The following is a 57,671-nucleotide window of genomic DNA, read 5'->3' on the forward strand; positions in this document are numbered from 1 at the left end:
CCCGTATAACTACCGCCATTCAAATAAGCCTTAACAAGCCTAAGCTTAAAATTCAAACTGTGTTTTTTGTAATTAACCATAAAAATGCCCCCAAGAAGTGTCTAACTTTTTGGGGGCAGTGCATTTTCAGATAGCGGCTCTTCCATATTTGTTGATCAATTATTCTTTGTGACTACCAGTAGCGATCATCGCGCAACGGAAACCTACCATTGCAGTTGCCGAATCCTGATCCATGTAGCGGCGTGTTCCCGGAGATAACCAGTAAGCAACATCCGACCAAGAACCTCCTTTGTACACCCTCAGCTTATCATCAACAAGCGAGTTAGCATTCTTGGTATCGTAGTTTTTAGAATCATCCTGGTATCCGTCACGACGGAAAGAGTTCAAATCGTTTACGTCTGAGTTAGAAAGCGGACGGTAAACGTCATAAACCCATTCACTTACGTTACCTGCCATATCATACAAACCGTTGTCGTTTGCAGGGTATGAGCGAATTTCCTGAGTGATAATAGCACCGTCATTGGATTTTCCGGCAATACCAGCGTAGTCACCAGGACCACGTTTGAAGTTCGCAAGCATTGTTCCTTGTTTCCGGCCACGTGGCTGACGCATCGTAGAACCGTCCCATGGATAAATTCTTGAATTGGACTGGTTTTCGTCAGAATACTGTGTTCCGATCATTGCCATCGCAGCATATTCAAACTCTGCTTCTGTTGGCAGACGGTAAGGCGGCATTACGTAGCCACTTTCAATTCTAAGTTGTGGTGCAGGAGCAGCAGCTTCTGCTGTTGCAACTGCTTCGCCTTCTGCTTTTTTCTTTTTGCCAAAAGAGAAACCTTTCTTTTTCTTGCCTCCTGCGGCAGCTGCACCGGCTGTATTGTTAGCCTGGCTCACAGCGGCAGTACGCCAAGCACAGTAATCATTAGCCTGAACCCACGACACACCAACCACAGGGTAAAGGCGGAAACCAGGGTGACGAAGATACATGGTCACGTAAGAGTCATTGAAAGACAATTCGTTAAACCATACATTCGTATCAGGTAAAGCTTTGCTGTAAAACTCTTCGGAGGAATCTCTCTGAACTGCGTTCAGGTATTCAAGATAGTGAACATTGGCAACCTCAGTCTGGTCCATATAGAACGACTGGATACTTACTGTTCTTTTTGGATTATCCCTTCTTGTCATCACATCCTCTTCCAGAGAGCCCATTGTGAAACGGCCTCCCTCAATGTACACAAGGTCGGGGCCAGCAGGCAGCGCCTTGTATTGCTTTACTTCAAAGCCATCTTTGCCATTGTATGCCAACCCTGTTTTAGAACTTGTCTTACCAGGTTTCAAGCTGGTAGGTCTTTTGTTCTTACTACATGAAGTAGCCGCTAATAACACAATCAACATCAACGCGATCGACCGGGTACCCATCTTTTGCATGCAAATCATTGCTTAAAGTGACTTTATAGTTTGGTATTTTGTAGTATGCGAAATCGCAAATTTATGAAATGAAACTAGAATATTTCTAAAAATCAATTAGCTCGTCATTTCGGCGAGGATATTCCGCGCCTGATCAATACTTTTTACATCTTCACAAATCAGGATCAGCTTGCCTTTCTGGTCTTTTAAAGAGATTTGTTTGGGATGTTTTTTAATGTAGTCGATAACCTGTCCGAACTTGGCTGACTGGAAAAATTCGTCATTCTGCGAAGTAACGAAGTATCCTTTCAATGTATTGCTCTTTAAAGTTAGTTTTTCAAAGTGCAAACTCTCTGCTTTCCAGCGCAAACGCACGGTTTTCAACAAATCCTGAACTTCCAGTGGAACAGGGCCGAACCTGTCCAGTATTTCCTGTTCAAATTTCGCCAACTCATCGTCTGTTTCAATATTGTCGAGGCGGGTATATAACGACAATCTTTCCGAAATATTTTTGACATAATCGTCTGGAATCAACGTAGCAAAATCTGTCTCGATCTGGGTGTCCGCAACCAGCTTGGCAGGTAATCCCAATGCATTTGCGAAGAGATCTTTAAACTCATTATTTTTCAATTCCTGAACAGCCTCGTCGAGCATTTTGTGATACAATTCATAACCCAGATCATTCACAAAACCACTTTGCTCGGCTCCCAGCAAGTTACCTGCGCCGCGAATATCCAAATCCCGCATTGCTACTTTAAAACCGTCTCCCAGTTCCGAGAACTCTTCCAGTGTTTGCAAACGCTTACGCGAGTCGCTGGCAAGTGTCGACGCATTGGGCGTAAGCAAATAACAGAATGCTTTCCGGTTTGACCGCCCTACCCGGCCGCGCATCTGGTGCAAATCCGACAGCCCAAACATGTGCGCCGTATTAATAATGATCGTATTCGCATTCGCAATATCAATACCGGATTCAATGATATTGGTCGAAACCAGTACATCATATTCACCTTCAATAAAGGCAACCATTACTTTTTCCAGCTTATCACCGTCCATCTGGCCGTGCGCCACGCCTATTCTCACATCTGGTACCAGTCTCAAAATGATATTCGCGATCGACTCAATATCGTTTACGCGGTTATGGACAAAAAATACCTGCCCGCCGCGGTTTACCTCAAAACTGATCGCGTCGCGGATAAATTCTTCGCTGAAAGTATGCACTTCCGTGGTTACCGGCTGCCTGTTTGGTGGCGGTGTAGCGATTACCGAAAGGTCACGCGCGCCCATTAATGAGAAATGCAGAGTCCGCGGGATCGGGGTAGCTGTGAGTGTTAAAACATCTACATTCACCCGCATTTCCTTTAACCTATCCTTCGCTTTTACTCCAAATTTCTGCTCCTCATCAATAACCAATAACCCCAGATCTTTGAATTTGACGTCTTTATTCAAAATCCGGTGGGTACCTATTAAGATATCAATCTTACCTTCTTCGGCTTGTTTCAAAGTTTCCTTGATCTCTTTCGGCGACTTAAAACGGTTGATATACCCCACCTTCGCCGGGAAATCAGCCAGCCGCTCGCTGAAAGTTTTGAAATGCTGCATTGCCAGAATCGTGGTAGGTACGAGCACCGCCACTTGCTTGCTATCACAAACCGCCTTGAATGCAGCCCTGATCGCGATTTCTGTTTTACCAAAACCAACATCCCCGCACACCAGCCTGTCCATCGGGTGCGCTTTTTCCATATCATCCTTCACATTCGCAGTGGCAGTAGCCTGGTCAGGCGTATCTTCATATATAAAGGAAGATTCCAGCTCGGCCTGCATGTAATTATCGGGCGAATAGGGGAATCCGGGCGCCTGCCTGCGTTTGGCGTACAATGCGATCAGCTCGTGGGCAATATCTTTAAGCTGCTTTTTAACTTTCGATTTTTTCGCTTCCCAGTCACCCGAGCCCAGTTTGCTCATAGCGGGCGGCGTACCTTCTTTACCGGTATATTTGGCAATCTTATGCAAGTTATGCACACTCACATACAGCAGATCGTTATCGCGGTAAATCAGCCGGATCGCCTCCTGCTCTTTTCCATTCACATCTTTCCGCTCCAAACCCGCAAACCGACCAATACCATAATCTACGTGCGTCACAAAATCACCCACTTGCAGCGATTTCAGTTCCTTTAATGTGATCGCTTTCGATTTGGTAAACTTGTCCTTCAACCGGTATTTGTGAAAACGCGCAAATATCTGGTGATCCGTGTAGCAAGCGACTTTTACATTATCATCCACAAAACCTTCCCGCAGCGAAATGTGCATGGGCCGGAATTTTACGAATGGATCCAGATCTTCAAAAATACGTTCGAGCCGGTCGAGCTGCTTGGGCTGCTCGGCTACGATGATATTAACATAACCTTTGGATTGATTTTCAGATAAATCATCGATCAACCTTTTGAAATCTTTATTAAATGAAGGCTGCGGCTTGGAGGAATAGGGAATTTTAGTTTCTGTTTTGAAATAAGACTTTTTGCCAAATTCAACAGTTTTAAATTTTTTCACCTGCGTCAGAAAACCTCTCCGCGTCTCGAACAGATCCTGGGGATTCGACACGATCTGAACGCCGCCGCCGGTCACTTCTTCCAGTGCTTTTTCCGCTTTTTCAAAACATTTCTCAATCACTTCCAGCGTCAGTTCCACGTCTTTGAACCATACTGTCGTTTCAGGCGCAAGAAAGTTGAAAAACGATTCCCGCGTCTCGTGCGATAGTTTTTGCTGAATATCCGGCACTATATTGATCTGCTTCGCAGTTTCGATAGAAAGCTGGGTATCCGGGTCAAAAGAGCGGATACTTTCTACCTCATCACCAAAAAGCTCGATCCTGAAAGGGTGTTCATTTGCAAATGAAAAAACATCGATAATACCCCCACGCACAGAGAATTGGCCCGCCTCAAAAACGAAATCCGTGATCTCGAACCCATAGCTCGTCAAAAATTCGGTCAGAAACGAAGGATCGAGTTTCTCTCCCACTTTTACCGAAAAAGTATTGGCTTTCAGCGATCGTTTGTTGATCACTTTTTCAAACAATGCTTCCGGATAAGTAACAAGTTGGACGGGCGTGGCGCGACCGGCACTGAGCTTGTTCAGGATCTCCCCGCGCATCAGTACATTGGCATTATCCACTTCCTCGTAGTGATACGGTCTTTTATAGGAGGTCGGGTAAAAAAGTACTTCCGTTTTTCCGAGCAGATTTTGCAGGTCATTCTGGAAATACGCAGCCTCGTCGCGGTCACTTAATATGTACAGTGCCGGACTTTTTTTTCGCTGCTGGATCGACGCTGTCACGACCGCGTCCAGGCTGCCGACCAATCCTTTAATTTGAATATGAGCCGATTCGGGATTCTTAGAACTGATCTGCTCTACCAGCAGATCCATGTAACCGTCGCCTCCGTATAGTGTCAATAAGTCCTTAACTTCCAAGTAGTTTCAGATTAAATTGCGGCTGTTGCCGACTGTGGATTTTAAACGCAAAAAGCCGTTTCGGGGATTTTCCCGACCGGCAAAAAAGATAACATCAGCACGGAAATTTTCGTTTGCCGTTTTGATGTGATACAAAAATAAAGCCAAAAGTGGCAGCTTACAAGTTACGGTTCTGTTAACAGACGTTGCTTTCGTTCCTATATTCGCATATTCAGCTTACTTTCTGATTGCGAAACAAATGATCGACTGGCTTAACAAGATGATTTCCCTGGGAATATTCGTTACCACTCCCCTGGAAATCCTCGGTTTTGTAACCGGCGCAATCTACGTTTACCTGAACACCCGCCAAAATATAACCAGCTGGTTTTTCGGGATTGCGAATGCCCTTTTATACGCGGCCGTTTTCTGGCAGGTAAGGTTATATGCCGATATGGGTTTGCAGGGATATTACTTTTTCACGAGCATTTACGGCTGGTGGATGTGGAAATTCGGCGGGGCCAATCACGATGTTTTGAAAGTAACTTTCACACCCAGAAAACTCTACCCAATCTTCGCCGTCATATTTATAACAGGCACCATTTTGTGGGGATTTTTGCTGGAAAAATTTACAAACGCCAGCTTCACCTACCTCGATTCCGCATTGACGATCGCCAGCCTGATCGGTCAATATATGCTAGCCCGGAAATACCTCGAAAACTGGATAGTCTGGATCATCGCCGACGCCTGCTACGTAATCCTATATTTCTACAAAGCCCTAAACCTAACCGCATTCCTGTACGTTGTATTTATGATATTGGCAATGGTAGGGTTTGTGAGGTGGAGGGGGGATTTGCAGAAGGAACGTGGTTAGCTGAAGTTGTGACGGGGTTGATAATTTGTTGTCATTTGATGGTCATTAGTTGTCATTAATAGTCATAGGTAGTTCATTCATTGTCAGGTACTGAAATGACATTCTCAGGAAACAATTAATGACAACTAATGACTAAAATGACAACTAATGACCAACAATGACCACCAATGACATTCCTCCCCTAAATCACCCCAAACAAAATCTCCTGCTCTTCCAGCAGCGCTTGAATGCGATCGGATTGCTGGAATATAATGCGGAGCTCCTTTTTGTCAACACCTTCTTCATCGTCCAGCCACTTCCAGTCTTCGGCAGTCGCGTCGAGGAGGTCGATTATGGTGAGAATTTTATCTTTTGATTTTTCTTTTGAAAGCCAGTCTGCCGAGTTACTGATGTAGATAATGATCTGTTTTGCGCCGATCCAGGAAAGGTCATTCAGCATTTCGTCCAGATCTTCCAGGCTGGTACCCTCGTAATCAGGGAATTGCAGCGCCTCTGCGAGCTGGTTGTGAAAATCCTTGACAGACAATGCGTTTTTTCCATCAATGTGCGCAACTACAGCGGCGTGGAAAGTTTTCTGTACCTCCGTTTCATTTGGCGCGACCAGAAAGTGCGTGTTTTTCATTATTATTTCAAATATCGTTTTCTAAATAAATGCATCATGTGCACATTAATGGCCCATTGATCTGCCAGCGGCTGGTTGGTGAATGGTACTGTGGGTAAATAATGGGGAGGTCCAAATTCGGTCAAAACTGTTAGCGTTTCGCCATTTTTCACCTTTTGTTCCACCACTGCATCCCACCAGGCGAGATGCGCTTTTACGGTCGCCTCCCATTCCGGTGCCCGGGGATCGTTTACCTGCGGGCCTTCCTCGTGCCCAATGCGCGAGTGAATATGCCCCGTGCGCGACAATGCGAGTTTAACAGTTTCCTGCTGATCCTGCAACAAACTTTCGTGCACATTACACCAATGCGAAATATCCAGCGTCAGTTTCAGTTCCGGATTTTTCTCCATAAAATCTCTCGCAATATGCGCAGCAAAAAGCATCCTCCCGCGGTGCGTTTCGTGGTAAATCGGAATGCCGGTTTTTGCGGTAGCAGCCGTAGTATGGTCTATAAATGCCTTATTTTGTTCGTAATTAAAGAAATCCTTGCCGCTGTGACAATTGATATACAGTGGTTTCTGTTCGTATTCAGTCGAAGCCGCATTGATCTGTCTTTTAAAAATATCCAGGTGCTTCGCATACTCTCTTTCTCCCGAACCACACAGGAATCCGACGTCCAGACTGTATTTTTTCAAAGCCGTAAACAGCTCCTTTTGCTTTTCTTTCGTGCCCGGCCACCAGATTTCGAGACCGTCGTAACCTTCTTTTTTTATAGCTGCGCAAAAAGCATCCGTGTTGCCTACGAAGCCCCAGTTTGTCCCGAATATTTTCAAAGAAAACTTGTCTGCAAACTGAAAAGGCGCTTTTTCAGCATCTGAAATGGCTTCAAAGCCCGTTAATACGCCCGCTGTGGCGATCGCACTGCTCATAAATTTCCGACGGTTCATGTTTATTGTTTTTTGACTTCTTCTTTGCCGGTTGTATCCCCGGCTTTCAAAAATTGCGCTACTGCCGCCTCGTTGAACCCATTCACAACCAAAAGGTTAGGATTTTGCCTGCCCACCTGGCTCACCGCACTATCCGTAACAGCCGATTGCCACACGTAAATCGAGCGCAGCGCCTTCATGCCGGCAACATTCTTCAAACCTTCGTCGCCCACCTTGGTATCTACAATATTGATGTATTCGAGGTAAGGAAGTGGTTTTATTGCAGCAATACCCTTGTCGGTGATACCGGTATGTTCAATGTGGAGCTTGCTGAGGTTTGGGAATTTGGCAATTTGCTGCAAAGCCGCGTCGGTAATCTTGGTACCACCCAATTTCAGCCAAGTAATCTGCTGTGCAACGGGTTGCAGCAGCTCCATTTGTTTGTCAGTAAAATCAGGCAAATTCACCGCACTTATTTCGAGTAGGTTCTGATCCTGCGATAAGGTATTGACGATCAGTCCGGTTTTGCGCAGGTTTTCAATAGCCTGTTCATTTGCCTTAGGAACTTTCACACTCAATACTGCCGAAGCCTGCGCCGCGCCTGTACCCGCCGGCGCTTCTTTTCCAAGCGACGCCAATGCAGGTTTAACTGCTTCCGAAACGGTCATTTGTGATACCTTCTTATCTGCCGAAGCACCCTGATCAATCCACCAGGAAAGCAATGCGATCTGGTCTGTCGTCAATTGCGGCTTACCTTTCGGCGGCATGTGTTCGTCGTCATTTTCAGGCAGCAAACACCTCTTGATCATATCACTTTCAGCCCCTTTTCCAACCACAAAAGCAGGGCCGTTTTCGCCACCTTTGGCCAGCAATGCAAGTTGATCCATTCTTAAATCACCTTTGCTTTTACTCGCGCTGTGGCACTGCGTACATTTCGCCTGCAAAATCGGCTGTACGATATCAGAATATACGACAGCCTGCTGTACATCCGCAATCGGCTTGATCTCAGTAGGCTTTTCTTCCATCGGTGGCAGGCCAGCCAGTCCGCGGAAGGGTTCGGGAGTATATTGCGTGAGGTATCCTTCACCGTGCGTAAGCGCGCCGCCGTCGTGACCGGCGGTCAATGTCAGCAAGGTTGCGATAAGGATTGCAGGGAGATAAATGACTTTGATAGAAGGTATTGCCCGTTCAAATCGGTCTGATTTCACGAACCACGCGGCCCAGGCAAACACAGCTACGCCAATTCCTTTCCACATGTGGTTATTAAGGAGATCAGCATCGTAGCCGCCGGTCAGAGAAAGTAAGTAACCGGCTACGCAGGCAAAAGTGGCACTTATCGCTGACCAGAATAGAATAAATACAATTGTACCCTCACTGACTGCGATTTTACCCCAGCGCCGCCCGAGTTCGAGCAGTGCCCCTATCAATAAGAAGCCAATGGGAAAATGGACGATTGCCGGGTGGAACCTGCCAATAAAAGTAGCCCAGGACGAGTCCTGAAGTAAAATGTAATGCATGATCAGGGGTTTAGTGTCAATCTAAAATATGCGCTCATTTGCCTTTCAAAGCCGGAAAACTTCGGGAAGGCTGAATGCCTGGGGTGAATTGTCTTCATTCACATCCATAATATCCGCCATATGGTCCCACCACTTTTTCATGATCGGCAATGCTGCCAGGCCGGAAGTGGTATCGTTTTCCCTCAGCTTCTGAAAAGCAAAAAGTGCCAGCGTTCTTTCGTCTAAAAAAATATAATATTCCAGTACCCCTGCATTTATCAAAAGTTCAGACAATTCCGGCCAGATTTCGTCGTGGCGTTTTTTGTATTCCGTTTCAAAACCCGGCTTCAACTGCATCCGGAAAGCCTTCACTTTACTGTTTTCCATTGTTTAAATTTCCTAAGCGAGTACTTCTTTAACAACTTTTCCCTCCGTGTCAGTAAGCCTGAAGTTTCTTCCTTGGAAGGGATAGGTGAATTTTTCGTGATCAAAACCCATTAAATGCAGGATAGTAGCCTGTAAATCATGGACATGCACCCTGCCTTTTGTACCATAATAACCCAGTTCGTCTGTTTCTCCATGAGAAAAACCCTGCTTAACACCGCCACCGGCCATCCACATGGTGAATGCATCCAAATGATGGTCGCGGCCCATATAAGGCATTACCAGTCCATTTCTATTTTCTTGCATCGGCGTGCGGCCAAATTCTGCACCCCAGATTATGAGAGTTTCCTCTAAAAGCCCGCGCATCTTCAAATCTTTGATCAATGCTGCAACAGGCTGATCCGACTCGCGGCATTTCTGGCGGAGGCCGCCTTCCACGTTATGATCTTTGGAAGTACCGTGCCCATCCCAGCCCCAGTCAAAAAGCTGCACGAACCGCACATCGTTTTCAACCAGTTTCCGCGCCAGTAAGCAGTTCATCGCAAAAGTCCCCTCACCAGGTTTTACCCCATACATATCCAGGATAAACTGAGGCTCCTTGGAAACATCCATTACCTCTGGTACGGACATTTGCATTCGGAAGGCCATTTCGTATTGACTGATCCTGGTTAGGATCTCGGGATCTTTTACATCTTCGTAAGTCTGCTTATTGATTTCGTTAATAGCCTCAATGGTCTGCTTGCGCATATCCCGGTTCATTCCGCTTGGGTCGCTTACATACAGAACGGGATCTCCGCCTGTCCGGCATTGCACGCCCTGGTATACCGAAGGCAAAAAGCCGCTGCCAAAAACGCTCTTTCCTGCGTCAGGCTGCTGCCCGCCGGAAGCTAATACGATAAATCCAGGCAGATTTTGATTTTCAGATCCTAATCCATAAACAGACCAAGCACCCAGACTCGGCCGCCCAAGCCGCGGGCTTCCGGTGTGCATTAAAAGCTGCGCCGGAGCATGGTTGAACTGGTCGGTATGCATTGCTTTGAGAAATGTGATCTCATCGGCAACAGTTTGTAGATAAGGCACATAATCCGACATCCACGCACCCGACTGCCCGTATTGGGCAAAGTGACTTTGCGGACCCAGCATTTTTGGAACACCTTGTATGAATGCAAATTTTTTCCCTTCCAGAAACTCAGCCGGACAATCCTTCCCGTGGTATTTGAGCAATTCAGGTTTATAATCAAAAAGCTCCAGCTGGGAAGGTGCGCCCGCCATGTGAATATAAATAACGCGCTTCGCCTTGGGAGCAAATTGCGGAATGCGCGATTGAGCAATATTACCCACTGGACTATCGGCCGCAGAAGAAGTCCCGCAAGAATCCAGCATAGTGCCTAATCCCAACGCCCCGAGCCCAAATCCAACGGACTGCAAAAAATGCCTCCGCGTTTGATGCAGCAGCGTCGCATGTTGTAATTCCTTTCTCAGCTTTTCCATCTCTATGAATCCCCGGGCTGAAGCCCGGGGCAATTGATTTTTGTTTGTAGGCCTGGTGCGTTCGCCCGGGCCTGTCGTTACTATTCCTTCTACCGCTAATCAATTTCCGTCGACTTCAGTCGACGGAAAAAGGGCTAAATCCGGAGCATCTATTTTATTTGCCTGGGGCGTTCTTCCCGGGCCTGTCTAATTTATTGCTCTATTCCCCGGGCTGAAGCCCGGGGCAATTGATTTTTGTTTTTGGGCCTCGGGCATTCGCCCGGGCCTGTCGTTACTATTCCTTCTACCGCTAATCAATTTCCGTCGACTTCAGTCGACGGAAAAGGGCTAATCCGGGGCAATTATTGCGTTTTTGTTTGCCTGGGGCTTTCTGCTCGGGCCTGTTTATTTATTGCTCTATTCCCGGGCTGAAGCCCGGGGCAATTGATTTTTTATTTTAGGCCTGGGCGGAACGCCCATCGCTACTATCCAATTCCCCTAATCAATTTCCGTCGACTTCAGTCGACGGAAAAAGGGCAAAACATGAACAATAGATTTTTGCCCCCGCCCGCAAAAGCTACTCCTTCGTAATCACATTATCCAGATTCAACATCACATTCGCCGAAATCGTCAGCGCAGCCAGCTCCGGCGTTCTTTCTTTCCCGTAAACCAGCATACTATCTGCTTCAACAGGCTTCTTCTTATAAGCGTCGAGGGCTTGGTTGTACACTTTCACCAATACATTCAGGTTCTTCTGTTCAATAGGCTGGAATGTGAGCATGCGATACCCTTCTTTCAATTGCTGCTCCGGCGTTTTACCGCGTTTCTGCATTTTCTTAGCCAGATTTTCAGCCGCTTCCAGGAATACCGGATCGTTTAGCGTCACCAGTGCTTGCAAAGGTGTATTGGTCAAAATCCTTCTTGACTGACAGAATTCCCGGCTTGGTGCGTCAAAGGTGACCATCGACGGATAAGGTGCCGTGCGTTTCCAATACGTGTAAACGCCGCGCCGGTACCGGTCCTCGCCTTCACTCAAAGTCCACTTTTCACCACTATAAGGCGACTGCCAGATCTTGTCGGGCTGCGGCGGCATTACGCCCGGACCATACATTTTATCCGAAATCAACCCACTGCAAGCCAGCGCCTGATCACGAACCTGTTCGGCGCTGAGGCGAACACGCGGCCCGCGCGAGATCCAGATATTGTAAGGATCTTTTTCAAGTTTGTTTTCATCGGTTTTAGAGCTTTGCCGGTAAGTTGAAGACATAACGATCGTTTTCAACATCTTTTTAATGCTCCATTTATCCTCCTCCATCAACTTCACCGCCAGCCAGTCCAGCAGTTCCGGGTGAGTAGGTTCGGCTCCCTGCGAACCGAAATCTTCTACCGTTTCCACAATACCTTTTCCGAAAAGCTGCTCCCAAAATCGGTTCACGATCACGCGGGAAGTCAACGCATTATCGCGGCTCACGATCCATTTTGCCAGTCCGACGCGGTCTTTCGGTGCATCTTTCGGCATGGGCGCCAGCAGCTTGGGCACATTGGGCTGCACTTCTGCGCCTTTTACCATCCAGTTACCTCTTACAAAGACATTCGTTTTTCGCGCAAAATCACCTTTTCCCTCCCAGATCACGGGCATACTCTCCGCCTGGTGCGTCAACAAAGTGGCATAGTCCGCGACGATTTGCTGATATTCCGGCTTGTCATTTCCCGGCAATGCTTTTTGAAACGACATCCAGGTAATGCGCACCCATTCGTCGGGAGATTTCGGACTTTTTAGTGAAAGAAAAACATCGTGTTTGCCCATTGTTTTTGCAATAGGCGCAATGATCACAGAGTCTCTCGCCGGTACCTTGATTTCTGAAATAACAGGTCCGTCCAGTTTGTCCAGATGCAGGGATAAAACCGCATTTTCCGCCTTAGTAGCGATATTCATCACCACATTATCAGCATTGGAAAGGTCCACCTGCGCAATACGTGCGTTTCCGTTGTTTTTTACACCATAATAAGAGATCAGCAATACCGTCGACTGATCGCCTTTTATGAAATTGTGCGCATTGATCTTCGGCTCCATCACTTTCATAAACTGCGTAACCTCAGGCAGTTGCTCCGGTTTGGTTTCCCTGATCCAGCTTTTCACTCGCTCCACCCGGGCCGAATCTTCCCCTTTGTAAAACCGCATTTTCGGCCATTCATCCCACACATCTTCGTCACGGGTATTGTTAAAAAACGCCATGTACTTGTAATAATCCTCGTGCGGGATCGGGTCGTAAGGGTGGCTGTGGCATTGAATGCACGCGAAAGTAGTCCCCTGCCAAACTTCCCAGGTCGTATTCACCCGGTCAATCTGCGCGGCAGTTCGGAACTCTTCATCGTCGGTACCGCCTTCATTATTCGTCATCGTATTCCGGTGGTAGCCGGTCGCGATCATATTCTCTTCCAGCGGGAAACCGTCTTTATCAGTTTCCAGCAAATCCCCGGCAAGCTGCTCGATCGTAAACTTGTCAAAAGGTTTGTCCTGATTGAAAGATTTGACCACATAATCGCGGTAACGCCACATTGTCCGTCCGCCGTCGCTTTCGTAACCCTTAGTATCTGCATACCTCGCCAGATCCATCCACATAGAAGTCCAGCGCTCGCCGTAACCCGGCGATTTCAGCAACCTGTCGACTACCTTTTCGTAAGCATTTTCCGATTTATCATTTACAAAATCGGCTACCTGCTTTTCAGTCGGAGGTAAACCGGTCAAATCCAGGCTCACGCGGCGGATTAATGTCGCGCGATCGGCTTCGGGGGATACTTTCAGCCCTTTGTCTTTTAATTTATCCAGAACAAAATGGTCAATTTCATTCGTAGCCCACTTTTTATCGCCGGTATTTAATAAACCAAACAGATTGCTAAAGCCGTTCAGCGAAGGCACTTCGGGCTTTTCTACTTGCTTGTAAGACCAATGCGTTTCCCACTTTGCTCCCTCGTCGATCCATTTTGTGAGGATATCAACCTCGTCATCATTCAGAGGCGTGCCATTTTTAGGCATTTTCTCATCAGGATCGTCACTTAATATTCGCCGGATCATCTCGCTGGCGTGCGCGTCGCCGCGGACAACAGGTATCTTGCCCGACTTGCCGGGTTCCAGCATTTCGTGCTCAAAAAGGAAACTCACATCCCCAGCCTTCTTCACTCCCCCGTGGCAACCCATGCAATGCTTATTCAAAATAGGCTTCACATCGGCATTATAATCCACCGACGAAGAGCCTGCTGAGCCCGAAAACCAGAGAAAGGAAGATATAGCAACGATCAGAACTCCTGCACCAATAAAAATTCTGTTACTCACCATCCTTTTGCTATTCTATTTGTCAAAATCATCAACAATACCAATTTACAATCTTTAAAAGTATTTATCGCCAATGCTTTACTTAGAACGCTGCATTTACTGCCACGTTGCATTTTGCTTCACATTCGGGTTGCCAAGCAGCTCTTTTACAGGCAGTGGCAACACATAATCCTTCGCTTTTGGCACTCGGTCCACATTGTATTTCTGGGCAAAATGTTTGATTTCCTTGCCGAGATAGTCAATAGGTCCGCCGAATTTGCTTTTTCTGCGCAGCTCAGGATACATCACCTGCTCAAACACAAACTCCTGCATTCGTTCCTGGATGATCGCGTCACGCAAAGTAGCCTGGGTCAGACCCTTCAATGCAGGAATGCCGGCGCGCTCGCGCACTTTGTTGATAGAAGCATAAGGGTCACCCTGCCCGCTTTCGTTGCAAGCTTCGGAATGCCCCAGCAGAATATCGGATAAACGAATGTAAATCGTGTTTTTCTCGGTGGCCGAGTTGCGCCTGTCGAGTTCGGCGATCTTGTTGGACCACGCTTTGCCAAAGATCATTTGCGCAGGATCTTTCGGGTTCGCATCTGATTTTACCACACCTCCAAACCGCGACAGATTGTAATCCGCTTTCGGGCTCCACGTTACCATCGGGTAGGTTCCGTTGATTTTTCCAAAACGACCGGTCGGGTAGGTTTCAATGAATGTACCTGCGATCCTCTTGTCTTTGGGATCATAAGCTGCGCGGAATTCCTGTGTCGTGCTGATCCAGCTCCATCCCGAGCCGCCCAGTTCACTTGGGAAATCTTCGGGGTTAAAGTGCGCCGAATGCTGGCTGTATTCGTTGGGGCTGGCCGTGGCGGATACCTGCGCTTCAAAAATACGCTCGCCCAAATTTTCATGTGCCAGGTCAAAATTGTGCGCAAAATCGGGATACAATGTGATACCGCTGTTGTTGATAATATCTTCCGCAGTCACTTTGGCATCGGCCCATTTCTCGTCCCACAATTGGGCTTTCATAAGGACTGATTTCGCCGCCCATTTCGTCGCACGGCCCATATCTACGCCTGTGTAACTGGCAGGAAGCAGCTCGATCGCAGCCTTTGTATCTGCATAGATCTGGTCAATAATAGCCCGGTTGCCGCCACTGTTCGAAGGAAGCTCGGTGATGTTTTTGGTTGACTTAATAGAAAGCGGAGCATCGTCAAAATAGCTGAGCAGACCGTAATAGTAAAATGCTCTCAAAAACAAAGTCTCGCCTCGTAATCTGTCGATCAGCGCCTGATTGCTCGGATCTTTCATAGCTTCGGCAGTTTCGATGATCGCATTCGCGCGGTTGATCGACCGGTAGCAAATGCCCCAGTAAGCTTCAATGTATTCATCGGCTGGATTTACATTGCCGAGATTGAATTGCAACGGCCCTTTTTCCCAGCCTACCTGGTACCCGCCGATCAGACATTCAAATACATATCTGTCATAAAAAAAGCCGAAACCGCCCGAATTCAAATCGTCGTAAACCGCATTCACGCCCAGTTTCAGTTCGTTCGCCGATTTGTAAAACGTATCCGGATTAATAAAATCAGGTTTTTCTTTAAGGTCTGAACAACCGGCAACGCTCAGGAGCGAAAGGATCAGGAAAAATGCCCGGGATTTATGTAATAGTATATTTTTCATTTTTGTAAAAGTCTGAGGTACAAATGAATGGACTTAAAAACCCAGGTTCAGGCCAACTGTATACATCCTTGCGCGGGGATATGCATCGTAATCGTCGCCGCGGTTCAGGTTGTTTTGACCCTGGTTATTTACCTCAGGATCAAACCCTTTGTATTTCGTGATCAGGAATAAATTCTGGCCGCTGGCGTACATTCTGACAGTGCGGATGTACTTGGTTTTCAGAGGTACTGAATAGCCCAGGGACAAATTTTGCAACCGAACAAAAGAACCATCCTGAATGAAAAACGATGATCTGCGGAAGGAAATAAAATCCCTTCTTCCGTCAATTACCGGTCGTGGCGCATTTGGGTTTTCCGGTGTCCACGAATCTGTCAGGATATTCCCGATCTGGTTGATCTTCTGCACCCCGTCGCCCATTTCAGATTGTTGCAGGTTCCGGACCTGGTTCCCGTGCACGCCCCTGAAAAATATGGCCAGGTCAAATCCTTTGTATTTGAGGGTTGTATTAAAGCCCCAGGTCAGTTTCGGATTAGGATCACCGATGATCTTGAAATCGTCGGTTGTGTATTTTCCGTCACCATTTACGTCCTCATATTTAGGATAACCTGCTTTTGCTGAGTAACTTTTCCCTTCTTCTTCACTCTGAAACAACCCTACATAATTGTATCCCCGCCACACACCGATCGGGTTGCCGGCTTCCACCCAGCTTCCAAGTACACCGAGGTGACTGCTTGTACTACCCGCGAAAAATGGCGTGCTTTTACCAAGGTCAAGGATTTTGTTACGAAGAATGGAAATATTGCCGCTCACGTCCCAGCTGAATGTATTGGAACTCATTAACTTATAATTGGCAGAGAATTCCAGTCCCTTGTTGGTCAGCGAGCCGGAGTTCAGCATAATGATACTGAAACCGGTACTTTGGGGAATAGACACGTCGAGGAGCAAATCGGTGGTTTTATTTTGAAATGCATCAACAGTAAGACTCAGCCTGTTTGAGAGCAATGTAAAATCAAGACCGATATTGGTCATGGAAGTACTTTCCCATTTCAAATCATTGTTTGAAATACGGTTTGGCCCGTAACCTGAAACCAATGTAGGTGTGCCGCCCAAAACATAGTTATAGGGCACCAAACCCGCTATTGAGCGGTAAACCGGAATTTGAGAGTTACCAGTTAAACCATAACTCGCGCGGATTTTGAAATCGTCAAATACAGAAGCAAGTCCTGAATTTTTGAAGAAATTCTCATTGACAACACGCCAGCCCAGTGCAGCCGAGGGGAAAGTGGCCCATTTGTTATTAGGTCCAAATTTAGAGGAACCGTCGCGGCGCAATGTAACGGTAAGCAGGTAGCGGTCTTTAAAATTGTAATTCAAACGGCCTAAATACGAAAGCAGCTCCCATTCAAGACGCCCCGAAACAGGCACCAGCGGGCGGCTTCCATTTTGCATATTCACAGCCTCCACATCGTCAGAAGGCAGGCCGCGGGTCGCTACGGATTCAAAATAGTTAACCTCTTTTTGATAAGTATACCCCAGCGTCACATCCAGAAAATGCCCTTTTGCGACTTCTTTATTATAACTTAATATGTTCTCGTTCAGGATATTGTTACTGTTCCGATTGGCTTTTTGCAGTTCGCGGTCATTCTGGCGGCCCAGGTAAGTGAAGTTGTTGTAAAAAGTCGTGCGGCGTGCATTTACCAAATCGACACCCAGACTGGTTCTGAATTTCAGTCCGTCCAAAATATTAATGGTCAATGCGGTAGTTCCAAACAAGCGATTCGTCCAGTCTTTGTCATAACCCTCCGTTGCCTCTGCCAGTGGGTTTGTCAAAAAGCGCTGATCGTAGCTCGCATATTGATAACCGCCCAGATCATCAAAAACACCCACGGTAGGATCGAGACCTAATGCGGAAATGACGATACCACCCGGTCCACCGCGGTCAGTAGGCACGTTACTACTTCCCGAACGGTTGAAAGACCAGCTGTTGCTCAGCGTCGCTTTTCCTTTCAAAAAGTCGTTGTCCAGGTTCATCCTGAAACCGTACCTGTTGAAATTTGTATTCTTGATAATCCCTTTGTTGTCAAGGTAGTTACCTACAAATGCATAGCGCATTCCCTTAGTACCTCCCGTGAAAGAAAGCTGGTGATTGGACAGCCCGCCGGTTCTTGAAATTACATCCCACCAATCAGTACCGTTGCCTATCTGGGCGATCTGCTGGTCGGAATAGCGTGGATTACCACCCTGACTTTTTTCGAGGAGATTGATATACCGCATATAGTCCCCGCCATTCAGCACATCTACATTATTAGCAATACTTTGAAATGAATACGAACCGTCGTAATCCACGCTGCTCTGGCCTTCTTTCCCGCGCTTGGTCGTGATCAAAATAACACCATTTGCGCCGCGCGAACCGTAAATGGAAGTTGCAGAAGCATCTTTGAGTATTTCAATGGACTCAATTTCGTTGGGGTTGATAGACGCCATCGCATTCGTAGGCTGGCGGTTTCCGCTGGTTCCAAGTGCGGTATTATCAGGATACATCGGAAATCCGTCGATCACATATAGCGGCTCGCTACCACTGTTGATGGAGTTCGCCCCGCGCACGCGGATCGAAATACCGCCACCCGGCGCGCCGGAAGTTTGCGTTACCTGCACACCCGGCGCCCGCGACTGGATCGCCTGATCCACAGAAGTCACAGGCATTTCCCGGATCGCCTCGCTCTTAATACTCGAAACCGAGCCCGTGAGATCACTTTTCTTGACAGCGCCATAACCGATCACGACGATTTCTTCGAGCGATTTGTTTTCCGGTTCCATCACCACCGCAATAGAGCTTCGATTATCGATCGCCAGTTCCTGCGGCTTGTACCCTACGAAGCTGAATACCAGCACTGCGCCTGCTCTCTGGGGCACGTCTATTTCAAAATCCCCGTCAGAATTGCTGGTAGTCCCTTTTTGCGTTCCTTTCAAAACCACACTCACACCCGGCAAGCCCGCGCTCGTTTCGTCGGTTACCTTCCCTTTAATTACCTCGGCGGCTGGCATTGCCGCATCCTCGGTTTTCTCAATCTGTACCGGCGGAAGCGCAGCTCCGGTTGGCGAAGTCAGCAATATCCGGCCCGACGTAAGCTGGTACGAAATATTCAGCGGCTCGAAAAGTGTCGTGAGCGCTGCGCCGAGCTTTTGGTTTACAATATGGATATTGACCGTACGTTCCGCTTTGATCGCTTTCTGACTGTAAGCAAACTTGATTTCGGCCTGCGCTTCCAGGTCGCGCAGCACGTCTTTCAACTCGGCGTCCCGCGCGTGAATTGTAACTTGTCGGTCCATAATTTCCTGTGCGCGGCTCTCACCGGCCGCGTAAGTCAGGCTGGTGCAGATGACTGCAAAAAGGATTTGGGCGAGCGATATTTTCATGACAATGCACAGTGCTGCACACCATTTTAATTGTAGGTTTCTTTGCATAATTTTGAAGGTTCTATTTGTAAAAACAGGACGTTGGCCGCATGTTCTCTCTGTCCAGGATCGCTCATGCAGGCTGTAATAGGAGCCGGTAGTGTTGACGCACTATCGGTTTTTTGTTTAGCTCAGGTTTTTTCTCAGCATAGTTCAGGGGTTAGGGGTTTAGGTTTAGTCGCAGCCGCGGCCGTTGATCAGAATGCGCGTTCCTTTTACTTCGTAATCTGCGCCCACCGATCCGCAGATCAGGTCAAGCTTTTCGTAGAGGGATAAATCGGTCATATCGCCTGTGAAGGTGCATTCGGCAATTCGGTCGTTGGCAAAAACGATCTCGATACCATAGCTTTCGTGCAGCGCCTCCACGATCTTGCCCATTCCAATATTGTTGAAAACCGGCCGCAAATCGTCAGTAGCTACATTTGCCTTCACCGGCTCCACTACCAGCCCGGTCATCAAGTGCCGGCTTTCGGGGAAATAGGTAACCCGCTGATTGGGCGTCAGGATCACGCCGTTGGAATGCGGGCTGGCCGTATTTTCAGCGAAAGAATCATTGTTTTCAAATACCGAAACCTTACCCGTCACCACTTCCACTTCCAGCGCCTGGTCTTTTGCATTGGTCTTGATCCTGAAACTGGTACCCAGCACGCGCGTGATCAACTTGCCGCTGTATACGAAAAATGGTTTGTCCGGATTTTTAGTGATTTCAAAAAATGCATTGCCCACAAGCTGCACGTCGCGCTGATCCTTTGCAAATGTGCAGGGATACATAATGCGGCTGCGGGGGCTGAGTGTGACGGTACTGCCGTCTTCCAGCCGAATTTTCTGAGTGCTGTCAGAATTGTTGACGCGGGTAATAAGTTGTCCGGCAGGAGCTTGTACCAATATCTTTTCCTGGCTGATCACCTCGCGGGAACTTGCTTTGCCAAGGAATACCCAGCAGCCAATAGCAATAATGACCGCCGCTGCCGATGCGTAGGTTGTGCCGCTGCGCCACCATTTTTTAACTAATATTTTCTGATATAATTTCTCCTCATTGATCTCTGTCCGGATATTTCCGAGAATGCGGTCCTCTGTCTGCTCACGTTCGTTTGCGTCGAGTGTAAGTAATGACTCTTCGTTCAGCTTGTCGTACCAGAGGTGGATCTTCGCAATTTCCTCTTGTGTACAATCTCCGTTGTGGTATTTGAGCAGCAGAGACTGGATTTCCTGATTGTTCATTGAAAGGCTTGATGTATTCCTTTACATAAGCCGCAGAAAGGCACCTATTCCCTAAATAAGTTTAGAAAATCTTCTAAAAATTATAGGTTAGTATCGGATTCGACCTGAAATTGTTTTTTTAATACAAATCAGAAACCTATTGGAAAAAGGGAGAGACAAAAGCCAGTAAAACGGAAAGTGTCTGTTTGAGGTAACTGCGCACAGACTTGGTGGCTTTGGTAAGATGGTATTCAACTGCTTTTTCAGACAGCTTGAAATGTTTCGCAATACGGGCAAGCGGCCAGTGTTCGAAGCGATAGAGCTTGAAGATTTCCTGGGATTTTTCAGGAAGAATATGCAAACCCTCGTCAATCGCAGTGATCAGCTCGCTTAATGCAATCTGGTTTTCGATATTGCATTCACCCAACGCAGAGAAATCGGGTGTTTGACTGAGATACGCTTCTTTGGAAATATTGCCGCGAATATGGTCTACAACCTCATACCGGACAGCAGAAAAAAGATAATAGTCGAGATTGATGATCCTGTCAGTGGCCCTTTCACGCCATAGTCGCATGAATATATCCTGCACAATCTCTTCGGCTGCTTCCTTGCTCTGGAGCTTTCGGTATGCGACCAGGAACATCTTATACCAGTATCGCTGGTAGATCACAGTGAAAGCATCTTCGCTTCCTCCCTGCAATGCTTCAATAAGCTGTTCATTCTCAAAATTGTCAGTCATGACGGGTTCAGGTAGCGCGGCACAATAGTGACTTAACTCCGACAAATTTATATTAATTGTGCAAATAATTTTATTTCAAGGCTGTCGGTTGCTGAACAAAAGGGTACTGCGAAATATTCTTACTACTTGTGCAGGTAGTATTACGCTATTTTTTACCATTAGCTAAAAAGCGGCTCCAACGTATATAGATATCAGTAAGTGTATCCATGTAAGGGTATTCCTTATAGGTGCCAACTTTGCGAAAACGAGTAGAAAAACCGGTTAGACTGCACTTATTGACAGCTTTTCAGGAAACCGGGTAATCTTACTTAGTCATTTCTGTACTTTACCGTATTGACGCGGGGAGGCAGGTAAGACTACCTTTGAATTCTTCAATATCTATTACTCAACCCCGAAAAAATGGAACAATCTATCACGCATGCCTGCCTGGTGCATCCCCATCCGTTGGAATGCGAAGCGGTGGCCGAGTGGTTAAGGAAAAGGTCTTACATTGAGCTGGTAGGTAAATGCAATAGCCTCGAACAAATTACGCAGCTCCCTTATCTGAAAGACGTAGATATCGTCGTAGCCTTCGCCCATCAATCGGACCATACCGCCGATCAGATCCTGAAAATCCGGAAAATGCACCCAAACCTCAAATTTTTGCTGCTCGCACCGAGCCCTTCTGCCGAGTCGGTGAGGGAAGTGGTGAGGTCGGGAGTGAGTGGTTATATTGTTTTTGAATCTGAGCTGGATGAATGGGAAAGGGCTGTCAGGGCTGTTTCTGAGGGGAAAGTTTACTATGGACAAGAGGTAATGCTCAAACTTGCGGAAAGCTCTCTCGACTTGTACACCCAGGAACCGGCGCCTACTACCAGGGATTTTTTGAGTAAAAGAGAAGTGGAAATACTACGCCTGGTGGCCAGTGAGTATTCTACCAATAAGATCGCGAATGAGCTTTGTATCAGTGATAAAACAGTGGAAACACACCGCAGGAATCTGTTTCATAAGTTAGGTGTCAAGAATTCGGTGGGCCTGACGAAAATAGCTGTCAGAATGGGCGTTGTTTAGTTTTTCATGAATTTTTATCATGGGAAACCCTTAAAAATCCTCCTAAAAACCCTTAGAAAAATCAGGGTAAATATTGTTGAAAATCAGGGTATCTGCCGATTGATTTCACGTTCCCGAACCGGCAACTTTGTCTAAGTATTTCAATTATGGAACTGACAAAGCGCGAAACGGAAATCCTCAACCTGATCATGGATGAGCTAAGCTCGAAAGAGATAGCTGAGAAGCTGGGCGTGAGCATTTCAACCGTGGAAGCGTACCGCCGGAGCCTGTTTCGCAAATTTAATGTCCGGTCGGTGATCGGGCTTGTGAAGGCGGCGATGAAGATGTAGCACTTTACGAAATTAGATTAATATGGCTGAGAACCGCCACATGGCTGTGAATTGGATTGACGGCATGAAAATCGCCCGTCAGCATTTTATCGAAACGGATAATTACCACACCGGGCAGGTACGGAAGGCGCAGGCGATTTTTCAAACGCCGCTTAATTACGGACTGTTTTCAAAAGACAACCGGGAATCGCTGGAAATGCAGGTTTTGGGCGACGCCAGTTTGCAGATCCGGATCAGAATTGAGCAATGCAATGCGATCACGCCGGACGGAAGTTTGCTGGAAGTAACTGCCGCCGATCAGGTGAAACTGGACACCTCGCTGACCAAGGTAACCAATGAATATCACTTTTCGCCCGGGAAGAATATCGGGTTATATATTATTTTAAGTGTCAATCTTTTTGAGCGGCAACAGGCTGGTAATGTGCTGGATACGGAGCTGCCGGTGCGGCATCCCTACACGACGCCCACTTACCGGATCGATCTGACGCCCATTGATCTGATCAACAAGGAACAATGGACGGGAGCGGGACTGATCGTTGGTAAAATCGAATACACGAATTCGGAATTGCGCGTTGCACACGATTTTATTCCTGCCTGCCGCACGGTCGTTTCACATAAAAGTCTGCGCGAATGGTACAACAGGTTTGGGGTTTATTTAAATGATATTGAAACCTATTCCTTTCGGATCCTTCAAAAGATTAAAACAAAAAGTCAGAAAAGTACACTCTCTGACAGTGTGCAAATGCTGGTAGAGAGATTGGTAAATGCGTTTTCAATTGCCAATGTAAGTTACCAGCGGCTGTTACCGCACCAGGAACCGATCAACATGGTAGTTTGCCTGATCCAGATCGTCCAAAGTATCCGCGCCGCGCTGGAATGCCTGACCGATCGGGAAAAAGAAGAACTATTAGGTTACCTGGGCGAGTGGGCCGATGATACGCCGGGGAGCCTGGAAAAACAGATCATCGGAGTTATCCAGGTCGATTATAATCACAACGATATAGTACCCTGCATTAAAACGCTAGACAATTTCTACAACATGTGGGCCGCGCTTTTCCTGAAACTGAGCCAGCTGGAATTTATTGGAAAACGAAAAGGACAGCAGGTTTTCATCATCGAAAGTCCGGTGCACGAGCCGCCGGTGCAGCCGGAAAAGCCGAAGTCGCGGTGGAGTCCTTTGTGAGGAGGGAGGAGGGAGGAAAGGGAGGAAAGGGAGGAAGGGAGGAAAGGAGGAAGTTACTTTTAAAGCCCCCTCAAAGGGGGTTGGGGGTGAGAGAGGGGGAAAGGGAGAGAAAGGGAGGAGGGCGGTCCGCGTAGGGAGGAAGGGATGAAGGTAGTACCGAACTTTTTAAAGCCCCCTCAAAGGGGGTTGGGGGTGAGAGAGGAGGAAGGGGGATTAAAGGGAGGTAAGGGAATAAAAGAGCATTAAACAATTTTTCAAATGGAGCCTTTAAATAAGAATCAGCGGAAGGTGGCGATTGGGCGGTTTTTTGGGATGTATGTTTTGTCGATGACGTTTCCTGTGCTGGCGGTTTATCTGCTGTTGCGGGTGCCAGGGTCGGTGGCGGAATCGGAAACTACCCGGTATCGGCTGATCGTGGAGGAACAATCGCCTATGCTGGTGGACACGGATACTTTAAGTCTCATTGCCAGGAAAGTGATCCAGCTCGACGGTGCATACAGCAGCGCAACCGACGAAATGTCGAAAGCGACGGCGCGTACGCAGCTCGTGGATATTGAGAGCAGGATCAACGGCATTATGAGCCATTTTAATAACCTCTCCAACTCCGCCGCGCACGAACAAAACAAGCGGCTTTCGACTGGCATAGCGAAGCTCACCGAAGCACTGGTGACGTACAGGCAAACGATTGCAGAACTCCGCCGGACACTCGATAGCAAAGGGATAGATGTTCAAATGGTGAATGACCTGCGCAATCAGATCAATATGAAAGATTTGGAAATAAAAGGAATGGAACGTCAGCTTTTGGCCGGTGCGGCTGCTGGTGGCGGAGGCGGCGGAGGCGGAGGTGGAGGTAATGAAGCCAAAGAGCTGCAAACCAAACTCGGCTTGATGCAGCGCGATCTCGACAATTGCCGTGCAGGAAAATCGGGCGGTGGCAGCGCAGATGCAGCGGCGATTCAAAAACAGTTGGATGAATGTATGTCAGCCAAAAACGGCCCGAATGTGACTTACCGGGAGTGGCTGCGGTACTCGGAAGCAGAAGGGTATTTTCAGCTGCTTACGCAGGGGAATCTTCGGAAAAATGACCGGAAAGTGTATTACGACCAGGCAAAACAGATTTATGACGGCTTGCAGCTTTCAACCGCTAACAAGGAAATGAAGGCGAAAGCAACAGAACGGATGATCTTTTTACAAAAGAACCAACCCTAGGTAATGCAAATGTGATTGAGTGAAAAATGAGTTTTTAACACATTCCTGAATCCAGAATCAATGCAAACCGAAGCACTAAAATACGCAATCACTGTCGCACAGGCACTTGCACGGGAGTACCGCCAGGAAAAATTCGGTGCGCCGCATCTTTTAATGGGCCTGCTGCATAATGATGTTGGGCTGGCTTCCGAGCTGGTGACGGCGGGAAAAGATATTGCTTACCTGCGTGACTGGGCCGAAGTGCGGCTGGAAGAATGCGCCAAATCCATTAAAGTGCCCGAAAATCCGGCCGCCGACGAAGCCGCAGCTGCTGCGCTGGAACTGGCTGCATTGATCTCGCTCCAACTGAATACCGATACAGATCCGCTGAGCACACTGGCCGCGATACTGAAACCGGGTGTCGGATTTTCATCGGATCAGCTCAAATCATTGCCGCTTACGCAAAAAGAAGTGCTGGCTATGCACACACAAACCACTACTTCGGCCAGTGAAAATGGCAGGGAGCAGGGAAGTGAAGTTGCCAGACAAACTGCCAAAACGCAGGCAGGAACATCGAATCTTGAAAAATACACCACAGACAAAACGCGCAATGCAGCCGAAGGTAAGATCGGCTCGGTGATCGGGCGGGATAACGAGATAAGGCAGATGGCCGAAATACTGGGCCGTAAAAGCAAGCCTAATGTGATCCTCACAGGCGAGCCGGGTGTAGGGAAATCAGCATTGGTAGAAGGTTTTGCAAAACTGATATTCGACAAAAAAGTGCCTCAGTTGCTCCAAAATGCAAAGTTGCTTGAACTGGACACCGGCGCGCTGGTAGCAGGCGCATCTTACAAAGGTGAGATTGAGGAAAGACTGAAAGGGATTTTGAATGAGATCAAAGCCTTCGATAAGGCGATTTTGTTCATTGACGAAATCCACATGCTGCTCGATCCGAAAGGCTCTGTAGGTGCCGGAGTAGCGCAGCTTCTGAAACCCGAACTGGCAAGAGGGGAGCTAACATTGATCGGGGCCACGACGCCGGAAGAATACCGGAAATACATTGAAAAGGATGAAGCATTTTCCCGCCGGTTTGAGGTACTTCACGTAGCAGAACCCGACGAAGCGACCGCGACGCGCATGATCGAGCACATTCTGCCTTCGTACGAGGCGCACCACGGTATTAAAATAGCGCCGGGAGTTGCGGCAGAGGCGGTTAAGCTTTCGAAAAGATATATTAAAGAACGCCGGCTGCCCGACGTGGCGCTGGATCTGCTAGACAGAACAATGGCCGCAATGCGGCTCATGGACGAGGTTTCTGAGCAGGAGCTGGTTTCATTGCAAAACGATCTGAATGCATTAATGGCGATCGACGAGGCGGAAAGGGTACACGAACTGAAATGGTTTGCACGCCAGCTCGGTAACCGGCTCAGCCCGCTGCTGATCGGGAAACTGGACCAGATCGACGCGCCCGAAATGGAGACGGCCGAGGGTATTTACACAGAATTGAATACCAAACTCATTGCATTACAACAGCTTGCGACGCAACGCACTGACTTTGTAGGTAAAAATGAAATAGCCGCGGTGATCTCGCATAAAACGGGAATTCCACTTGGTAAGCTGCAAAGTTCGGAACGTGATAAGCTGCTGGGAATCGATGAAGTTTTGAAAAAAAGGGTGGTCGGACAAGACCAGGCGGTGAAAGCGTTGAGCGAAGCGATTTTGGAGTCGAGATCGGGTTTGATCAAAGCGGGACAGCCGATCGGTTCCTTTTTTCTGCTAGGGCCCACGGGTACCGGAAAAACGGAGATAGCGAAAGCACTGGCCGATTTTCTGTTCAATGACGAATCTTTTTTGATCCGGTTTGATATGTCGGAGTTTAAGGAAGAGCATTCGGCAGCACTTCTATACGGCGCGCCTCCGGGATACGTCGGTTACGAGGAAGGCGGTTTACTAGTGAACAAAATCCGTCAAAAACCCTATTCAGTCGTTCTTTTTGACGAAATAGAAAAAGCGCACCCGTCTGTTTTTGACCTTTTTCTCCAAATACTCGACGAAGGTAAGCTGCACGACCGGCTCGGTAAGGAAGGCGATTTCTCAAATGCGGTGATCCTTTTTACCTCCAATATCGGGCAGGAGCATATTGTGCAGGAATTTAATAAAGGCGGTATTCCAAAATCGTCTGATCTGATGGAGATCATGGCTAAATATTTCCGCCCCGAATTTCTTGCCAGATTAACCGAAATCGTGCCTTTCGCGCCTATTTCGGAAGAAAACGTGGTGAAGATTTTTGACATTCATTTGCGCAGCCTCACCGATTTAATGGAAAAGCAGGGTATCTCTCTGCATCTGACCGACGAAGCCAGAAAACACATTGCCATGCAGGGTTTTACACCCAGATACGGAGTACGACCATTGAAAGGCGTGATCCGGAATATGCTACGCCGGCCGATCAGCCGGATGATCATTTCGGGTGAAGTGGGAAAAGGGTCGGTGATCGAACTGAGTGTTTCGGGGGAAAATGAAGTGTTGTGGAATACCCGAAAGACTGAGCAACAGGAAGTATTACAGGGAATTGAGCAAATCTAAAAAAGCAGTAATTATGCATTATCTGATTTCTTATAAATCCACAAACTGGGATTCGGTTTTGTTGCCGCTGGATGATAATACATTGCAGCTGACGATCCAGGTGCGTGTACACCTGCGGAAAGTAGAGCCTACCGACCGCGGGATATTCGATGACCTGATTATCGACGGTAAGGGGACTATTACGGATAGGTCGAGCGGATACAAATATCAGGCGAATCCCTGGACAATGGCGGAGTGGCAAGACTTTGAGAATGAGTATCAAAAAGTGATCACGAACTACTGGGATAAAAAATTTGATCTCGTTCCAAACCGTCCATGGTACAAATCGTCAAAGGGATTGACTCCTGCAAAAATCGTTTGCGGACTGTCAATGGACATCGTAAAGACTTCGCCCGCTCAGGCGCACGTGGCATTATCGATCTTTAATACCCGCAAAAAACCAAATACTTTCAGAAGCTTTATCAACACAACGGCTGTACCAAAAACCGGCTGTTTCAATCGAAGTGATGTCGAAACGGATATGTTTTCGTGGATGCCGCACAGGTACAGGTCAGAATCCGCAGTGAGCAGGATCAATGGCGTTGCACACGCGGTGGATTATGTCAGGAACACTGCGGCGCATGAATTTGGCCATATTCTCGAACTAGACCATGTAGGTGGAACCGGGAATGATATGCGGGATTATGGATTTAACAACGTCGATGACGCGGATACGCTGTTGGGTGTAGGCAGGGCGCAGTCGGCCAAGTTTGCCAAGCCCTGGAACCAGCGGCTGAGGGGACACCTGATCCGGCAAAATCACGAAGATCAACTGGTAAATTTTACTCCCACACTTAGCACACCGCAGATGATAGGTTACTGGGACAACGGAGAACTGATACATGTAGGCGGAAATCTTTGGATGTTGAAATCACTTTTTGGACTATGAAAGCGGATCGGTTGCTTATTTGTGATCTGGACTTCTCGGGAAGTAACCAGTTTGACGCACAGGAGAGTCTTTACTTCAATGCCGGGGCAGATAGTACTGAGGGCATTCTGCAGACTGCATTTAATATCATTTCATCAAGAAAAATAACGAATGTCTTTATCATCGTCCACGGCATAAGTACCACAAACAGTAATGGTTACAACGGCATGTCGATGGTGGCGGGTTATTCGCTGCCGCAGAAAGTGGGCGGTTTCGGGCTTGCGCTAGGCCAAGAGCTAATAGATGTTACCAATGATTTTTTGTTCAGAAAATGGGCGCCTTGCAAGCTGAGCAATATTGTGTTCCTGTCCTGCTCAGCCGCCAATAGCGATCCAGCGAAAGTGGGTGGCTGGGGAGATGGAAAGCTGATGTTACAGCATATCGCCAATGCAACCGGTGCCAATGTGTACTGCGCCGACGCCATGCAATACATTAACAGAGACTGGGAAGGCGATATGTTCAGATTCCCGCCTCATTCAACAAGCAGGGGGATCAGGGTCAACCGGCCTTATCCGGGCATTTTGAAAAGGACTTTTGCAAGTTACATGGAAAGCCTTGACTCGTGGGCCGAGTGATGTGTTACGGCAACCGGTAAATATTCGAAAATGAAAAGGATAACAAATATAGTTTTAATCAGCCTCGCGGCCTGCCTCGACGGATGCAATATGTTCCTGCCGGTTGATGCGCTGGTACCGCAGGTTTCGGAGGTGACCATTGTGGAAGTTTCGAATAACCAGGTCCGGGTAAGTGCGCAGGTTTCAGACCCGGATGCGAAGAATAGCAGGCAGGAGAAAAAGAGCGGAAAAATTAAGGATTTCGGGTTTGTGTATGGGATACTCGACGAGCCTACGATCGAAAACGGTTACGTGGAGCAGGGCGGCGAGACGATTACAGCTTCTCCCTACAATTGGGAAGACCGGATCACAAGGCTTTCCTCAGACGAAACTTACTACATCCGGGTGTATGCGGTAAATGAAGGTGGCGGTATCACTTACGGGCCGGTAACATCATTCAAAGCCAGTGAACCATCGATCATGCAGGATACTACATTTATCATGAATTTCTCAAATACTTACGACCTGGAAACCGGGCATTTGCAATCGCAGGACGGAACCGAAGATATGTACTGGTACCCTTACGGGCAGCCGGCGGGTATTTACCCAAGAAATGGAGCCAAATTCTTCGTCATGCCGACCGGTACTGATTTTAAAGCATTGAAATACTCAGATCTGACTGGTCTTAAATACACGGCTGATTTTGTAAATGGAAGCTACACCACCAGGGAGAATAAACTTTTCAACGGCACTGTGCTCGCCTACGTGACTAATGAAGGGCATTTCGGAAAGATGCGGATCAATTCGAAAGGAATGGAACGGAACGATCTCGATGTGTACTCTGGCAATATGGGCGTGTCGATTACCACTTACACAAGCAACTGAAAATAGTAACGTATATAGATAATAGTCAGGCAAAACCAGTAGGGGGAAACCTTATATTTTATGAAAAAAATCTTAGGTAAAAGTTGGATAGGATTGATCGTATTGCTCGTCGGCTGCGAAGTTTTCGGCCCGGTGGACCCGCTGCCGCCGACGTTCTCGGCATTAGAGCTGGTATTTGCCGGGAGGACTCAGATTACAGTCAAAGGCGATATCCAGGAACCCGCCAGTAAGAACGATCGCCAGGAGAAAAAAAGTGGCAAAATTCTTGAATACGGGCTTGTTTATGGTAAAAATGAGAACCTGAATACAGAAACCGGCACGGTGATAAAACTGGATAGTGTAGCCGAAAACCTGCCAATCACAATTGAACGAGAAATATCCGGGTTAGCAGCAAATACGGATTACTATGTAGCATTATACGCCCGGAATGAAGGCGGTGGTGTGGGTTACAGTGAGATATTGAAAGCTAAAACAACCAACGCACCAACCGAGCGTTTCAACCAAAAATCAATCACTCTTAAAAGAAGTGAAGGGAGCTATTTTGATCTGGATAACGGGACTGTGAGCGCATCAGAAACCAGGCAGTCGGACGCGGTCATCGATATCTATTCGATTTCCGGCCGTGGTACAGTACTCGCTATTACAGCAGCTAATGGTCTGATTGTGAAGAATATGGGTGTGATTGATTTCAATAGTTTGATCTACGACGCACTGCTAAAAGTCCGGGATTATGATGCGAAAGGAGTGTCGTTTATTGTCAATGCGCAAAGTGTGAATACGGTGATTGTATTCAAAACAATAGAAGGGCGCTACGGCAGGTGGAGAATCGAATCGGCGACGACTGACGCGCTGGTAATGAGCCTGGTAACCTATGATAATTGAGGTAATGCTATGAAATATCTGTTAATGCTTTTACTGATTTTTGCTGCGGTGTTTTCCAAAGCCCAGGACAGGATCTGGCTGGATAATGGCAACCCGGTGCAGGCGAAGCTGAGCCGCGCGATGGATAGCAAACTGGAATGGATCGCCGCCGACGGTATCCCGCGGATTTATCACAGAAAGCGGTTTTTGATCGTATTCTCTTCCAGCGGCCAGTTTATGGTGATTTCGGAACTCAATGAAAACAATAACAAGGCGCAAACGCAGATCGAGGCATTTTACAAAGCGCCGCCGCGGAATGTGAGCCAGGATATTATCGTCAAAAGTGTTCCGCTCACTGTGATTTCGGGTAAAATATCCTATGAAAGCGACGATGTGATCAACTACCTCACGGGCGAGGGAAACCCTGCTTCGATCAATAAAGAAGAAGTTGCCATGGTGATCTACCGGGACGGCCGCCACGAGATACTGCGTGACGTTGTAGATGTGGCCCCATTGCTTGCATTGGCCCATAAAGACATTGAAAAAAAGGAAAAGGAGATTGTGAAAAAGGCTGAGGATAAACCTCAGAAACCAGTGGCCGTAAAGGAGCAGCCGCAGGTACCGAAAGAGAAGCCGAAACCTTTTCTGTCGGACACGGAATACAAGGAATACAGTGCAAAAGGGATCCGGCGGGTGGATGAATTTACTTCTTACCTGCGCATTATCGGAGATAAAAGTATGAAGTCGGATGAAAAGAATAAAGCTGTCCAACAGGCTCTTAGCCTATTTGAGCCGCAGGCCACAGTCGCTGTGAGTTCTCCGAAAGGTGTAAAAAAATACCCTGTCAAAGAGTATCTGAATCGGCTGAAACTGCTGCCTTACAGCAAGATCAACATCACCTGGAATGAAGTGAAATACGTGAGCGAGCTGAAACAGGAGAATGACGGGAATTACTACGGGATTATCGCGGCGCAGCAGGTTTTTGAAGGATTTGCAGCGAATGGGAAAGTGGCTTACGGGGATATTACCAAGAAAAATATTCGCGTAAAACTGGAATCGTATCAGAAAACCATCGATGGAAAAGATACGGTGAACTGGGAGGTTTTGTTAGGAAATATCGGGGTCGAAACCAGCGAGGACAAATGAAATACGGTCAGCACATATTGGCTTTTTGTTTGTGGATAGGAAGCGCCACTGCCTACGCCCAATGCGGTTTCCTGGCCGGAAAAGTGACGGATATCAGCGGCTCGGAGGCATTGAAAGCAAGTTTGTCAGCCAAAACAGATCAGGGAAAAGTGAGGCTGGGTAAGACTGATTCCTCGGGTATCTTCAATGTGGAAATGCCCTGCAATGTGTCTGTACTTACGATTGAAGCGCCGCAATACCAGTCGCTGCACATTCCGCTAAACAGTGACGGAAAAACGGAAGGTACCTATTTCGTAGCATTTGCATTGATGCCGCTTGGGAAGCAAACCAGCGACGAGCCTTATGCGCAATCGGAGCAAAAGCACTTTGAGCTCAAAGATTCCGTTCGCACACCGACTTCCATTATCAGGCGCATTGAGGTGCGGGATGCATTATCGAACCAGTCGCTGGCGGCGGATATTTGCCTTTATTTTACCCAAAAAGAAAAGAAAGATTGTTTCAGTCTGCTCGTAACCAGGCCGACTGCCGAGATTGTATTCACTGAGAAAGATATCGTAGCCGTGGAAGTGAAGTCCGCCGGTTATCAAGCCTACAATGGCAACCTGATTCTGGATAAAACCGATCAGGAACCGCGGACTTACATTATTAAACTGAGTAAGCAGCATACCTTTTTGTCGGTCAATATCCTCAATGCGCAGCAGGGAACGCGCGCGCAGCTGGTGGAGGACAGCCGGCTTATTGTTCCGCTGAACCGCATTAACGACGGGCATTATTTTGCGGAAGTCGCACCGGGCAAGTCGTACAGTTTCGGTGTGAGCGGTACAGATCAGGCGGATTTCAGTACGGCGGTCGCTTCATTGAAAGAGGGTCTGACACTTAAATCTTTACGAATTCCCGACCGAAAAGCGGTTTTACCAGTAAAAGAAAACCCGAAAACCGAGCTGGGAAATGTGTCCGGGAAGACGCTTTATTTTCCAAGAAGCGATTACAAACTGCCGCCGCAATCGCGTGATTACCTGGATTCACTCGCACTTTTTGTTCAAAATAATAAGGATAAGGGGCTGGAAATCACCGGACACACAGATAATGTCGGTAATCCGAACCTGAATCTCACATTATCGGAATACCGCGTGAGAGTGATAACGAGATATCTGATCAATAAAGGTGTTTCCGAAAAACTGATCACAGCGGCGGGAATGGGAAGCAAGCATCCGGTGCGGCCGAATGATACGGAAGAAAACCGCCGGCTGAACAGGCGCGTGGAAGTGCAGATTATTGATTTATCCGAGAAAAAGTAATTGAAACTTATGAATGCGATGAAAAAGTTTTTGATCAAAAATACCTGCTTTTTGCTGGTGGCAGCAGCATTTTTATCTAATCAAACGAGCGCGCAAACGCTGAGCCGAAAGGACGCTGATGAAATTCGGGTGCTGGCGCGGGAAAGGATAAAGGGACTGAACGATCTGCTGAATGCGATCGCGAATGAGGACCTGAGTAATTATGAGCGCAAGTACCTGATGATGAACAGTTACATGCCCAGTAACGACCAGATTTTTGTAAACGATGGCGTGATCGTGGAAGACGATGTTGACCCGAAACACAAGGTAAGCGCACCGGGACTGGACACGCCGATCGAGAAGTACCTCAGTAATTTTGACCTGTTTTATGTCAAATCGGAGACGAATACCATTGAGTTTACAAACCTGGTCGTAGGCGATGTGAAGGTGGATAAATACCCTTTTGTCAAAGTATTTTACACGCAGCATTTCAAAGGGAAAAGCAATAAGGACAATACACCTTACCAGCCTATTACCCGCGTGGCTGAGCTGCGGGCCGATAAATCGGGCAACGACTGGATCGTGTACCTGACGCGCGTCGCATTCAATTCTTCTGAAAACGCAAAATCTGCGCCGGTAAACCCCGCTCCTTCTGCGACTTACGATTCTTTACAAAAGAAAAAAGAGCCGGTAGTGGCGCAGCAAATGGAAAAGAAACCAGCTGTAAGCCAGCAGGATACGAAGCAAGCCGAGCGTGTTTCGGAGCAGATCAGTCAGGTAAACCAGGCGGAGATCAGGCAGGCGCGTAAATGGGGGGCGATCAAGCTGGGAGCAGGTGTAGCTGCGCTTGCATTTGGCGCGGTAACCTATTCGATGCTGAATAAGGATTATAAAGATTATAAAGAAAAAATAGCCAATCCCGAGGGCCTGACCAGCTATGCAAAACCCGGCGTGTACATCTCAATCGGTGCAGCAGCAGTAGGAATTGGCGTTTCGCTGAGCTCGATCTTTGATTTTAAGAAAGTGAAATGAGGCGTCGGCTTTTTAGCCAAAAACCAACAACCATGTCCCAACCAGCAGCCCGAATCGGCGATATGCATTTTTGTCCGATGGTCACGCCGGGAACTCCGCCGGTACCTCACGTGGGTGGGCCGGTTTTACCGCCTGGGGTGCCGCTGGTGCTGATCGGGGGCGCGCCGGCAGCTTGTACTGGAGATATGTGTGTGTGCGTTGGTCCGCCGGACACGATTGTAACAGGCTCGGTGACGGTGATGATCGGTGGCAAGCCAGCTGCCAGAATGGGCGACTCGACGGCGCATGGCGGCACGATCATGCAGGGCTGCCCGACAGTTTTAATAGGTTGATTATCAAATACTAACTATAAAATTTACTCTTAACCAGATACCAGTATGTTCAACTACGGAATAGGGGGTAATGAACGCAAGATCGACCAGTCGAGCGAAGGCATTGCGGATATCCCACAAAACAGAACTCTTTTTGCCACGCAGCTTACGGGCGATCCCTCGCCGCGCCCCGAGATGGTTTACGACCTGAAAACGACCGAAGAGGTTTTTGCACATTACCAGCCAGAGGCAGAGGTAGAGTTCATCACACAGGACGGAAGCTTTATCAATGAGAATCTCCGGTTCAAAAATCTGGGTGATTTTGGTAAAAAAGGCATTATCGCCCAAAGCGCCTTCTTACAGGATCTAGACGCGCGAAGTGAAGCCTACCAGCAGGTAGTAAGGCATTTGAAAGTAAACAAGATATTAAAAGCCGCGCTCGAAAAGCCAGAAGCGAAAGCCGCATTGCTAGGTGTATTTCAGACGCTGATCAATGAGTTGGAGGAGGCGGGGTAGTTCAATGATTGAATGATTGAATGAGTGAATGACTGAATAAAAAGTTCTCTCTCGCAACGGCGACCCTGCCACTCACTCATTCACTCATCGCCCCGGTCACTCATTCACTCATTAGAATAAATATTCAATCATTCGATCATTCAATCATTCAACATTAAAAACATGTCCACTGAACAAAAAACAGACATCGCCCCGGCATTCAAAGAACGCACTGCGGTGCCGCTGGAAACGGGATTGCCGCTTCTGGCGAAATATGGCAGTTATGACCTTGTAGAGACTATTATCGAAGGCGCCGCGAATATTAATCCTGAAAAAAAGGCGCGGAAGAAGATATTTCTCACCGAGGCTGATAAGAAGAAAGAAAGACAGCAGCTGAAAAAGCGGCTGGAACTCTGGACCGAGCTGCTGAGCAGTGGCGATTCCGTTCCTGATATGATCGAAATGGGTCAGAAACAGGCTGATACCGCATTGGAACTATTGAAGGAAAACCTCGGAAAAGCAGTGGAAACAGTGCGGCCTCTGGAACAATCGTACCGTTCTGTGGCGATGTTTTTCAAGAATACCGAGCAGGAAAAAGTGAAGAATGTGACGTTCCTGAATGCGGCGCCAGACCAATTGCAGGACCTGGACGTTACGACATTCATTGACGCGGTGGGAGAAGAGCTGGCTGCGAAGTTCGACCGGCTCGATTTGCGCGAAAACTATTCGATCCTGAATGTGCCGGGTTACCTGGGTTCGGGAAAAGTGGTGGACAAATGGGCGAAACTGGCGCATCAGAACAAAACAATGCTGCTTACCGACTTCATGCACCTCGATGCGCCGGAAGACGTGATGGAGCTATTTGAATCGGCAAACCTGACAGGCGGCGCGGCGCATTTATCCAATGTGATGATGACCTGTAACTGGCTGGTAGGCAGGGCGAAGCACGCTGATCTGGGCGAAGAGGAGGATTTGTACTTACCACCTTCTACGGCATTGGCGGGCAATGTTTATAAAACCCTGATGTCGCAGGTGGCGGCGGGTAAAAAGCATGGTACCCTCAGTGAAGTGGACGGTGTGCGTTTTCCGCTCAAAAAATCGGAGATCGCGGATCTTGAAAAAATGGGGCTGATCCCGATGGTGAATGAATACAGCAAGGTAATGGCGTTTTCGGCGAAGACACTTTTCAACGGCGATAACGTGGGTTTACAAACCTATTCCGTCGTGCGGGTATTTGATTATATCACCAAAGTACTGATCGATTTTCTCAACCGTCGGGCTTTTGAAAACTTCGATTACAATACTAAAAACGACCTGAAAAAGCAGATCATTAAGTTCCTCGACAGCGTAACCGGCCCGGGCAAACTGATCGAAAAGTTCAGTGTAATGCGTTTTGAGCAGGATAAAAACCAGAAGGATAAGGTGTACCTCGATATCCACATGGTCCCCTATTTCCCAGCCAAAAACTTCATGATCGCATTGACAGGGCAGAAAGGCGACGATCTGGACGCGGCAGCATGGGCGGCGGAGTATGCGCAGCAATGATTGAATGATTGAATGATCGAATGAGTGAATATTGGGAGGATGGAGGAATGGAGGAAGGAATAAAGTAAAAGCATTACTCGCCGTACTACGGACCCGGTCATTCAGTCATTCAGTCATTCAGTCATTCATTCATTCAATCATTCAATCATTCAAAATTAAAAAATGTCCTACGCAAGCACAATGCACATTGAAGATCACGAATATAGCGTGATGTTCATGCGGTTTGAGCTGCATCAGACGGTGGATGATGCGATGTCGATCACTTCGCCTATTCAATGGGCGCATCTATATGTGGAGCTGGAAATGGTGATGGATGATTTTTTGATCGAATGGGCGAATAAGCCTTCGCAGAAATATGATCTGTCGGTGGAGCAGTTTGGTGAAAACGGACCTTTCAAAACGCTGAGTTTCAAGGAAGCAGTTTGTACCGAGTTTTTGGAGATGTTTGACGATGGTACCGATGATATGGATAAGAAACTCACGAACCGGCTGCAAAACTTCATTACCTGCCTGACTATCACTGCTTCGAGCGTGGAAATCGATGAGGCTAAACTGGAAAACTTTTAGAAATGGCTGAGCAGGATGCTACTATCGGAGTTGAAGCGCATTTTACGCTGGACGGGAAGAAGTTTTTAGTCAAAAAAGTGTCCTACGGTTGCAACCGCAATGCCGACGAACGCGGAAGTCCGACCGACGCGCCCAAGGCTAGACTGATCAGAATGACAATTTCGCCGACCCAAAACGATGATTTCGCATTGCTGTACGATTGGGCATTTAAAAACGACCGGCAGCTGAGCGGGCAGATCGAGTTCAAGTATGACAACGATTCACAGCTGTTGCGGAAAATGGAGTTTGAGGACGCGTATTGTGTGGGTTTCAGGGAATCTTTTGCAGCCCGGCAGTCTACCATGCGGGGATACCAGATCGCGCATGTGCCTAATGCAGAAGATTATATGCCGCAGCACAGAGGCAAGGATTATTTCGTGCGTGACAGTAGTCTGGCGCTGGTGTACGAGCTGGTACTGCTCCCGGGGAAAGTGAAAATTGGTCAGGTTGAAATCAAAAGTTAATGGCACGACAGGTTAATACTTCCATTGAGATCGAAGGCGGCGTGCAGATCACGCGGCACCTGGGGCTGGTGATCGAGCAGGATCTTTTTGCGCACCACTGGTTTGAGCTGCTGGTACCTTTTGATCAGCTGGAAGATGCAGGAGAGCATTTTTTCAACAAAGCGCACCGCGCGGTAATGGGCAAAAAGATCACTTTTTCATTTAGCCCGCGGCTTGGTCAGGAATCGTTTGACTTTACATTCCAGGGTATTCTGACCGAGATCCGGCTGCGAAGCCTGAGCGATATGAGCAGTGCATTCGTGCTGAAAGGGTACAGTCCGACGATCGTCATGGAAGATTCGGTTCAGAGGAGGTCGTTTTTGAGAGGTACCGTGCAGGATATATTCAATGCGGTATTGCAGCCTTACCCTCAGAATTTACTCAGAAAGCAGCTTAATCCTGAAAACGGCGGCCGTGCAGTGCCTTTTACCCAATATAATGAGAGCAATTACAAATTTCTGAGCCGCGTCGCGGATCGCTGCTGCGAGTGGTTTTACTATAACGGCCGCGAGCTGGTACTGGGCCACGGAAACGGCGGGGCGGAAGTTGATTTTCTGGTCGACGGCTTGCAGAATTTCGATGTTGCATTGAAGCTGCAACCGGCTGCATTCAGTTTTGAGGGATACAATTATACAGTTCCGGAAGCTTTTACGGGACAGTCTGCCCAGCAGCAGGTCGACGGGCTTACTTCGCTCAGCGAGTTTGCATTGGAACAATCGGACACCCTTTTTACCCAAACTGCATTGCTACCTGCGCCGGAAATTATCAGCGGACAGAGTGAAGTGGACGAACTTACGAAAATGGAACGCTCGGCACGGGTTACCTCGATGGTCGATTTCAGAGGAAGCGGCGAAACACCCACGATCAGCGTCGGGACGGTGCTGGCAGTAAAAGGGCAGCGGCTGAATGAGCGCGGGGAAGCTTATGAAGAGAATTTTGGGAAATACCGGGTTGTACACATTCGCCACGAGATCAACACTGCCGGGAGTTACCAGAATAGTTTTAATGCAGTTCCCGAATCGGCGCAGCATCCGCCTAATAATCCTTTTGTGACCAATCCGCTGGGCGAAACCGAACAGGCGGAGGTGATCGCAAATGACGATAGTGACCAGCTGGGGCGCGTGCGGGTGAAATTCTTTTGGGGCCAGTCGCGGCAGCAGGACCAGGAATCGATCTGGATGCGGGTTGGTACCATGCACAATTCACAGGGTAGGGGGACCAATTTTGTCCCGGAGATAGGGGCGATGGTGATGATCGGTTATGAAGGAAATTTAGCCGAAAATCCTTTTGTACTCACAAGTCTTTACCCAAAACCCGAAGAGGATATTGCTTATACCTCGGATAATAACGACGTGAAAATCATCGCCACGCGGTCGGGAAATATGGTGGTTTTTCTGGATAAAGACGGGGATGCCAAAATTCAGATCAGCAACCGGAATAAGCTGGATACTTTTCTGCAATTCAGTTTCAAAGACGATGGGGAAATAAAAATGCAGGTCGAGAACGGCCTCGTACATATCAAATGCAAGGATCTGAAGGTAGAAGCTTCGAACAACATTGCTATGAAAGCGGATTCCAGTTTCGATGTGCAGGCCGGGCAGATTTCGATGAAGGCGAGCCAGGCTGTGAAGATCGAAGGCGGTACGGAGGTCAAGATAGAAGGCGGGACAGAGGTTGCGATAGAAAGCGGCGCAGCCACAGATATCAAATCCAGCGGGCTCATTAATGTTCAGGGCACCATGATCAAATTAAATTAATATATCCATAATCTATTTTTTTCACTTTTAAACAGTTACAACTATGCCAGCTTCAAGTTTTGACGCCTATTTTACCTGGGACGGTGGTCCATCCGGCGACGGTATTTCAGTGATTTCATGCAACTATTCCTTATCCCAGTCGATAGACGATAAAGGCCGCGTTTCTTCCAAAGTTTACGGCGGAACTGTATTCGTACAGGTGGATTCGTCGAGCGTTTCCGAAAGCCAGAGCCTGTGGGAATGGATGGTAGACCCGGACGGAAAAAAGTCGAGCGCGAAGATCGTCTTCAAAAATGTTGACGAAGAGCAGACTCAAAAAGAACTGGAACTGACCGACGTGTATTGCGTGCAGTACAGCGAGAGTTTTATCGAAACGGGCTCCATGCCGATGACGACCAGCCTCACATTATCCGCGCGGGAAGTAAAGCTTTTCGGTACGCCGCATGTAAATCGGTGGTAATAGACTTTCGGCCGTCGCGCCCTGCGTGGCGGCCGAAATGCTTTTTCAGAGTTATTAAGATGATTTTATTTTAACCAAACAGGAATGGCTAATCTTAAAGATGAAATGGTCTCTTTCCTAAGACAGGATCCGGTTGTTAGCCTGATTAATTTTGAATTGAGAGGAAACCCGATCCGTTCGGATATGTACCTGGCAATTGCGGATAGAATTGCTTCGGGAGTAATCAAGTTGCAAATGAAAACGGTTAAAGGGCGGGGAGGCAGCTATTTACACAATCAAATCACGCTGCCGGTCGGATTCAAGTTAAATAATTATGCTAATAAGAGTATTGTTATACACGAATGCACGCACGCAATCATTGACTATCACGGGATTGGGAGACACGATTTTGCAGAGGAGGAGGCTTGCGCTTATACCGCTGCTGGCGTTTACTGGATGTATTACAATCAGTTTACCCTCAATTTCAAATATCAGACTAAAATAGCGGCCAGTATTACAATTGATGGGGTTTATCGCGTCGATAATCAGGATGCATCAAGCCTGATGACGGAAATCAGGCAAAGTGATTCGTACAAAGGATATAGCGAGTACGATTCCCGGCAAAACTGGTAAGAATCAGCCTCTTACTGCTACTATCGTCTCATTATCCAGCACATTGTTGGCTTGAAAAGTAAGATCGGGATCAATGTATTTGCGGCGCTTGTACCAGGGGCTTTTTTTGTAGAATAACCAACCATAAGGCGCGCCGTCGGGCGAAAGATATTCAACCGGGCTGCCGGGATTACGGTCGTTGTAATCATTTAAGAAAATAAAGAAAAGCTCACCGAAGAGCATTGCATTCGGTGCTTTTGCCCGGAAGTTCGTGAATGCAGTTTCGTTAACCTTTTTAGTAAACTCAAACTGAATAACCAATACCCTGGATAGGTCCAGCAGATCCATATCCGGCAGCGGCTGACCAACCGGGTAATACCATTTTTTGTATTCTTTTAAAGGGATTTCAAGATAATTCTGATAAACCCGCGAAACGAAAATCGGGAACAGGAAACCAACCAGTGCCGTGGCCATTCCTACACCTTTGGAAAGATCCTGAGCGAGTTTATGATATAGAAAAATAATGGCCAGCGCGGCAAGCAGCGAGATCAGTAATGTGAACCCTATCGCTTTCGCAGAACGGTTTTCGAAAAGATGTTCAAACCATTGGGACAATAGATAAACGTGCAACACACCCAGCACCAGAAAACTGACCATCGCCATCGGGTAAGCATCGCGGTAATCGGTGATCCAGAAACCCAGCGCCCCGACCAGCAATAATACAGCGACGAGGACCAAAGCATAAAGTACTTGCAGCCGCTGCGTGGGGGTTTTTACAAAAGGAAGGTTCATTCGGTTCAGGGACAGTTGAATATGAGGCAAAAATAAGATACACTTTCATTAAAGCAACCACATTTTATTAAACGCCGATGGAAGATCAGAACTATGCATTGCCACTCGCGCTCGACCGCATTGTTTCGGGCAAAAATCATCCCAAATGTTCCGAACGGGAGGCCATACACCAGCATTTGTATTTGCTGATGGTAACCCACTTCAACGAGTCGCGTTTTGACAGCGGCTACGGTTGTGCACTCTGGGAGCATGATTTCTCGGTTTTGTCTCAAATTAAATGGAAAGACCTGATCCGCGAGTCGCTGGAAGAAGCTGTGGGCAAATACGAAACGCGCCTTAGCAATACCAAAATAAGGGTGGAAGTGGAGGAATTCGAAATGCTTTCGAAAAGCACCAACTATATCCGCAAAAGGATCGGAATAGAGATCAAAGCCACCATCCGCCGAACCAACGAGCCTTTCGTGTTTTTTGAAAGGATATTTATTTCGCCTTTGTCGATTGAGTAAGGGGGATGGTATTGTTCGGGGTAGATCGGAATGGATCGGGGTTGTTCGGGGTTGTCATTGATGGTCATTTTTGGTCATTTATTGTTTGGGTGGATTGGGGTCGTCATTTTTCGTCATTTATTGGTCGGGGTGGATCGGGGTTGTTCGAGGTTGTTATTTATAGTCAAACAGCATTTTCAAACCACTCCGAACCATCCCTAACGATCCAAACCACTCTGAACTATCTCGAACAATCCCGAACCACTCCGAACCATTTCCAACAATCCCGAACCATTTCCAACAATCCCGAACCACTGCAAACAATCCCGAACCACTCCGAACCATTTCCAACAATCCAAACAATTCCGAACCACTCCCAACAATCCCGAACCATTTCGAACCACTCCCACCATAACCCCACAGACATGCAAACAGCCAACTATACAAAAGAAAACATCTCCCGCCGCCTATTGCGGCGCTCGGCGGAGCTTTGGGGGTTGGATGAATCTAAAATAGACCAGTTCGACCCGCTGGTGAGGCTTTTGATCGAGGCTTGCTCGGTCGAATTTGAGAAGATAGGGCACGAGATTGAAGGTACTGAGCTGCGTTTGATGACGCGCCTGGCGGAAGTTTTGTCACCCCAGATACAAAACAGCCCGCAACCCTGCGCTGCGATCGCGCAAGCCCGGCCGGTGGAGCCGCTTGGCTGGACGGAGCGGGAAAACCAGTTTGTATGTAAGCGGCCCAATGCACGGAAAGGAGAATCTAATGAGCTGTTTTTTGCTCCGGCGGGCAGCTATTCACTCGTCAATGCGGCCGTGGCCAGTTATGCTACTCCGGCTGGATTATATGCATTGGAAAAAGGAGCAAGAATCCTCACTGCCAACAGCCGGTCGCATGCAGGTGCCGAACAGGCATTGTGGATCGGACTGGAAGTGGATCCGGGCGTTACTTCGTGGAACGGATTCCGGTTTTTTATAGATTGGATCAACGATATAAAGGGATACGATTACCGCGAATTTCTTCCCAAAACCACCTGGGAGGCAAATGGCAGGGTACTGAATGCGTCGACAGGCTTGCAGGAAGATGCCGACCACCAGCTTTTGCTTTACAGCGACAATTTTGTGAATCTGGCCAGTGATGAAGTTTGGGAAAAAGGGAAACTGGAAACCGCATTTTACCCGCCTGCATTTGAGCAGCAGTTTGACAGCCGGACTTTGCAAATGCTCAAAAAGCCGCTTACGTGGATCAAAGTGAAATGGCCGTCGTCGTTTCCGGCAGCGGGTTTTGAAAACATAACCGTGGCAATCAATGCGTTTCCGGTTTTGAATATGCAGCTTCACAAGTTCACATACAGATTACAGCCCGGCCTGAACGGGATCGCGCTGCCTTCGAGCGATGCATTTCTAACGGTCAACTCGGTGATCAACCAGAAAAACCAGGCTTACGCGCCTTCCGGAAAAGCCACTTATTCGGACGAAGAAACGGTGGGTACTTACACCGTCCGGCACCAGGGAGTCGGCCGGTTTGATGAGCGCAATGCGAAGGCTGTTTTGTACCATTTAATGGAATTGCTGAAAGATGAAGTTACTGCATTCAATGCGGTGGGAGAGGATTTTCTGGCTTCGCTGCTGCGGGAAATAGCACAGAATATGGCGCGGATCGAGCAGAAACTGGGCGTGAAAAAAGCGAGCGAAACTACCGCACAGCCTTTTCTGGTGATCAAGGCAGAGAAAAATCCCGACGTACTTTTCATTTCATACTGGACTACCACTTCTGAAACTGCCAATGGAATTCCGGCGGGTACCAAAATGCAGACTTACAGCGCCTCGGGCCTGAGTAGCGCGGACACGATTTTACTGACCAAAACTGCGGGAGGAAAACCCAAGCCGGAAGAAACTGAATATGTACAGCAGCTCCGGAAAAACCTTATCACGGGCAACAGGCTCGTGACCCTGGAAGATATTCGCGCATTTTGTTTTGGCGAAATGGGCGATCGGCTGTCGGGTGTCGAGGTAAGGTCTGGTTTTATGCCGGGCAACCTACCTGGACAGGGATTTATGCGTTGCCTGATCGTGGATTTGAAACCTGCTTTGCATGTGAGCAACGATTCGGAATGGCGCGATGCCTGTCAGCTCTTACAATTGAAAATCCAGCGGCGCTCTACGGGAATGTATCCGGTGAAGGTTTTGGCAACTAAATAAACTACAAAGATGCTGGCGGAAAATCAAAGTGACCTCAGTGCCGAATTTATCGCGGGTTCGTGGCTGGAAGAAGGTATTGCAGAAGACAAAATCCTTTTCAAGCCGCTCGGCTCTTTCAAAAGGCGCAGCCACGCGGATGTTGAATTCGTTGGTGAGGCGGAGCTGGGGAATTTTGAGGGGAAGATCATAGCGTCCAACAGGAACGGGATTTATGACCATTTACCCGAGCAGCTGTTTCATTTGCCTTCTGCCGGCTCGATCAATACTTTGAAAAAAAAGGTCGACGAAATCAGGCTGCAACGGGAAAAAGAGCAAAAATCGAGACTGTTCTTTTTGCCGCTCGAACACGAATTTTTCCTCAATCGGTTGAAGCTGGCGCGTCTGGAACAGCTTGCACACGATCTCGATCCCGATTCGCTCCTGCTGGATGAACTGCGTAATTTCTGGCAGGTACCGCCTAAGATCAGTAAGGTAATGCTCGTCAGGCTGGTACCGGTAATGCCGCTGATCTCAGAGAATAGGGGTGATCTGAAAGTGGCGGGAGAGATTTTGTCGGCGGTTCTGCAATATCAGGTAACATTTCAAACCCAGCCCGCGGGCTCGGTTACAGTAACAGCTGAAACGCGGCTGAATGATGTTTCGCTGGGATTGGACTTGACTTTGGGCGGTGAGATCGACATATATAGCCCGAAGATAGTAGCAGAGGTACATTTGCCCGATTTAGAAGCATTGGAAAAGTGTTTGCACGACGACGATTTTAATATGCTAATCACTTGGCTGGCAGGCTGGTTTGTTCCGGTAGAATGCGATTTAGAGGTTGCGTTTTGCCTCTCGCCCGGTGCTTCGCCATTATTTTTTCACGAAAATGAAACACAGCATTCCCGGCTGGGCTATTCGACGATTTAAAATAAATATTTGAAAGTTGATACAAATTGCGGTTGAAAAATAGTTTGGTATTGTAAATTTTTAGATCAAAATTTGCGGTTCATTTGGAACCCCCTGTTCACTTCGTGAGAGCGCAAAGACTTATCAACCAGACAATCAGCTTTATGCTAGCCGCCATGCTTTTGGTGGTAGCAGGCGCGCGGTCTTGGTCTGATTATGCGGAAATAGGGCAGACCTACACGGGTAAGGCGAAGGAAATCGGCCAGAAGAACGCCAAAGAACAGGCTTCCAATCCGGCAGAGGCGAAAGTAAGTACCTTGTCCCTCGACGCGGTTATCACGCCGGCAATTTCATTTGACTTCTCGCATTACTTCTATTTCGTAGCTCAGCCCGTCTGGCATTTCGTTGCCACGCAGCTGGCGGTAAGGTTTACATTTCAGGAATCGTTTTTCCTTTTCTCCTACTTCCATCGAATCTTCGGAAGGTTCATAGTCACCAACGCTCCCTGATCACGGGAGGCTATTGCTGCATTTTTAATACTATAAAATCATCATTGTCAGCGACTTCGACGCCTGCGCGCAGGTATTCATCTGTTATTTTCAAGAATTTCAATTAAATTTTTTCTGTTAAAAAAATGGCTAATAAGAATGGAATAATAGGGTTAACTATTGTAGTTGCCCTCATTAGCGTTTATTATCTGTCTTTTACTTTCGCTTCACGCAGCTTTAAAAGCAAAGCAACTGCCTACGCGACTGATTCAAAAGGAGAAGTAGATATCGCAAAAAAACAGCGTTATGTTGACTCGCTGTGGCGTCAGGAAGTTTACCTGGGTCATACCCTGCAGGAAGTTACAGAACGTGAACTCAACCTGGGCCTTGATTTGCAAGGTGGTATGCACGTGGTTTTGGAAGTAGCTCCTGCTGACATTTTGAAAGGAATGGCCGGCGGAAACGCACGCAGTTCTGCATTTCAGGCTGCATTGAAGAAAGCGGGTGAGGACAAGGCTGCGAGTAACAGCACTTTCATCAACCGTTTTGCTGCGGCTTATAAAGAAGCGGCGCCGAATACAAGCCTTGCATCTGTTTTTGCAACCAGCTCCAACCGTGGCAAGATCAGCAGCAATTCTTCTGATTCAGATGTAATTAAAATGCTGAATACCGAAGTAAACGGTTCTATCGACCGTGCATTCCAGATCACTTCGGCACGTATTGACAAGTTTGGTGTAACTAACCCGAACATCCAGCGTTTGCCGGGGCAAAACCGTATTTTGGTTGAACTACCAGGTGTAGATAACCCTGAGCGTGTACGCCGTCTTTTGTCTGGTGCTGCGAAACTTGAATTTGCAGAAGTGTATCTGACTAACGAACTGGGCGCAGGTCTGGAAGGTTTGGGAAGATATTTGACGCAACAGGCGGAGGTTGAAAAAGCGAAAAGACCTGCTGCTGCAACCACTGCAAAAGTAGATACGACCAAGAAAACAACTGGCGGCCTGGCTGAGCAGCTGGCACAAAAAAGTGACTCTACCGCAAATGACTCGGCTGCGGTTGCAGCGCAAACTGCTGCGTTGACCAGCTTATTTGTTCCAATGCCGCAAGGTCTGGGTGTTTATTTGAAAGATACTGCGCGCGCAGGAGAAATTCTTCGCCGCCCGGAAGTTCGCTCGCTATTCCCTGCTGACCTGGTTTTCATGTGGGACCGTAAAGGAACTGCTGCCGGAGATAACCAGCTGATCCTGCCATTGTATTTTATCAAAAAACAAAATGGCGAAGCTGCCATGGAAGGTGACGTGATCGTAGATGCAACGCACGATTACGACGAAAGCGGTCGTCCGGAAGTAACAATGCGTATGAACGGAGAGGGAGCCCGCAAATGGCGCTCACTGACTGCCCGCAGCATTGGCCGCCCGGTTGCGATCATTATCGATAACCTGGTTTACACTGCGCCGACGGTACAGGGTGAAATTCCAAATGGTAACTCAAGCATTACTGGTAGCTTCACAGTAGAAGAGACCAAAGATATGTCTAACGTGTTGAAAGCGGGTAAGTTACCAGCTCCGACACATATTGTAGAAGAAGCCGTAGTAGGATCTTCACTGGGTGCTGAGGCGATCAACGACGGTTTGCTTTCTTCGGCAGTTGGTTTGGTGATCGTATTGGTATTCATGGTCGCTTATTACAGCAAAGCCGGCTGGATCGCTGATATCGCGCTTTTGATCAACTTGTTCTTCCTGCTGGGAATCATGGCGTCGCTAGGCGCAGTACTGACACTTTCAGGTATCGCGGGTATTGTGCTTTCGATCGGTATGGCGGTGGATGCAAACGTATTGATTTATGAAGGTATCAAGACGGAACTTGAAGAAGGCAAGCCGTTTGTACAAGCGGTTCGCGACGGTTTCAAGAGTTCGCTAAGTGCAATTATTGACTCGAACGTAACCACACTTCTGACCGGTATTATCCTTTATACATTCGGAACCGGACTGGTACTTGGTTTTGCTACTACACTGGTATTAGGTTTGCTTACATCCCTTTTCACTGCCATTTTCATTACGCGTTTGCTGCTTGAATATCAGATCAAAAAGGGTAAAACTTTCAACTTTTATACCGGCCTGACGAAGAACTGGTTCAAAGACAACGATTTCGATTTCGTATCTCAGCGTCGTCGTTTTTACATTATCTCTACTGTAATCATCGCGATCGGGATTGGGTCATTCATTTTCAAAGGCTTTGGATTGGGTATTGATTTCAAAGGCGGTCGTTCTTATGTGGTTCGTTTTGAAGATAAAGTTGATGCCGATAATCTGCGCGACAAAATGGATGAGACGCTGGGTTCTGCTACAGAGGTAAAAACTTTCGGTGGACAGGATCAGGTGAAAATCACGACTGCATATCTGATCGAAGAAACTACCCCTGACGCAGATCAGCGCGCTGAGGCGAAGGTGATGGAAGCGGTTAAAAAGATGGGTAACAATCCTGCGCAAATCGTAAGCTCAAATAAAGTGGGCCCGACGATGGCGAAGGATACTTTGTGGTCGGCTGTGTATGCGGTATTGCTCGCATTGGCTGCCAACTTTATTTATATCCTGATCCGGTTTAAAAGGGTTGCGTTCAGTTATGGTGCGGTCGTTTCGCTTGCGCACGACGTGGTGATCATTCTTGCAATCTTCTCGTTGTTCAACGGCTGGTTGCCTTGGTCACTGGATATTGACCAGGCATTTATCGGTGCGATTCTGACGATGATCGGGTATTCGATGAACGATACCGTCGTTATTTATGACCGTATCCGGGATTACCTGGCCGACGATAAGTCACGTGGCCAGAGCCTGCCGACGGTTATCAACAGTGCCTTGAACAGTACTTTAAGCCGGACTGCGGTGACGGGTATCTCTGTAATCCTGGTGTTGATCGTTCTGATGATTTTCGGAGGAGCTGTGATCCGCGGATTTACATTCTGTATGTTGCTTGGGGTAATCGTAGGTACTTACTCTTCACTTTTCGTAGCGGCACCGATCGTGGTTGACCTTCTGCAGCGTGACCAGAATAAAACGCCTGCACTCGCAACTGCGGAAACGGCGCCAGCGGCACCAAAGAAAGTTAAAGCGTAATAAGTTAGAAGAAAAAAGGGTTAGCATTGTGCTATCCCTTTTTTTATTTTGCCTTGACAAGTTATCAGCAAATTTTCTTTTAGTTTTATAAAATGTTCATATAACTACACAAAAGAGCTTATGGCAAATCAATTATGGGTTAAAAAGCCCATTGAAAAATTATTAAATGAATCAACAGGCGAAGCCAACCAACTAAAAAGATCACTTGGATCGGCGAGCTTGGTGGCATTAGGAATTGGCGCAATCATTGGCGCAGGACTCTTCTCTTTAACAGGTATTGCTGCTGCGGAACATTCGGGACCCGCAGTAACCATTTCATTCATACTTGCCGCGGTAGGCTGCGGTTTTGCCGGCCTTTGCTACGCCGAATTCGCTTCCATGATTCCGATCGCAGGAAGTGCCTACACTTACTCCTATGCCACAATGGGCGAGTTCGTTGCCTGGATCATCGGCTGGGATTTGGTTCTTGAATATGCATTGGGAGCAGCTACGGTTTCAGTAAGCTGGTCCAGATATCTCCTGGAATTCCTCAGTAAATTTGATATTCACCTTCCCACTCAGCTGGTTTGCTCTCCTTTTGAAGTAGTAACACTTAGCGACGGAACAATCATTGATAACGGAATCGTGAACCTGCCTGCGATCCTGATCGTCTGTCTGCTTTCACTTCTTTTGATCCGTGGTACTGAGGGATCTGCATTCCTTAATAATTTCCTTGTTGTATTAAAAGTGGCGGTTGTTTTGGTATTCATTGGACTGGGCTGGAGCCATATCAACCCGGACAATTATGTGCCTTACATTCCTGAAAACACAGGCGCTTACGAGAACTTTGGCTGGTCGGGTATTGCTACCGGGGCCGCGGTGGTATTCTTTGCATTCATTGGATTTGACGCGGTTTCAACAGCCGCGCAGGAAGCTAAAAACCCCCAGAAAGGAATGCCGATCGGTATCCTTGGATCTTTGGTCGTTTGTACGATTTTGTACGTGCTTTTCGCACACGTAATGACAGGTTTGGTGAAATACACTGCATTCGCAAATGATGCAAAACCAGCGGCAACTGCCTTTGCACAAACCGGTTACGATTCCTTACAAACAGCATTGATCATTGCGATTCTGGCGGGTTACACCTCTGTAATGCTGGTCATGCTTTTGGGTCAAAGCCGTGTTTTTTACTCAATGAGCAAAGATGGACTGTTACCTAAGTTTTTCAGCGAAGTGCATCCTAAATTCAAAACGCCGTTCAAAACCAACATCTTTTTCATGGGCTTCGTGAGCATTTTTGCGGGACTTGTTCCTGTAAGTGACCTGGGGCACATGGTAAGTATTGGTACCTTATTCGCGTTCTGTCTGGTTTGCGTAGGTGTTTGGATGTTGCGTGTAAAAAGACCTGAGCTTCACCGCTCATTCCGCACCCCGCTTGTGCCATTCGTGCCGATCATGGGAATAGTGGTTTGTCTTTACTTAATGTATTCACTACCGATCGAAAGCTGGTACCGTCTGGCAATATGGCTTGCAATCGGGTTCGCAGTGTATTTCGGTTATGGTAAAAAGCATAGCAAGATAGGGCAGGAGTAGGGGCTGGCTGTTAGCAGTTAGCTTTTGGCTTTTTGAAAATATTAAGTCGTGGTTGTTTCGTAAGAAACGGCCACGACTTTTTTTGTTTTATTCGTGCCAGAGTGACGATTACAGTCATTTGCACTCTATTCTGCACTCAATCGACGGCGGGTATCCTTTGGATATAAATTCATCTTTGATTTCAATGCAGGTACTTTTAATGAGTTCTAGCTTCGAGCATGTGCTTGGTACCAGCATCATCATATTAAAACTAAATCCTCCTTCAATACCATGCGCGGTAATACTTATTCTTGTAACCCTTCCACTCAACAGTTTGCAAAATTCATTATACCAGCGGTCGAAGGTAATTTTTCTGTTTCGCTGCTTGCCGTCTTTTGTAGAATACATGACGAAAAATGACCTCTCAGGATACGTTTCGTTTGCTTTCAATAATATATGAAAGATCGTCTCTCTGATTCTTGCGTCATGTTTTTCCACAAAAAAACCTTTAGATGGACTAATTAGCCCGAATCCAAAGGTGACAATGTCATTTTTTATTAGTGGATAGTCTTCAAAATACCCGGAAGCATTTATGAAATAACAGGAGTAGAGTGCGCCCGAGTCGGTTTTAAAGATATATTCTTCACAATTATCGCTATCCTCTGCTGTATAATCATAAGCCCTTAACGAACCTAACTCCTCTGGCGTGCAATTCATCCTTGGTAATTTTTCCGTCGTGGTACAGATTAACGGATTCCTTATCCGCCATTACTTTTTCAATTAGCCGAGTCAATCGATCGCTTTTCTTTGCACCATCAGCAGCTTCTGCCACAGGTGCGTTTGCCGTTTTGTTCATGGTTTTTTCAATTTCGATTTTCACTTTTCTTGAACGTAGTAAATGGCGGCAACTCATTTTCAGGAGCTTGCCAGCGCGACTAAAATTAGAAAGAATATTTTGATTTATTTAATAACAATCAATTACCCGCGACTTCAGTCGGGGGGAGGGCAAGCCAAGCCGGGAATAGTCGACTTTTGTTCCCGTCGACGGCAATTGAACACTTATACCCGCGCTAAAACGCGCTCCGAAACGGTCTGGCCGATTGACAACGACGAAGTTGCAGCTGGCGACGGCGCGTTGCAGATATTGATTGCGTTTCTGTTTTCGATAATCGAAAAATCATCCAACAAGCCACCATCGTAATCACAGGCTTGCGCGCGTACCCCGGCGCCTCCGGGCACGAGGTCGTCGCTTTGGATTTCGGGGATTAGTCCCTGTAGCGCTTTTGTAAAAGCAGCTTTCGAGAATGAGCGGTAATATTCTCCCATTCCCGTTTTCCAGTATTTCATCGCCACTTTCCGGAAGCCGGGCCAGGCGAGGGATTCCATTAGTTCGGGAAAATTGATATCCAACTTGTCGTAACCTTCGCGGCGGAATGCGAAAACTGCATTCGGGCCGGCCTCAATTCCGCCTTCGATCATGCGCGTGAAATGCACGCCTAGAAATGGGAAATTTGGGTCTGGAACCGGGTAAATAAGGTTTTTGACGAGGTGATGCTTTTCCGGTTTGATCTTGTAATATTCTCCGCGGAAAGGAATAATCCTGACCTTAATATCCTCCGGCTGAGTAAGTTGTGCGACTTTGTCGGAATATAGCCCAGCGCAGTTCACGATCAGCTTTGTTTCGAAAACTCTCCCGCTCGCAGATACCACTTCGGAATGCGTGGTCTGGCTGCGTACGTCAATCACTTTCTCACCAAAACGAATTTCCCCGTCCAGCTTCCGCACGCTCTCAGCGTATTTTTCACAAACAGTTTTATAATCAATAATACCGGTATAAGGGACCCAAATACCTTCCAGGCCTTTCACGTGCGGCTCAATTTCACGCATTTCGCCTTGGGAAATCATTCTGTTTTCGGTCAATCCATTCTGGTTACCTCTTTCAAACAGGTTTCGGAGCAGGGGCCGCTGCTCTTCGGTAGTCGCGACTACAATTTTGCCGCAAAGATCGTAAGGCACATTTTCCCGATTGCAGTAGTCGAGCAGCATTTGGTAGCCTCGAATGCAATTGGTCGCTTTCAAACTTCCCGGCTTGTAATATAGCCCGGAGTGGATTACGCCGCTATTGTGACCGGTCTGGTGCTTTGCCACTTCGTTTTCCTTTTCGAGCAGTAAAACCTTTAATGCAGGCTTTTGTTCTTTGATGCGAAGTGCAGTAGCGAGGCCGACGATGCCGCCGCCAATAATCGTGATATCGTACATGTATGAAGTCTTATCCAACAAAATTTTAGTATTGATTTAAATATCAGCCGGGAAAAGAAATTTTGCCCATTGAAATGGAGGGAACCCCTTCTTTTTTACCAAAGTCTGATTGCATTCCAGCAACGGTTTCATTGGCCAAAACTGCAAATAAAACAGCCTCCTTCGCATCGCCGGATACGCCCAACTCATCGATCAGGCCAACATCCTGATTTAGATTCTGGCTGATCGCCTGCATTAAAACGGGATTATGTGCGCCGCCTCCACTAGCGTAAATCCGGTATTCCTGTTCGCTTTCAATCGTTCTTAAAATTGCGTCTGAAATGGTATCCGCACTCAATTGCGTGAGTGTAGCGATCAGGTCAGTGTTTGAAAGCGAAGATAGTCCCGTTTTCTGAATTGCAGTTTCTACATATTCAAAATTGAAAACTTCCGGCCCGGTCGTTTTGGGAAATGGCAGACTGAAAAACGGGAGGAACTTCAATGCATTCAAAAGCAATTCATTGACAGTACCACTCGCAGCGATCGCACCGTTTTCGTCAAAAGGTTTATTGAAAAGTTTTCGGGTGAAATAGTCAAGAAGCGTGTTCCCGGGGCCGGTGTCGGTGGTGAAAACTGCGGCGGCGTCCAAATGTCCGGGCAGGTAAGTGAAGTTGGCAATACCGCCCATATTCAGCAGAATGCGGTTTTCATCTTTTTTCGAAAACAAAAAATAATCTCCGTAAACGGCCAGCGGCGCGCCTTCGCCACCCGCAGCAATATGTTTTTGCCTGAAATCACTGATCGTTATAATGCCCGTTTCCACAGCAATATGATCGCCGTCGCCGATTTGCAAAGTAGCATTCGGAAAGTCGGGTAGGTGGTGCTGTTTTTGGGGCGCGTGAAAAACGGTTTGTCCGTGGCTGGCAATCAAGTCAATATCCGAGGGGGCGATATTCCAGTTTGCCAGCGTTTCCTTGATCATTTTTCCATGCACCAGTCCGATGTAGGGATTCAGCAGGCAAAGTTGCTGAAAATCAATTTGCCGCTTCGCGAATATCGTTCTGATCTGGTCTCTGAACTGGTCTTCGTAAGGTATCGTCGTGAATTTTTCGAGGGTCAGCCCAGTTTCAGTGCCGCTTTTTTCAATATGACAGAGTGCAATATCAAGTCCGTCGAGCGACGTTCCGGACATTAGTCCGATAATGCGCCTGGATTCACCGTTCGCGATCTGATGCAGCCGCTCTATGTGTTTTTTCATAGATATATCTAAAAAAAGAAGTCAAGCTGGCCACTTGACTTCCTGTATTTTCATAAATCCGGTTCGCTTACTTACCTGCCGGCTGGTTTGGTGCCGCCGCAGCCTGAGGCTTGCCTTGCGCGTTCGGATTATTCTTGTTTTGTCCTGATCTGTTTTTCTTTTTCTTCTTTTTCTTCTTCTGCTCCTCGCTGTATTTTTTGTCAAGATTTTCAAGGTCGCTGTTTAATCTGCCAGCTCCTTTTTCAAGACTTTTTTCCGGCTCCGGCGTCAGGATTTCCAGTGACTCGGGAATGATATCCTTTTTGTTGAGATCAATGATCTGCAACACTTTGTCGATCGCCACCGGGTACCAGTTCGTGTCCTTATCAAACCCAAACCACATGATCTTTTTGAAAATATCCGTTTTTTGAAGCGTGGCAACACCTTTTTTGGTTTTTAAAGGCGCGTCTACCGTTGGGATATCCCTTAATGCATCAATATAAGTTTCAAGCTCGTAGTTAAGGCAGCACTTCAATCTGCCGCATTGCCCTGAAAGTTTCGCAGGATTTAGCGACAAATTCTGGTAACGCGCTGCGGAAGTTGAAATATTCTTAAAATCAGTCAGCCAGGTAGAGCAGCAAAGTTCGCGGCCGCAGGAACCCAAACCACCGAGGCGGCTCGCTTCCTGACGCAGACTTATCTGTCGCATTTCAATCCTCACCTTGAATTCAGAAGCCAGACTTTTAATCAGCTCCCGAAAATCCACGCGCTCCTCCGAAGAATAATAAAACGTCGTCTTCGTATTGTCAGACTGAAATTCTACATCGGACAACTTCATATTCAGCTTCATTTCCCGGATAATTTCGCGGGTACGATAAAGGGTCGGCATCTCGCGGGCCATAGCCTGCGTGTGCTTATCTAGATCCTTTTCCGATGCAACGCGATAAATCACATGCATATCATCGCTGAACACGACGTTTTTCCGTTTCATTTGCAACCGAACAAGTTCGCCCTGCAAAGAAACAGTTCCAATATGCTGGCCAGAGGCCATTTCGCAGACCACATAGTCGCCTGTGATAAATTCCAGCTGATTGATATTACGGAAATACTCTTTTCTTCCTCCCTTGAACTTCACCTCGACAACGTCAAAACGTTGTCCGGTAGGAACATCCATGTGGCTAAGCCAGTCAAAGACATTCATTTTGTTACATCCGCCGGTTCCGCAACCTCCTTTACTTCCACATCCGGATACCGCAGTACCGTCAGTACTGCATCCTCCTGATGAACATGATCCGCATCCCATAATTACTCCTCCTCATCAATCGTTATAACGTATTAAATCAACACCTATATCGTGACGGAAATATTTACCCTCATATTGCACGAGCTGAGCTGCGCGCTGCGATTTGTGTACCGCATTTTCGAGTGAATTGGCGAGGCCGGTGAAAGCCATAACCCGCCCTCCGTTTGTCACTATTTCGGTATTTTCGTTAAAAGTAGTGCCAGCGTGGTATAAGAACACATCCTCTACTTTTTCACTTCCGGAAATCACCTTTCCTTTTTCATAATCACCAGGATAGCCGCCTGAGACAACTACTGTTGTCACTGCAACCTGTGGTGATATCTGTAGTTCAAAGTCATTCAGGGTACCCTTTGCAGTCGAGGCCATTAACATAGCCAGGTCCGACTGGATCCGCGGAATCACTACTTCCGTTTCAGGATCACCCATACGAACATTGTATTCGATCACGTAAGGTTCGCCTTTTATATTCATTAATCCAATGAAAATAAAACCGACATATTTAATGCCTTCGCTTTTTAGCCCATTAAGCGTCGGTTTGACCACTTTTTCATCAACTTTCCGGAGAAAATTAGCGTCGGCAAATGTAACCGGCGATACTGCACCCATTCCGCCGGTATTCAGTCCGGTATCGTTTTCGCCAATGCGCTTATAGTCTTTGGCCTCTGGTAAAATTTTATAATGCTCTCCGTCGGTCAATACGAAAACGGAAAGTTCTATTCCTTTCAGAAACTGCTCAACAACAACTTTGTTACCGGCATCTCCGAATTTTTTATCTACAAGCATTTCACGGAAAGCAGTTTCCGCTTCAGCATATTTTTCTGCGATGATCACGCCTTTTCCAGCCGCCAGTCCATCCGCTTTCAACACGATCGGAAGTGGATGTGCTTCCAGGTATTCCAGTCCTATTTCAAGTGTCTCCGCAGTAAAGGTTTTGGAAGAAGCGGTCGGAATCCCGTATTTTTGCATAAATGCTTTGGAGAAATCCTTGCTTCCTTCCAGCTGCGCGCCAGCCTTGTTCGGACCGATGATCTTTACGTGTGAAAGATTCGCGTTCGCTTCAAAATAATCAACAATACCATTAACAAGCGGCTCTTCCGGCCCCACAATCACAAGCTCGACCTTATGAGCCAGTACTGCATCCGCAATTGCATCGAAATCATTGTAAGAAATAGAGAGGTTCGTTGCTACACCTGCTGTACCAGCGTTTCCGGGGGCTACAAACAGGCTGTCACAAAGAGGGCTTTGGGAAATTTTCCAGGCAAAAGCATGTTCTCTCCCGCCGGATCCCAATATCAGTATATTCATAAGCTGTTTTAAAAATTCACTTGGTGGTTGGTGCGTATTAAATTGTGTAGCAACTAGTTAGCTAGTTCAGACAGAAATTTAATGCGCATCAACCTTAATTCTTCCTCACTGATTTCGTCGTTGGAAAATTCGTCGAGTGCCACGGCGATATTATCAGTTTCGGCGGTCATAAAATAATCGTATATATCCTGTTGCCTTTCGCGGTCGATCACCTGGTTAATATAATAATCCAGGTTCAGCTTTGTGCCCGAATAGCAAATATGTTCAACTTCTTCAATTACATCGGCCAGTTCCAGGTCTTTCACCTCTGCAATCTCGTCCAGACTTACTTTCCGGTCAACCTGCTGAATAATGAAAATCTTGATCTTAGACTTGTTAACCGTCGATTTGATAACAACATCTTTCGCAGTTTCGATCTCGTTTTCTTCTACATACCTGGTAATGAGGTCAATAAATTGCCGACCAAACTTCTGCACTTTCCCCATCCCGACGCCATTGATCTGCGCCATTTCCTGCTGGGTAGTAGGGTAGGTAGTCGCCATTTCTTCCAGCGACGGATCCTGGAAAATCACGTAAGGCGGCAAATTCTTCTCTTTCGCTACCTTCTTGCGAAGTGCTTTCAGCATTCCCAAAAGCGCCTCATCGTAAGCGTGGGCGCTTCCAGTCGCGGCTGCTTCCTTGTCGTCGTCCTCCGGTTTTACTTCCTCTTCTTCGAAATTGTGATCTTTATGCAGGGTAACCTGGTAAGGATCACTCAGATAGTTGGCGCCTTTGGTACTTAATCTGATTACGCCGTAATTCTCAACATCTTTTTCCAGATAATTAAAAATTACAAGCTGACGGATCGTAGAAATCCAGTATTCACGCGATTCATTCAACTCGAGACCTTTCCCGTAAACTTCCAGCTTATCGTGTTCGTAGCTTTTTACATACTGATTTTCAGTTGCTGTCAAAAGATCTGCAATGTGCTCGCAATCAAAGCGCTGCTCTGTCAATGCAACTGCTTTCAACACTAAAACCACATCTTCCTGAACTTTTGATTTTTCAGTTGATTTGATACAGTTGTCACAAAAACCGCAGTCTTTGTCAAGATATTCTCCAAAGTAGCTCAGCAACTGCCTTCTCCGGCAAACGCCCAAAGTGGAATAAGCGACCATTTCATTCAGCAAGTGGCGCGCATTGTCTCTCTCGGTAACCGTTTTGTCTTTGTTAAATTTTTCTAGTTTCTGAATATCATCATAGCTATAAAACATCAGGCAATTACCTTCCAAACCGTCACGCCCGGCTCGGCCAGTTTCCTGGTAATAGCCTTCCAGCGACTTGGGGACGTCATAATGTATTACAAAACGCACATCCGGCTTGTCAATACCCATTCCAAATGCGATAGTTGCCACGATCACGTCGGCTTCCTCGTTCAGGAATGCATCCTGGTTCGACATTCTGGTATTGCTGTCGAGCCCGGCATGATACGGTAATGCACGTACGTCATTGACATTAAGTAGCTCAGCGACCTCTTCCACCGTTTTCCGGCTAAGGCAATATACAATTCCCGACTTACCCTTATTATTGCGGATATAGCGGATCAGCTGCTTTTTTACATCCTTTTTCGGACGGATTTCGTAGTAGAGGTTTTTTCTGTTGAATGAAGATTTAAAGGTTTCCGCTTCTTCCATTTGCAGGTTTTTGCGAATATCCTGCTGCACTTTTGGCGTAGCAGTCGCAGTTAATGCAATAATCGGAAGCTGGCC

The 57,671-nt window shown here is 47.3% G+C and carries 46 protein-coding genes (1 of these 46 running past the window's edge); 27 read left to right on the forward strand and 19 right to left on the reverse strand.

The window, feature by feature from the left end; genetic code table 11:
* Window positions 1-159: 159 nt before the first annotated feature.
* Both KOD92_RS24335 and mfd read right to left on the reverse strand, forming a co-directional pair.
* Entirely contained in the window at window positions 160-1,428 is a 1,269-nt protein-coding gene (locus KOD92_RS24335) for an SUMF1/EgtB/PvdO family nonheme iron enzyme (protein ID WP_215236230.1), read from the reverse strand.
* A gap of 96 nt (window positions 1,429-1,524) precedes the next feature.
* Window positions 1,525-4,872 carry a transcription-repair coupling factor gene (mfd, locus tag KOD92_RS24340; RefSeq protein ID WP_215236231.1) on the reverse strand — a complete coding sequence of 1,116 codons (3,348 nt, stop codon included), beginning with the start codon at window positions 4,870-4,872 and terminating at the stop codon, window positions 1,525-1,527.
* A gap of 238 nt (window positions 4,873-5,110) precedes the next feature.
* On the opposite strand from mfd, the gene pnuC reads away from it, so the two are divergent.
* On the forward strand, window positions 5,111-5,722 hold the full coding sequence (pnuC, locus tag KOD92_RS24345; protein WP_215236232.1) for a nicotinamide riboside transporter PnuC: 612 nt from the start codon (window positions 5,111-5,113) through the stop codon (window positions 5,720-5,722).
* A gap of 181 nt (window positions 5,723-5,903) precedes the next feature.
* Here pnuC and KOD92_RS24350 read toward each other — a convergent pair whose 3' ends face one another.
* The 10 genes from KOD92_RS24350 to KOD92_RS24395 all read right to left on the reverse strand — a co-directional run bounded on the left by KOD92_RS24350 (window position 5,904) and on the right by KOD92_RS24395 (window position 20,996).
* Entirely contained in the window at window positions 5,904-6,344 is a 441-nt protein-coding gene (locus tag KOD92_RS24350) for a barstar family protein (RefSeq protein ID WP_215236233.1), read from the reverse strand.
* Between the two features lie 2 nt (window positions 6,345-6,346).
* A complete protein-coding gene (locus KOD92_RS24355; RefSeq protein ID WP_215236234.1) occupies window positions 6,347-7,270 on the reverse strand; it encodes a sugar phosphate isomerase/epimerase family protein in 924 nt (307 codons plus the stop codon).
* Between the two features lie 2 nt (window positions 7,271-7,272).
* A complete protein-coding gene (locus KOD92_RS24360; RefSeq protein WP_215236235.1) occupies window positions 7,273-8,766 on the reverse strand; it encodes a c-type cytochrome domain-containing protein in 1,494 nt (497 codons plus the stop codon).
* Between the two features lie 45 nt (window positions 8,767-8,811).
* Complete coding sequence (gene rhaM, locus KOD92_RS24365) at window positions 8,812-9,132, reverse strand: L-rhamnose mutarotase (protein WP_215236236.1); 321 nt, start codon at window positions 9,130-9,132, stop codon at window positions 8,812-8,814.
* A gap of 12 nt (window positions 9,133-9,144) precedes the next feature.
* Complete coding sequence (locus tag KOD92_RS24370) at window positions 9,145-10,620, reverse strand: DUF1501 domain-containing protein (protein WP_215236237.1); 1,476 nt, start codon at window positions 10,618-10,620, stop codon at window positions 9,145-9,147.
* Window positions 10,621-11,176: 556 nt separating this feature from the next.
* On the reverse strand, window positions 11,177-13,936 hold the full coding sequence (locus KOD92_RS24375) for a DUF1553 domain-containing protein (RefSeq protein WP_215236238.1): 2,760 nt from the start codon (window positions 13,934-13,936) through the stop codon (window positions 11,177-11,179).
* Window positions 13,937-14,029: 93 nt separating this feature from the next.
* Entirely contained in the window at window positions 14,030-15,601 is a 1,572-nt protein-coding gene (locus KOD92_RS24380) for a RagB/SusD family nutrient uptake outer membrane protein (RefSeq protein WP_215236239.1), read from the reverse strand.
* A gap of 33 nt (window positions 15,602-15,634) precedes the next feature.
* On the reverse strand, window positions 15,635-19,066 hold the full coding sequence (locus KOD92_RS24385; protein WP_229254824.1) for a TonB-dependent receptor: 3,432 nt from the start codon (window positions 19,064-19,066) through the stop codon (window positions 15,635-15,637).
* 165 nt (window positions 19,067-19,231) lie between these two features.
* Window positions 19,232-20,278 carry a FecR family protein gene (locus tag KOD92_RS24390; protein WP_215236240.1) on the reverse strand — a complete coding sequence of 349 codons (1,047 nt, stop codon included), beginning with the start codon at window positions 20,276-20,278 and terminating at the stop codon, window positions 19,232-19,234.
* A gap of 136 nt (window positions 20,279-20,414) precedes the next feature.
* Window positions 20,415-20,996 (reverse strand): RNA polymerase sigma factor, encoded by a 582-nt coding sequence (locus tag KOD92_RS24395; protein WP_215236241.1) that lies wholly within the window; start codon window positions 20,994-20,996, stop codon window positions 20,415-20,417.
* A gap of 399 nt (window positions 20,997-21,395) precedes the next feature.
* On the opposite strand from KOD92_RS24395, the gene KOD92_RS24400 reads away from it, so the two are divergent.
* The 20 genes from KOD92_RS24400 (at window position 21,396) to KOD92_RS24500 (ending at window position 40,343) form a co-directional block, all read left to right on the forward strand.
* Entirely contained in the window at window positions 21,396-22,046 is a 651-nt protein-coding gene (locus KOD92_RS24400; RefSeq protein WP_215236242.1) for a response regulator transcription factor, read from the forward strand.
* Window positions 22,047-22,192: 146 nt separating this feature from the next.
* Complete coding sequence (locus tag KOD92_RS24405; protein ID WP_215236243.1) at window positions 22,193-22,375, forward strand: response regulator transcription factor; 183 nt, start codon at window positions 22,193-22,195, stop codon at window positions 22,373-22,375.
* A 22-nt stretch (window positions 22,376-22,397) separates the two neighbouring features.
* Entirely contained in the window at window positions 22,398-23,558 is a 1,161-nt protein-coding gene (locus KOD92_RS24410) for a hypothetical protein (protein WP_215236244.1), read from the forward strand.
* A gap of 258 nt (window positions 23,559-23,816) precedes the next feature.
* Window positions 23,817-24,767 (forward strand): hypothetical protein, encoded by a 951-nt coding sequence (locus KOD92_RS24415; RefSeq protein ID WP_215236245.1) that lies wholly within the window; start codon window positions 23,817-23,819, stop codon window positions 24,765-24,767.
* A gap of 60 nt (window positions 24,768-24,827) precedes the next feature.
* Window positions 24,828-27,332 carry an ATP-dependent Clp protease ATP-binding subunit gene (locus tag KOD92_RS24420; RefSeq protein WP_215236246.1) on the forward strand — a complete coding sequence of 835 codons (2,505 nt, stop codon included), beginning with the start codon at window positions 24,828-24,830 and terminating at the stop codon, window positions 27,330-27,332.
* Between the two features lie 13 nt (window positions 27,333-27,345).
* On the forward strand, window positions 27,346-28,260 hold the full coding sequence (locus tag KOD92_RS24425; RefSeq protein ID WP_215236247.1) for a hypothetical protein: 915 nt from the start codon (window positions 27,346-27,348) through the stop codon (window positions 28,258-28,260).
* The gene (locus tag KOD92_RS24430; RefSeq protein WP_215236248.1) at window positions 28,257-28,874 is read left to right on the forward strand and encodes a hypothetical protein; all 618 of its coding nucleotides are present in this window, start codon (window positions 28,257-28,259) and stop codon (window positions 28,872-28,874) included. Before KOD92_RS24425 ends, KOD92_RS24430 begins: the two co-directional genes overlap by 4 nt.
* A 30-nt stretch (window positions 28,875-28,904) precedes the next feature.
* Complete coding sequence (locus KOD92_RS24435; RefSeq protein ID WP_215236249.1) at window positions 28,905-29,738, forward strand: hypothetical protein; 834 nt, start codon at window positions 28,905-28,907, stop codon at window positions 29,736-29,738.
* A 60-nt stretch (window positions 29,739-29,798) separates the two neighbouring features.
* Entirely contained in the window at window positions 29,799-30,620 is an 822-nt protein-coding gene (locus tag KOD92_RS24440) for a fibronectin type III domain-containing protein (protein WP_215236250.1), read from the forward strand.
* A 9-nt stretch (window positions 30,621-30,629) separates the two neighbouring features.
* The gene (locus KOD92_RS24445) at window positions 30,630-31,745 is read left to right on the forward strand and encodes a hypothetical protein (protein ID WP_215236251.1); all 1,116 of its coding nucleotides are present in this window, start codon (window positions 30,630-30,632) and stop codon (window positions 31,743-31,745) included.
* Window positions 31,742-33,043 carry an OmpA family protein gene (locus tag KOD92_RS27490; RefSeq protein ID WP_229254825.1) on the forward strand — a complete coding sequence of 434 codons (1,302 nt, stop codon included), beginning with the start codon at window positions 31,742-31,744 and terminating at the stop codon, window positions 33,041-33,043. The genes KOD92_RS24445 and KOD92_RS27490 overlap by 4 nt, the downstream gene beginning before the upstream one ends.
* 18 nt (window positions 33,044-33,061) lie before the next feature.
* Window positions 33,062-34,054, forward strand: a complete 993-nt coding sequence (locus KOD92_RS24460; protein WP_229254826.1) for a hypothetical protein — start codon at window positions 33,062-33,064, stop codon at window positions 34,052-34,054.
* A gap of 32 nt (window positions 34,055-34,086) precedes the next feature.
* A complete protein-coding gene (locus KOD92_RS24465) occupies window positions 34,087-34,386 on the forward strand; it encodes a PAAR domain-containing protein (RefSeq protein WP_215236252.1) in 300 nt (99 codons plus the stop codon).
* Window positions 34,387-34,431: 45 nt separating this feature from the next.
* Window positions 34,432-34,881, forward strand: coding sequence for a hypothetical protein (locus KOD92_RS24470; protein ID WP_215236253.1), 450 nt, complete (start codon window positions 34,432-34,434; stop codon window positions 34,879-34,881).
* 162 nt (window positions 34,882-35,043) lie between these two features.
* Window positions 35,044-36,405 carry a DUF5458 family protein gene (locus KOD92_RS24475; protein ID WP_215236254.1) on the forward strand — a complete coding sequence of 454 codons (1,362 nt, stop codon included), beginning with the start codon at window positions 35,044-35,046 and terminating at the stop codon, window positions 36,403-36,405.
* Between the two features lie 162 nt (window positions 36,406-36,567).
* Complete coding sequence (gene tssD, locus KOD92_RS24480; RefSeq protein ID WP_215236255.1) at window positions 36,568-36,972, forward strand: type VI secretion system tube protein TssD; 405 nt, start codon at window positions 36,568-36,570, stop codon at window positions 36,970-36,972.
* Between the two features lie 2 nt (window positions 36,973-36,974).
* Complete coding sequence (gene tssD / locus KOD92_RS24485) at window positions 36,975-37,475, forward strand: type VI secretion system tube protein TssD (RefSeq protein WP_215236256.1); 501 nt, start codon at window positions 36,975-36,977, stop codon at window positions 37,473-37,475.
* On the forward strand, window positions 37,475-39,271 hold the full coding sequence (locus KOD92_RS24490) for a type VI secretion system Vgr family protein (protein ID WP_215236257.1): 1,797 nt from the start codon (window positions 37,475-37,477) through the stop codon (window positions 39,269-39,271). The genes tssD (KOD92_RS24485) and KOD92_RS24490 overlap by 1 nt, the downstream gene beginning before the upstream one ends.
* A gap of 43 nt (window positions 39,272-39,314) precedes the next feature.
* Window positions 39,315-39,731 (forward strand): type VI secretion system tube protein TssD, encoded by a 417-nt coding sequence (gene tssD, locus KOD92_RS24495; protein WP_215236258.1) that lies wholly within the window; start codon window positions 39,315-39,317, stop codon window positions 39,729-39,731.
* Between the two features lie 84 nt (window positions 39,732-39,815).
* The gene (locus KOD92_RS24500; RefSeq protein ID WP_215236259.1) at window positions 39,816-40,343 is read left to right on the forward strand and encodes a hypothetical protein; all 528 of its coding nucleotides are present in this window, start codon (window positions 39,816-39,818) and stop codon (window positions 40,341-40,343) included.
* Between the two features lie 3 nt (window positions 40,344-40,346).
* Here KOD92_RS24500 and KOD92_RS24505 read toward each other — a convergent pair whose 3' ends face one another.
* Window positions 40,347-41,114 (reverse strand): TssN family type VI secretion system protein, encoded by a 768-nt coding sequence (locus KOD92_RS24505; RefSeq protein ID WP_215236260.1) that lies wholly within the window; start codon window positions 41,112-41,114, stop codon window positions 40,347-40,349.
* 77 nt (window positions 41,115-41,191) lie between these two features.
* Here KOD92_RS24505 and KOD92_RS24510 point away from each other — a divergent pair, with 77 nt between their 5' ends.
* The 6 genes from KOD92_RS24510 to KOD92_RS24535 all read left to right on the forward strand — a co-directional run bounded on the left by KOD92_RS24510 (window position 41,192) and on the right by KOD92_RS24535 (window position 49,861).
* Entirely contained in the window at window positions 41,192-41,620 is a 429-nt protein-coding gene (locus KOD92_RS24510; RefSeq protein WP_215236261.1) for a GPW/gp25 family protein, read from the forward strand.
* A 404-nt stretch (window positions 41,621-42,024) separates the two neighbouring features.
* Complete coding sequence (locus KOD92_RS24515; protein ID WP_215236262.1) at window positions 42,025-43,803, forward strand: type VI secretion system baseplate subunit TssF; 1,779 nt, start codon at window positions 42,025-42,027, stop codon at window positions 43,801-43,803.
* Between the two features lie 9 nt (window positions 43,804-43,812).
* Window positions 43,813-44,709, forward strand: coding sequence for a hypothetical protein (locus tag KOD92_RS24520; protein WP_215236263.1), 897 nt, complete (start codon window positions 43,813-43,815; stop codon window positions 44,707-44,709).
* Between the two features lie 143 nt (window positions 44,710-44,852).
* Entirely contained in the window at window positions 44,853-45,197 is a 345-nt protein-coding gene (locus KOD92_RS24525; RefSeq protein WP_215236264.1) for a hypothetical protein, read from the forward strand.
* Between the two features lie 125 nt (window positions 45,198-45,322).
* Window positions 45,323-48,289 (forward strand): protein translocase subunit SecDF, encoded by a 2,967-nt coding sequence (gene secDF, locus KOD92_RS24530; protein WP_215236265.1) that lies wholly within the window; start codon window positions 45,323-45,325, stop codon window positions 48,287-48,289.
* 120 nt (window positions 48,290-48,409) lie between these two features.
* A complete protein-coding gene (locus KOD92_RS24535) occupies window positions 48,410-49,861 on the forward strand; it encodes an amino acid permease (RefSeq protein WP_215236266.1) in 1,452 nt (483 codons plus the stop codon).
* Window positions 49,862-50,513: 652 nt separating this feature from the next.
* Here KOD92_RS24535 and KOD92_RS24540 read toward each other — a convergent pair.
* The 6 genes from KOD92_RS24540 to recQ form a co-directional block, all read right to left on the reverse strand.
* Window positions 50,514-50,720, reverse strand: a complete 207-nt coding sequence (locus tag KOD92_RS24540) for a hypothetical protein (RefSeq protein ID WP_215236267.1) — start codon at window positions 50,718-50,720, stop codon at window positions 50,514-50,516.
* 179 nt (window positions 50,721-50,899) lie between these two features.
* Window positions 50,900-52,099, reverse strand: a complete 1,200-nt coding sequence (gene lhgO, locus KOD92_RS24545; protein WP_215236372.1) for an L-2-hydroxyglutarate oxidase — start codon at window positions 52,097-52,099, stop codon at window positions 50,900-50,902.
* A gap of 43 nt (window positions 52,100-52,142) precedes the next feature.
* Entirely contained in the window at window positions 52,143-53,336 is a 1,194-nt protein-coding gene (locus KOD92_RS24550; RefSeq protein WP_215236268.1) for an anhydro-N-acetylmuramic acid kinase, read from the reverse strand.
* 67 nt (window positions 53,337-53,403) lie between these two features.
* Window positions 53,404-54,618: a PSP1 domain-containing protein gene (locus tag KOD92_RS24555; RefSeq protein WP_229254828.1), complete on the reverse strand. Its 1,215-nt coding sequence runs from the start codon at window positions 54,616-54,618 to the stop codon at window positions 53,404-53,406.
* Window positions 54,619-54,633: 15 nt separating this feature from the next.
* A complete protein-coding gene (gene purD, locus KOD92_RS24560) occupies window positions 54,634-55,923 on the reverse strand; it encodes a phosphoribosylamine--glycine ligase (protein WP_215236269.1) in 1,290 nt (429 codons plus the stop codon).
* Between the two features lie 53 nt (window positions 55,924-55,976).
* Window positions 55,977-57,671, reverse strand: partial view of a DNA helicase RecQ gene (gene recQ / locus KOD92_RS24565; RefSeq protein WP_215236270.1) — the 3' portion only. Its footprint extends 516 nt past the window's final position; the window shows 1,695 of its 2,211 coding nt (coding positions 517-2,211); its start codon lies off the right edge, out of view; the stop codon is at window positions 55,977-55,979.

This window comes from Dyadobacter linearis, from assembly GCF_907165045.1.
Lineage (GTDB): Bacteria > Bacteroidota > Bacteroidia > Cytophagales > Spirosomataceae > Dyadobacter > Dyadobacter linearis.

Coding starts and splice junctions, on each gene's coding strand:
- KOD92_RS24335 (WP_215236230.1), bottom strand. CDS start 1,428: ATGCAAAAGATGGGTACCCGGTCGATCGCGTTGATGTTGATTGTGTTA.
- pnuC (WP_215236232.1), top strand. CDS start 5,111: ATGATCGACTGGCTTAACAAGATGATTTCCCTGGGAATATTCGTTACC.
- KOD92_RS24350 (WP_215236233.1), bottom strand. CDS start 6,344: ATGAAAAACACGCACTTTCTGGTCGCGCCAAATGAAACGGAGGTACAG.
- KOD92_RS24355 (WP_215236234.1), bottom strand. CDS start 7,270: ATGAACCGTCGGAAATTTATGAGCAGTGCGATCGCCACAGCGGGCGTA.
- KOD92_RS24360 (WP_215236235.1), bottom strand. CDS start 8,766: ATGCATTACATTTTACTTCAGGACTCGTCCTGGGCTACTTTTATTGGC.
- rhaM (WP_215236236.1), bottom strand. CDS start 9,132: ATGGAAAACAGTAAAGTGAAGGCTTTCCGGATGCAGTTGAAGCCGGGT.
- KOD92_RS24370 (WP_215236237.1), bottom strand. CDS start 10,620: ATGGAAAAGCTGAGAAAGGAATTACAACATGCGACGCTGCTGCATCAA.
- KOD92_RS24375 (WP_215236238.1), bottom strand. CDS start 13,936: ATGGTGAGTAACAGAATTTTTATTGGTGCAGGAGTTCTGATCGTTGCT.
- KOD92_RS24380 (WP_215236239.1), bottom strand. CDS start 15,601: ATGAAAAATATACTATTACATAAATCCCGGGCATTTTTCCTGATCCTT.
- KOD92_RS24385 (WP_229254824.1), bottom strand. CDS start 19,066: ATGCAAAGAAACCTACAATTAAAATGGTGTGCAGCACTGTGCATTGTC.
- KOD92_RS24390 (WP_215236240.1), bottom strand. CDS start 20,278: ATGAACAATCAGGAAATCCAGTCTCTGCTGCTCAAATACCACAACGGA.
- KOD92_RS24395 (WP_215236241.1), bottom strand. CDS start 20,996: ATGACTGACAATTTTGAGAATGAACAGCTTATTGAAGCATTGCAGGGA.
- KOD92_RS24400 (WP_215236242.1), top strand. CDS start 21,396: ATGGAACAATCTATCACGCATGCCTGCCTGGTGCATCCCCATCCGTTG.
- KOD92_RS24405 (WP_215236243.1), top strand. CDS start 22,193: ATGGAACTGACAAAGCGCGAAACGGAAATCCTCAACCTGATCATGGAT.
- KOD92_RS24410 (WP_215236244.1), top strand. CDS start 22,398: ATGGCTGAGAACCGCCACATGGCTGTGAATTGGATTGACGGCATGAAA.
- KOD92_RS24415 (WP_215236245.1), top strand. CDS start 23,817: ATGGAGCCTTTAAATAAGAATCAGCGGAAGGTGGCGATTGGGCGGTTT.
- KOD92_RS24420 (WP_215236246.1), top strand. CDS start 24,828: ATGCAAACCGAAGCACTAAAATACGCAATCACTGTCGCACAGGCACTT.
- KOD92_RS24425 (WP_215236247.1), top strand. CDS start 27,346: ATGCATTATCTGATTTCTTATAAATCCACAAACTGGGATTCGGTTTTG.
- KOD92_RS24430 (WP_215236248.1), top strand. CDS start 28,257: ATGAAAGCGGATCGGTTGCTTATTTGTGATCTGGACTTCTCGGGAAGT.
- KOD92_RS24435 (WP_215236249.1), top strand. CDS start 28,905: ATGAAAAGGATAACAAATATAGTTTTAATCAGCCTCGCGGCCTGCCTC.
- KOD92_RS24440 (WP_215236250.1), top strand. CDS start 29,799: ATGAAAAAAATCTTAGGTAAAAGTTGGATAGGATTGATCGTATTGCTC.
- KOD92_RS24445 (WP_215236251.1), top strand. CDS start 30,630: ATGAAATATCTGTTAATGCTTTTACTGATTTTTGCTGCGGTGTTTTCC.
- KOD92_RS27490 (WP_229254825.1), top strand. CDS start 31,742: ATGAAATACGGTCAGCACATATTGGCTTTTTGTTTGTGGATAGGAAGC.
- KOD92_RS24460 (WP_229254826.1), top strand. CDS start 33,062: ATGAAAAAGTTTTTGATCAAAAATACCTGCTTTTTGCTGGTGGCAGCA.
- KOD92_RS24465 (WP_215236252.1), top strand. CDS start 34,087: ATGTCCCAACCAGCAGCCCGAATCGGCGATATGCATTTTTGTCCGATG.
- KOD92_RS24470 (WP_215236253.1), top strand. CDS start 34,432: ATGTTCAACTACGGAATAGGGGGTAATGAACGCAAGATCGACCAGTCG.
- KOD92_RS24475 (WP_215236254.1), top strand. CDS start 35,044: ATGTCCACTGAACAAAAAACAGACATCGCCCCGGCATTCAAAGAACGC.
- tssD (WP_215236255.1), top strand. CDS start 36,568: ATGTCCTACGCAAGCACAATGCACATTGAAGATCACGAATATAGCGTG.
- tssD (WP_215236256.1), top strand. CDS start 36,975: ATGGCTGAGCAGGATGCTACTATCGGAGTTGAAGCGCATTTTACGCTG.
- KOD92_RS24490 (WP_215236257.1), top strand. CDS start 37,475: ATGGCACGACAGGTTAATACTTCCATTGAGATCGAAGGCGGCGTGCAG.
- tssD (WP_215236258.1), top strand. CDS start 39,315: ATGCCAGCTTCAAGTTTTGACGCCTATTTTACCTGGGACGGTGGTCCA.
- KOD92_RS24500 (WP_215236259.1), top strand. CDS start 39,816: ATGGCTAATCTTAAAGATGAAATGGTCTCTTTCCTAAGACAGGATCCG.
- KOD92_RS24505 (WP_215236260.1), bottom strand. CDS start 41,114: ATGAACCTTCCTTTTGTAAAAACCCCCACGCAGCGGCTGCAAGTACTT.
- KOD92_RS24510 (WP_215236261.1), top strand. CDS start 41,192: ATGGAAGATCAGAACTATGCATTGCCACTCGCGCTCGACCGCATTGTT.
- KOD92_RS24515 (WP_215236262.1), top strand. CDS start 42,025: ATGCAAACAGCCAACTATACAAAAGAAAACATCTCCCGCCGCCTATTG.
- KOD92_RS24520 (WP_215236263.1), top strand. CDS start 43,813: ATGCTGGCGGAAAATCAAAGTGACCTCAGTGCCGAATTTATCGCGGGT.
- KOD92_RS24525 (WP_215236264.1), top strand. CDS start 44,853: ATGCTAGCCGCCATGCTTTTGGTGGTAGCAGGCGCGCGGTCTTGGTCT.
- secDF (WP_215236265.1), top strand. CDS start 45,323: ATGGCTAATAAGAATGGAATAATAGGGTTAACTATTGTAGTTGCCCTC.
- KOD92_RS24535 (WP_215236266.1), top strand. CDS start 48,410: ATGGCAAATCAATTATGGGTTAAAAAGCCCATTGAAAAATTATTAAAT.
- lhgO (WP_215236372.1), bottom strand. CDS start 52,099: ATGTACGATATCACGATTATTGGCGGCGGCATCGTCGGCCTCGCTACT.
- KOD92_RS24550 (WP_215236268.1), bottom strand. CDS start 53,336: ATGAAAAAACACATAGAGCGGCTGCATCAGATCGCGAACGGTGAATCC.
- KOD92_RS24555 (WP_229254828.1), bottom strand. CDS start 54,618: ATGGGATGCGGATCATGTTCATCAGGAGGATGCAGTACTGACGGTACT.
- purD (WP_215236269.1), bottom strand. CDS start 55,923: ATGAATATACTGATATTGGGATCCGGCGGGAGAGAACATGCTTTTGCC.